At 69.7% G+C, this 57,671-nt stretch carries 45 protein-coding genes (1 of these 45 running past the window's edge); 29 read left to right on the top strand and 16 right to left on the bottom strand.

What is annotated here, in order from left to right:
• Positions 1–67 precede the first annotated feature (67 nt).
• The 4 genes from OG329_RS07770 (at position 68) to OG329_RS07755 (ending at position 5,067) form a co-directional block, all read left to right on the top strand.
• Entirely contained in the window at positions 68–1,501 is a 1,434-nt protein-coding gene (locus tag OG329_RS07770; protein WP_405793610.1) for a DUF2252 domain-containing protein, read from the top strand.
• A gap of 139 nt (positions 1,502–1,640) precedes the next feature.
• Entirely contained in the window at positions 1,641–3,992 is a 2,352-nt protein-coding gene (locus OG329_RS07765) for a histidine kinase (protein ID WP_405793608.1), read from the top strand.
• Positions 3,989–4,666, top strand: coding sequence for a response regulator (locus OG329_RS07760; protein WP_405793607.1), 678 nt, complete (start codon positions 3,989–3,991; stop codon positions 4,664–4,666). The genes OG329_RS07765 and OG329_RS07760 overlap by 4 nt, the downstream gene beginning before the upstream one ends.
• Before the next feature lie 47 nt (positions 4,667–4,713).
• Positions 4,714–5,067: an SCO4225 family membrane protein gene (locus OG329_RS07755; protein ID WP_405793606.1), complete on the top strand. Its 354-nt coding sequence runs from the start codon at positions 4,714–4,716 to the stop codon at positions 5,065–5,067.
• Between the two features lie 39 nt (positions 5,068–5,106).
• Here the strand turns inward: OG329_RS07755 and OG329_RS07750 are convergent, their stop codons facing one another.
• The 3 genes from OG329_RS07750 to OG329_RS07740 all read right to left on the bottom strand — a co-directional run bounded on the left by OG329_RS07750 (position 5,107) and on the right by OG329_RS07740 (position 7,536).
• On the bottom strand, positions 5,107–6,060 hold the full coding sequence (locus OG329_RS07750) for a superoxide dismutase (protein WP_405793605.1): 954 nt from the start codon (positions 6,058–6,060) through the stop codon (positions 5,107–5,109).
• A 131-nt stretch (positions 6,061–6,191) separates the two neighbouring features.
• Entirely contained in the window at positions 6,192–7,013 is an 822-nt protein-coding gene (locus OG329_RS07745; protein WP_405793603.1) for an intradiol ring-cleavage dioxygenase, read from the bottom strand.
• A 208-nt stretch (positions 7,014–7,221) separates the two neighbouring features.
• On the bottom strand, positions 7,222–7,536 hold the full coding sequence (locus tag OG329_RS07740) for a hypothetical protein (RefSeq protein ID WP_405793602.1): 315 nt from the start codon (positions 7,534–7,536) through the stop codon (positions 7,222–7,224).
• Between OG329_RS07740 and OG329_RS07735 the strand changes: the two genes are divergently transcribed.
• Positions 7,526–7,972 (top strand): hypothetical protein, encoded by a 447-nt coding sequence (locus OG329_RS07735; protein ID WP_405793600.1) that lies wholly within the window; start codon positions 7,526–7,528, stop codon positions 7,970–7,972. The genes OG329_RS07740 and OG329_RS07735 overlap by 11 nt on opposite strands.
• A 215-nt stretch (positions 7,973–8,187) precedes the next feature.
• Here OG329_RS07735 and OG329_RS07730 read toward each other — a convergent pair whose 3' ends face one another.
• From OG329_RS07730 to OG329_RS07710, 5 genes are all read right to left on the bottom strand, one after another.
• Positions 8,188–9,549, bottom strand: coding sequence for a geranylgeranyl reductase family protein (locus tag OG329_RS07730; RefSeq protein ID WP_405793599.1), 1,362 nt, complete (start codon positions 9,547–9,549; stop codon positions 8,188–8,190).
• A 297-nt stretch (positions 9,550–9,846) separates the two neighbouring features.
• Positions 9,847–10,737: a biotin-dependent carboxyltransferase family protein gene (locus OG329_RS07725; RefSeq protein WP_405793598.1), complete on the bottom strand. Its 891-nt coding sequence runs from the start codon at positions 10,735–10,737 to the stop codon at positions 9,847–9,849.
• 46 nt (positions 10,738–10,783) lie between these two features.
• The gene (locus OG329_RS07720) at positions 10,784–11,410 is read right to left on the bottom strand and encodes an allophanate hydrolase subunit 1 (protein ID WP_405793597.1); all 627 of its coding nucleotides are present in this window, start codon (positions 11,408–11,410) and stop codon (positions 10,784–10,786) included.
• Positions 11,407–12,267 carry an urea carboxylase-associated family protein gene (locus tag OG329_RS07715; RefSeq protein ID WP_405793596.1) on the bottom strand — a complete coding sequence of 287 codons (861 nt, stop codon included), beginning with the start codon at positions 12,265–12,267 and terminating at the stop codon, positions 11,407–11,409. The genes OG329_RS07720 and OG329_RS07715 overlap by 4 nt, the downstream gene beginning before the upstream one ends.
• A gap of 88 nt (positions 12,268–12,355) precedes the next feature.
• Positions 12,356–13,057 (bottom strand): GntR family transcriptional regulator, encoded by a 702-nt coding sequence (locus OG329_RS07710; protein ID WP_405793595.1) that lies wholly within the window; start codon positions 13,055–13,057, stop codon positions 12,356–12,358.
• 237 nt (positions 13,058–13,294) lie between these two features.
• Between OG329_RS07710 and OG329_RS07705 the strand changes: the two genes are divergently transcribed.
• The 6 genes from OG329_RS07705 to OG329_RS07680 are packed head-to-tail and all read left to right on the top strand — an operon-like array spanning position 13,295 to position 20,483.
• Positions 13,295–14,806: an APC family permease gene (locus OG329_RS07705; protein ID WP_405793593.1), complete on the top strand. Its 1,512-nt coding sequence runs from the start codon at positions 13,295–13,297 to the stop codon at positions 14,804–14,806.
• Between the two features lie 41 nt (positions 14,807–14,847).
• Entirely contained in the window at positions 14,848–15,834 is a 987-nt protein-coding gene (locus tag OG329_RS07700; protein ID WP_405793592.1) for a hypothetical protein, read from the top strand.
• 41 nt (positions 15,835–15,875) lie between these two features.
• Positions 15,876–16,499, top strand: a complete 624-nt coding sequence (locus OG329_RS07695) for a DUF1989 domain-containing protein (protein ID WP_405793591.1) — start codon at positions 15,876–15,878, stop codon at positions 16,497–16,499.
• Positions 16,496–18,193, top strand: a complete 1,698-nt coding sequence (locus OG329_RS07690; protein WP_405793590.1) for an amidohydrolase — start codon at positions 16,496–16,498, stop codon at positions 18,191–18,193. Before OG329_RS07695 ends, OG329_RS07690 begins: the two co-directional genes overlap by 4 nt.
• On the top strand, positions 18,190–19,680 hold the full coding sequence (locus OG329_RS07685; protein ID WP_405793589.1) for an amidase: 1,491 nt from the start codon (positions 18,190–18,192) through the stop codon (positions 19,678–19,680). The genes OG329_RS07690 and OG329_RS07685 overlap by 4 nt, the downstream gene beginning before the upstream one ends.
• Complete coding sequence (locus OG329_RS07680) at positions 19,677–20,483, top strand: LamB/YcsF family protein (protein WP_405793587.1); 807 nt, start codon at positions 19,677–19,679, stop codon at positions 20,481–20,483. The genes OG329_RS07685 and OG329_RS07680 overlap by 4 nt, the downstream gene beginning before the upstream one ends.
• A 193-nt stretch (positions 20,484–20,676) precedes the next feature.
• Here the strand turns inward: OG329_RS07680 and OG329_RS07675 are convergent, their stop codons facing one another.
• Positions 20,677–22,206 carry a helix-turn-helix domain-containing protein gene (locus tag OG329_RS07675; RefSeq protein WP_405793586.1) on the bottom strand — a complete coding sequence of 510 codons (1,530 nt, stop codon included), beginning with the start codon at positions 22,204–22,206 and terminating at the stop codon, positions 20,677–20,679.
• Positions 22,207–22,446: 240 nt separating this feature from the next.
• Here OG329_RS07675 and OG329_RS07670 point away from each other — a divergent pair, with 240 nt between their 5' ends.
• Positions 22,447–23,031, top strand: a complete 585-nt coding sequence (locus OG329_RS07670; protein ID WP_405793585.1) for a YdeI family protein — start codon at positions 22,447–22,449, stop codon at positions 23,029–23,031.
• A 62-nt stretch (positions 23,032–23,093) separates the two neighbouring features.
• On the top strand, positions 23,094–23,720 hold the full coding sequence (locus tag OG329_RS07665; protein WP_405793583.1) for a dihydrofolate reductase family protein: 627 nt from the start codon (positions 23,094–23,096) through the stop codon (positions 23,718–23,720).
• Here the strand turns inward: OG329_RS07665 and OG329_RS07660 are convergent.
• Complete coding sequence (locus OG329_RS07660) at positions 23,707–24,594, bottom strand: helix-turn-helix transcriptional regulator (protein ID WP_405793582.1); 888 nt, start codon at positions 24,592–24,594, stop codon at positions 23,707–23,709. The genes OG329_RS07665 and OG329_RS07660 overlap by 14 nt on opposite strands.
• A gap of 102 nt (positions 24,595–24,696) precedes the next feature.
• Here OG329_RS07660 and OG329_RS07655 point away from each other — a divergent pair, with 102 nt between their 5' ends.
• Entirely contained in the window at positions 24,697–25,341 is a 645-nt protein-coding gene (locus OG329_RS07655; RefSeq protein ID WP_405793581.1) for a short chain dehydrogenase, read from the top strand.
• Positions 25,342–25,372: 31 nt separating this feature from the next.
• Here the strand turns inward: OG329_RS07655 and OG329_RS07650 are convergent, their stop codons facing one another.
• A complete protein-coding gene (locus tag OG329_RS07650; RefSeq protein WP_405793579.1) occupies positions 25,373–25,978 on the bottom strand; it encodes a TetR/AcrR family transcriptional regulator in 606 nt (201 codons plus the stop codon).
• Between the two features lie 96 nt (positions 25,979–26,074).
• Here OG329_RS07650 and OG329_RS07645 point away from each other — a divergent pair, with 96 nt between their 5' ends.
• The 4 genes from OG329_RS07645 (at position 26,075) to OG329_RS07630 (ending at position 32,588) form a co-directional block, all read left to right on the top strand.
• Positions 26,075–26,971, top strand: a complete 897-nt coding sequence (locus tag OG329_RS07645; protein ID WP_405793578.1) for an NmrA/HSCARG family protein — start codon at positions 26,075–26,077, stop codon at positions 26,969–26,971.
• A gap of 135 nt (positions 26,972–27,106) precedes the next feature.
• A complete protein-coding gene (locus tag OG329_RS07640) occupies positions 27,107–28,129 on the top strand; it encodes a hypothetical protein (RefSeq protein WP_405793577.1) in 1,023 nt (340 codons plus the stop codon).
• A gap of 200 nt (positions 28,130–28,329) precedes the next feature.
• Positions 28,330–31,044: an aconitate hydratase AcnA gene (gene acnA / locus OG329_RS07635; RefSeq protein WP_405793575.1), complete on the top strand. Its 2,715-nt coding sequence runs from the start codon at positions 28,330–28,332 to the stop codon at positions 31,042–31,044.
• A 158-nt stretch (positions 31,045–31,202) separates the two neighbouring features.
• Positions 31,203–32,588, top strand: a complete 1,386-nt coding sequence (locus tag OG329_RS07630) for a WD40 repeat domain-containing protein (protein ID WP_405793574.1) — start codon at positions 31,203–31,205, stop codon at positions 32,586–32,588.
• 60 nt (positions 32,589–32,648) lie between these two features.
• On the opposite strand, the gene OG329_RS07625 is transcribed toward OG329_RS07630, so the two are convergent.
• Positions 32,649–36,491, bottom strand: a complete 3,843-nt coding sequence (locus tag OG329_RS07625) for a GH92 family glycosyl hydrolase (RefSeq protein ID WP_405793573.1) — start codon at positions 36,489–36,491, stop codon at positions 32,649–32,651.
• Between the two features lie 624 nt (positions 36,492–37,115).
• Here OG329_RS07625 and ngcE point away from each other — a divergent pair.
• The 10 genes from ngcE (at position 37,116) to OG329_RS07575 (ending at position 50,994) form a co-directional block, all read left to right on the top strand.
• On the top strand, positions 37,116–38,564 hold the full coding sequence (gene ngcE, locus OG329_RS07620; protein ID WP_405793572.1) for an N-acetylglucosamine/diacetylchitobiose ABC transporter substrate-binding protein: 1,449 nt from the start codon (positions 37,116–37,118) through the stop codon (positions 38,562–38,564).
• A gap of 48 nt (positions 38,565–38,612) precedes the next feature.
• Positions 38,613–39,542, top strand: a complete 930-nt coding sequence (locus OG329_RS07615; protein WP_405793571.1) for a carbohydrate ABC transporter permease — start codon at positions 38,613–38,615, stop codon at positions 39,540–39,542.
• Entirely contained in the window at positions 39,542–40,465 is a 924-nt protein-coding gene (locus OG329_RS07610) for a carbohydrate ABC transporter permease (RefSeq protein ID WP_405793570.1), read from the top strand. The genes OG329_RS07615 and OG329_RS07610 overlap by 1 nt, the downstream gene beginning before the upstream one ends.
• A gap of 358 nt (positions 40,466–40,823) precedes the next feature.
• Positions 40,824–42,023, top strand: a complete 1,200-nt coding sequence (locus tag OG329_RS07605) for an ROK family protein (RefSeq protein ID WP_405801697.1) — start codon at positions 40,824–40,826, stop codon at positions 42,021–42,023.
• A 121-nt stretch (positions 42,024–42,144) separates the two neighbouring features.
• Positions 42,145–43,254, top strand: coding sequence for a substrate-binding domain-containing protein (locus tag OG329_RS07600; RefSeq protein WP_405793569.1), 1,110 nt, complete (start codon positions 42,145–42,147; stop codon positions 43,252–43,254).
• Positions 43,255–43,498: 244 nt separating this feature from the next.
• Complete coding sequence (locus OG329_RS07595; protein WP_405793568.1) at positions 43,499–44,287, top strand: ATP-binding cassette domain-containing protein; 789 nt, start codon at positions 43,499–43,501, stop codon at positions 44,285–44,287.
• Positions 44,284–45,582, top strand: coding sequence for a sugar ABC transporter permease (locus OG329_RS07590; RefSeq protein WP_405793566.1), 1,299 nt, complete (start codon positions 44,284–44,286; stop codon positions 45,580–45,582). Before OG329_RS07595 ends, OG329_RS07590 begins: the two co-directional genes overlap by 4 nt.
• A 263-nt stretch (positions 45,583–45,845) precedes the next feature.
• Positions 45,846–47,783 carry a 1-deoxy-D-xylulose-5-phosphate synthase gene (gene dxs, locus OG329_RS07585; protein WP_405801696.1) on the top strand — a complete coding sequence of 646 codons (1,938 nt, stop codon included), beginning with the start codon at positions 45,846–45,848 and terminating at the stop codon, positions 47,781–47,783.
• Between the two features lie 192 nt (positions 47,784–47,975).
• On the top strand, positions 47,976–49,439 hold the full coding sequence (locus tag OG329_RS07580) for an amino acid permease (protein ID WP_405793565.1): 1,464 nt from the start codon (positions 47,976–47,978) through the stop codon (positions 49,437–49,439).
• Positions 49,440–49,473: 34 nt separating this feature from the next.
• Positions 49,474–50,994, top strand: a complete 1,521-nt coding sequence (locus OG329_RS07575; protein ID WP_405793564.1) for a glycosyltransferase family 39 protein — start codon at positions 49,474–49,476, stop codon at positions 50,992–50,994.
• On the opposite strand, the gene OG329_RS07570 is transcribed toward OG329_RS07575, so the two are convergent.
• Complete coding sequence (locus tag OG329_RS07570; RefSeq protein ID WP_405793563.1) at positions 50,970–51,362, bottom strand: NTP pyrophosphohydrolase; 393 nt, start codon at positions 51,360–51,362, stop codon at positions 50,970–50,972. The two genes, OG329_RS07575 and OG329_RS07570, sit on opposite strands and share 25 nt — an antisense overlap.
• A 102-nt stretch (positions 51,363–51,464) precedes the next feature.
• Here OG329_RS07570 and OG329_RS07565 point away from each other — a divergent pair, with 102 nt between their 5' ends.
• The gene (locus tag OG329_RS07565; protein ID WP_405793561.1) at positions 51,465–52,628 is read left to right on the top strand and encodes a hypothetical protein; all 1,164 of its coding nucleotides are present in this window, start codon (positions 51,465–51,467) and stop codon (positions 52,626–52,628) included.
• Between the two features lie 523 nt (positions 52,629–53,151).
• Here the strand turns inward: OG329_RS07565 and OG329_RS07560 are convergent.
• The 3 genes from OG329_RS07560 to OG329_RS07550 form a co-directional block, all read right to left on the bottom strand.
• Positions 53,152–55,278 (bottom strand): 3-hydroxyacyl-CoA dehydrogenase NAD-binding domain-containing protein, encoded by a 2,127-nt coding sequence (locus OG329_RS07560; protein WP_405793560.1) that lies wholly within the window; start codon positions 55,276–55,278, stop codon positions 53,152–53,154.
• Positions 55,275–56,495 carry a thiolase family protein gene (locus OG329_RS07555; protein WP_405793559.1) on the bottom strand — a complete coding sequence of 407 codons (1,221 nt, stop codon included), beginning with the start codon at positions 56,493–56,495 and terminating at the stop codon, positions 55,275–55,277. The genes OG329_RS07560 and OG329_RS07555 overlap by 4 nt, the downstream gene beginning before the upstream one ends.
• 339 nt (positions 56,496–56,834) lie before the next feature.
• A protein-coding gene (locus OG329_RS07550) for an HRDC domain-containing protein (protein WP_405793558.1) crosses the window boundary here: on the bottom strand, positions 56,835–57,671 show its 3' portion. Its footprint extends 447 nt past the window's final position; 837 of the gene's 1,284 nt are visible here — the last part of the coding sequence; the start codon falls outside the window, past its right edge; its stop codon occupies positions 56,835–56,837.

Genomic DNA, 57,671 nt, shown 5'->3' with positions numbered 1-57,671 from the left:
ATGCGAGGGTCCGGTGCGCGCCGGATAGTGGAGGGGCGGGGCCGGAACTCCGAGCGGAGGCGCGACGATGGGCGAGCGTGGCCGGAAATCCGACGCGGGCGTACGGCGGCGGGCCCCGTACCTCTCCCCCCGGGAGCGGGCGGAGCAGGGCAGGACGGCGCGCAAGAGGGCGCCGAGGTCGAGCCACGCCGGGTTCGAGCCCGCCGGTGACCGGCCCGATCCGGTGGCGGTCGTGGACGCGCAGTCGAAGGCGCGGGTGCCGGACCTCGTGCCGATCCGGTACGGGCGTATGACCGAGTCGCCCTTCCGCTTCTACCGGGGCGCAGCGGCGATCATGGCGGGTGATCTGGCGGGCACACCGGACTCCGGCCTCACGGCGCAGCTCTGCGGGGACGCGCATCTGATGAACTTCCGGCTCCTCGGGTCGCCCGAGCGCCGGCTGGTGTTCGACATCAACGACTTCGACGAGACGCTGCCGGGCCCGTGGGAGTGGGACGTCAAACGGCTGGCCGCGAGCCTGGTGATCGCCGGGCGGGAGAACGGCTACTCCGCCAAGGAGCGGTCGGTGATCGTACGGGCGGCCGTGCGGTCGTACCGCGAGCGCATGCGCGCCTTCGCCGGGATGGGCAATCTGGACGTCTGGTACACCCGCGCCGACATGGCCGAACTCCAGCCGCTGGCCGACCGGCGGCTGCGTGCGAAGGGCCGGCAACGGCTGTCGGCGACGATGGCGAAGGCGCGCAGCCGCGACAGCCTCCAGGCGTTCGAGAAGCTGACGCGCTCGCGTGACGGGGAGCGCGGGTTCGCGCCCGATCCGCCGCTGCTGGTGCCGATCGACGATCTGCTCCGGGGCACGCGGCGCGACACGTTCGTCACCGAGCTGCACGAGCTGGTCGAGCGGTACGGCAGAAGCCTGTCCACCGAGCGCAGGCACCTGCTGCGGCAGTACCGGGTGGTCGATATCGCCCGCAAGGTCGTCGGTGTGGGCAGTGTGGGGACGCGCTGCTGGGTCCTGCTCCTGCTGGGCAAGGACGACACGGATCCGCTGATCCTCCAGGCGAAGGAGGCGGACCGCTCGGTGCTCGCCACGTACTCGGGCCGCAGCGAGTACCGCAACCAGGGGCAGCGCGTGGTCGCCGGGCAGCGGCTCATGCAGGCGGTGGGCGACGTGTTCCTGGGCTGGGACCGGGTGCGGGGGCTCGACGGGAAGCAACGGGACTTCTACGTGCGGCAGTTGCACGACTGGAAGGGCATCCTGGAGCCGCAGGTCATGGTGCCGGAAGGGATGCGGGTCTTCGCCGAGCTGTGCGGCGCGACGCTCGCGCGGGCCCATGCCCGGTCGGGGGACCGGATCGCCATCGCCGCGTATCTGGGCGGCGGCACCGTGTTCGACAACGCGCTCGGCGACTTCGCGGAGGGCTACGCCGACCAGAACGAGAGCGACCACGCGGCGCTGGTGGCGGCGGTGAAGTCGGGGCGGGTGAAGGCCGCGAGAGGGTGACGGGCCCTGTGTGTCCCGGTCCGGACGATTGACGGCAAACCGGACAGCGTGGCGGTCGTCTCTATCTCCGGATAGAGGTACTGATCGCTCGCTGGGGTGATGCCTACGCCTCGCGCCGGACCGTAGCGTGGGGCACATCATGGAACGAACTGACGACCGGTTTCTCCCGGTCCTGCTGCTGGGTGTCCAGGCCGCGGTGTGGCCCGGATACGCGCTGGCGCGTGGCACCGCGCCGCAGGCCGCCGACCTCCTCGCCGCCGCCCTGGCGGGCGGCCTCGTGGCCGTCGCGCTCGCGGCCCGCCGCAAGCATCCGGTGCCCGTCCTCATCCTCGTCGCCGCCGTGTGCGCGGTCGGCGCGGGGCCGCTGCCGACGGGCGCCACGGCGGTGTTCGGTACGGCCGGGGTCGCGCTGGCCCTGTTCACGGTCGCCACCGAAAGAGACCCGACCACCGCGCTGCTGTGCGTGGCCACGCTCGGGCTCTGGCAGCTCGTGCACGGCCTCACCCTGCACGGGCTGGACGGCGGCCAGGGTCTCGACCTCGTCCTGACCGCCCTGCTCTACGCGACCGCGACCGGTACGGGCCTGTTCACGCGGCGGGTACGGGCCGACCGCGGCGCCGCCGAGCGGCGTCTGCACCGGGCGCGGGGCGAGCGGCACCGGCTTCCGGCGGCGGAGCAGCGCCGTATGGAGCGGGAGTTGCACGACGTCAGCGCCCACCACCTCACGGCCGTGGTCGTGACGGTCGAGGCGGCGCTGGGGCTGCGCGACCGCCGGCCCGAACTGGCCGAGCGGGCCGTGGAGTTCGCCGCCGAGACCGGTCGTGAGGTGACCCGGGCACTGAGCGCGGTACGGGCCCCGGCGCCGTCCTCGCAGGACCTGCCCGCGCCGGAGCAGCGACTGCGCGAGCTGGTGGCCGGCTTCCACGCCCTCGGACTGCCGGTGACCGTCGAGACCGACGCCCTGCCGGACGGTTCCGTCGCCGACGCCGCGTACGGCATCGTCCGCGAGGCACTGACCAACGTCGTCCGCCACGCCTCGGGCGCCCCCACCACCGTGCGATGCGTCTACGGCGACACACAGACGGACGTCGTGGTGCGCAACGCGCCGCCGAACGTGCCGGGCCCCGGAGCTGGTACGGGCTCCGGCTCAGTCTCCGGCTCCGCCAAAGGACTTGGCGGCGGGCGCGGCCAGAACTCGTTGCGCGGCCGGGCGCGCGAGGCGGGCGGCACGCTCACCAGCGGGCCGACACCGGACGGCGGGTGGGAGGTGCGCGCGGTCCTGCCGGGGCGCAGCCGTACGGCCCCCTCGGCGTCCGTCGCGCGCGGATACCGGCTCGCCCAGGTCGTCGCGGCGGCGGGCCTGTGCTTCCAGCCGCTGCTGCCGTTCTTCATCGTCCGGGCCAGTGAGACGCCCGGCGGCCCCGGCGTCTCGGCCGGTGCGCTGTTCGCGCTGCTCGCCACCGCTCAGGTCCTCACCCTGCTGTGGCTGCGGCAGGCCCCGCGGATCGCGCTGGGCGTGCTGCTGCTCCTGGCCGGGCTCTGGCCGGCGGCGATGGCCGTGAGCGACTACGCGGGGCCGGTGCTCCTGCCTCCGGTGCTGAGCGTGCTCGCCACCTGCGTGGCGCTCGCCATGATGGTGATCGGCACTTCGGAGGCCGGACCCGGCCTGAGGCGCTGGGCACCGCCGGCCGTGGCCGCCGTGGTGCACACGGGCGCCGCGATCGCCGCCGTACTGGCCCGTGGTGCCACGGCGCCCGCATGGGAACTCCCCGCCGTCGCACTCGCCATGACGGCGCCGCAGGTCGCCGCCTGGTCGCTCGGCATCTCGTACGGGAAACGCCGACGAACCACCCGGGAACAGCATCAGGACCGGCTCGCGACCTTGGTGGAGGAGGCCGTGCGGGACGCCTGGGCCGAGCGCCGCCGTATCACCGCCGGGCTGGAGACCACCGTGCTGGCCCGCACCGCCGAAGTGGTCGAGGAGGCGGAGGCGGGACGGCTCGCACCGACGGCGGAACGCGCCCGCGAGGCCCTGACCGCCATGCGCGCCCTGCTCGAAACCGTCCACAGCGCCGGGCCCGCCGGCGAACCTCCCACCGAACCTCCCGCCGAACTCCGGCCGCAGCCCACGCTCCAGGCGCTCGACCTGCTCGTCAGCCAGTGCCGGGCCACCGGCCGCCAGGTGGAGGTGCGGCTCACCGACCGGGTGCCGAAGCGGCTGCCGGCGGAGGTGGACATCGCCGCCTACCGCGTCGCCGAGACCATCCTCCAGTCGGGCGGTGACGAGCCCGCCGTGCTCGTACTCGACGCCACGGACCGCGTCCTGACCCTGACCGCGACCGGCGTGTCCGGTGCCACCGGCCTCGCGGCACGCGAGCGACTGGTGACGCGCGCCGACGCCGTCGGCGGCACGCTGACAACGGAAGGGCCGGGCACGGTCCTGCTGCGCCTGCCCTGGAGCACGACTACGACCCGCGAGGAATCCCGATGACCCTCACCGTGATGGTCGTGGACGACCAGATGGTCGTCCGGGCGGGCTTCGCCGCCGTCATCGACGCCGAGGACGACATGACCGTCGTCGGCGAGGCCGGCGACGGCGCCACCGCCGTGACCCTCGCCGAACAGCTCGCGCCGGACGTGATCGTCATGGACGTACGGATGCCGGGGCTCGACGGCATCGCCGCCACCCGGATCCTCACCGGGCGGGAGAATCCGCCCCGCATCCTGGTGCTGACCACCTTCGACCTCGACGCGTACGTCTTCGAGGCGCTGCGCGCCGGAGCGTCCGGCTTCCTGCTCAAGGATGTGCGGGCGGCCGAACTGCTGCACGGCATCCGGGTCGTGGCCGCGGGGGAGAGCGTCCTCGCGCCGTCCGCCGCCCGCCGCCTCATCGGCCACTACGCGGCGGGTCCACCCGTCGCACCACGGACCGGGCAGGGGACCCTGGACCGGCTGACCACTCGGGAGCGCTTCGTCCTCACCCTGGTCGCCTCGGGACTGAACAACGCGGAGATCGCCGCCGAACTCGACATCACCGTCGGCACCGTCAAATCCCATGTGAACGCCCTGCTGCGCAAACTCGAGGTGCGTGACCGGCTCCAGGCGACGATCCTCGCGTACGACCTGGGCCTGGTCCGCGCGTCTCCACCGGGCGGCCACCCCTGAGACCCCCACAGCGACGAACACCCCACCACCGAAAGGGCGTTGAACCCATGAGCACCACACGCCAGGAGACCACCACCATGACTGACACCGGATCGTCCAACCGTGCCCTGCGCGGCCTGCGGCACGCCCTCAGCAGCGTTTTCGCCCGCCTCTACCTCGCCGTGTGCGTGGTGCTGACCGGCTGGGCGGTCGTGGTGAGCCTGGGCGACAATCCCGACGCCTCGTTCGCCGGGGTGGTGCCGCTGATCGCCACCGCACCGCTCAGCCTGATCGTGATCGTGCTGCCCGACCACGCCTCCATGATCTTCGTCGCGATCGGGCTCGGCGCCCTGGCCAACGCCGCCGTCATCGGCTGGTGCGCGCGGGCCCTGAGCCGGGGCCGCGCCGGCTCAAGGCCCTAGGGAATGTCTTGTCAGACCGGCTCGCTGATCCTCCCCGGCTTAGAGGGGGACGGCGACGGCGTTGAAGGTCGTGTCGGGCGTCTGGGGGCTGGTGAAGCGGGCGTTGACGACATAGAGGCGGTCACCGTAACGGGCGGCGGCGGTGGGGATGTCGAAACGCGGGTCGGTGATCGTGCGGTCCAGGGTCGCGGTGGTGACCTTGGCGTCGAGGCGGAACACGCCGATTGCGTTGCGCCGGTTCTGTACGACGTACAGCGTGCGGCCCACCCGGACGAGACCGTCACCGGTGGCCACGTCGGCCGCACCGCTCAGCGCGATCTCGGTGGCCGCGCCGCTCGACAGGGAGACGCGGTAGAGCTTGCCCGACGTGGAGTTGACGATGATCAGGCCGCGGCCGTCAGGGGTGGAGACGATCCCGTTGGCGTTCATCGCGGTGGCGCCCGGTGCCGGGGCCCAGTCGCCGCCGAGCGTGAGGGTGCGTACGGCACCCTTGGCGCCGCGCGGCACACCGTAGAGGAGGCTGCCGCGGGAGTCGGTGAACCAGGCGCGGTCGCCGAGCAGGACGGCGTCGTTGATGAACTGGGTCTCGGCGGCCAGTTGGTAGGTGGCGACGAGCCGGCCGGTGGACGAGTCGACGACCCGCGCCGCCCCGCCGGCGGCACCGGCGAGGTAGAGCAGGCCGTCGTGGTCGATCCGCAGCCCGTTGGTGACGGTGCCGGTGGCACCCTCGTCGATCACCTCGCCCCGGCCGGTGCGCAGGTCGGCGCGGTAGACGGCGCCGTTGGCCCGGGAGCCCAGATAGGCGTGGGGCCCGTCGCCGATGGTGATGCCCTCGGAGAGGAAGCCGTCCGGGAGCGGGATCTCGGTCGGCCATTCGGACGTCGCGGCGTTCGCCGAGCCGGCGTGGACACCGGCCGCCGTCAGGGTGAGCGTCGCGAGAGCGGCGCCGCGCAGGACGGCGCGTCGGGACGGTGCGGACTGGTGGTGAGGCATGCGTCGGCCCCCAGGGAGACGGAGTACGGAACTGGCGAGCCCAGGAGATCAACGGACTCTGAGACAGCCATGAGATTCGCCTTGCACCGCTCTCACATCCCGTCTCCGCCCCCGGCGAGGTGCGGGAGTGGTCAGGCCGGTGGTGTGGGCGCCGGTCCCGGGGGAATTTCGAATCCGTCGTCGTCGCCGGTCTCGGCGTCGGACAGATCCAGCCCGATGGTGAAGTCGGCGGTGTAGCCCCGTCCGGTCCGCCGGGGATCGAGCAGCATCTGGTCACCGCCGGCCGCGTAGAACCGGTCGGTGGCGTTGGTGGTGTCCGCCGGGCCCTTGCTCGCGTAGGGCTCGCGGGCCAGATACGCGGCCGTGACCGCGTCGGGGACGTAGAGCTGGGAGGTGAACTCGTACGGGTTGCCGTCGGTCCCGGTTGTGCGAACCTTGACGTGGAAGTGGACGGTCCGGCCCGCGTACCAACCGGGAAGGATGGTGACGAACCTGACCTTTCCCGCCCGGTCGGTGGTCTGGTAGCCACGCAGGAACTTCTTGCCGACGGTGCCCGCATCGGCCACGTCGGAGTAGACGCCGAGGGCGTCGCACTGCCAGATGTCGACAATCGCGTTCTTGAGCGGTGTGCATCCCCGGGAGCCGATCTTCAGGACGCCCAGATTCAGCGCGAGCACGGCGCCTTCGGCCACGGTGCCGTCGGACGGGTCGCTGCGTATGTCGGAGCGGTCGAGCTTTTCGTCCACGAAGTACGGGCCTTCGGTCTGCTCCGGTTTCGCGATGCAGTCGACCGTGGCGCGGCCGTCGCCGGAAGGCGACCAGGACGAGGTGGGCATGGCCGCGGTGGCGGCGCCCGAGCCGGCCACCGTCAGCGCGGCTCCAGCGGTACCGAGCAGGGTTATCGCCTGCCGCCTGCTGAGTACACGGCCCACAGGTTCGTCGTCGAGATGCATGAATCTCCCTACTGGAAGCGTCAGTTGAACACTCGGGTGCACCCTCGGGCTGGAGTGTACGAGCCGTTCCTGTGAGTTACTTCCGGCCGCCGCCAACCGGCCAATCCCGAACCTTCAGCGCAATCACAGGTCAGCCAAAGGCTCCTCATATGAACGGCCACCAGGCTCTGCCTCGTTGATCAAACGAGAGGAACGTCACCATGAACGACTACGACTCGACAAGCCACGCACCGTCCGGAGCGGCGCGGCGGTTGCTGTCCAGGAGGAAGAGCGCGTGGATCGTGGCCGCCGGGCTGACCTGTGCGGTGGCCGGAGTGACCGCCGCCGCTCCGTCCGTCTCGGCGAACTCCTCGTCTTCGACGTCCGCCGCGTCGACGCCCTCACCGACCGCGACGCCTACCGTTCCCCCCGAGGGCGGTCCCGTGGCCGACCCGTCCGCCGGAGGTACCACCGGCATCGTCGACACCACGTCGAAGACGGGCTTCACCCTCTCGACGGCGACGGGTGTGAAGGTGACCGTCACCGAGTCGTCCTCCACGACCTACAAGAAGGGGACCCAGCCCGCCAAGGAGAGCGCCGTGAAGAACGGCGCGAGCGTCCTTGTCCTGGGGACGGTCGACAGCGCGACCGTCGCCGCCACGCAGGTCGTCGTACAGCCCGGGGGCGACGGCGGAGCCGCCGCGGCCGAGGCGGCCGGGGTGGTCCCCTTCCAGCAGGGGACGCCCTCTCCCGCGAAGAGCGTCGGTACGATCCCGGACTACACCGAGGGCGAGGGGACGATCCTCAGCGGCACGACGGCGTACAAGGCGACGAAGGCCGCGCAGGCCGTCGTCCCCGGAGGCGTCGCCAACCGTGTGGTGGAGCTGGCCGGCGGTGAGTACGAGGTCCACAACGTGGGCGTCAACTGGCCCCACCACGTGTTCGTCAGCAAGGACTTCAAGGTCCTCGGCTACAACTAGGCCCTGTCCGGCGGATCTTCGGGGGTCCGGGACGCCTGGCACGGCACCTCCCTGCGTTGTCGGAGTCATCCAAGTACGTCCAGTACGAGGATGATCCTCCGCCTTGCGATGCACCGCACCAGCCGCCCCGGCCTGATCCCCGAAGATCCGCCGGACAGGACCTAACCGCCCCCGGAGCGCGGTGCGTTGACGCAACCGGCCGCGATCGTAGCCCTTCACGGCTTCGGTCGCGGCTTGCGCGATGCCTTCGGCGTCCGGCGCCCGCGCCCCAGGGCCGGTGTGGGCGCGGGCACAAGACGCAGCAGGGTGTGCAGGACGGCGTCGATGGCGTCGTGGCCGGGTTCGTCGGCGACCTGGGTCAGCAGCCGTGCCAGGGACCGGACCAGCACGGGCGAAGCCATGACGCGGCGGTTGAGGATCGGCCGGTAGCCGTACCGTCCCAGAACGAGGTCGGCGGCGTGGTTGCCCAGCCGGTAGTAACGCCCCCAGAGGCGGTTGATCTCCCTCGGATACTGCCGCAACGCCTCCTCCCGCCCCGGCCCGCCGGGCCGCAGCAGCGCGAGCGCGACAGCCTCGGCGGCGACCTCGCCCGCCTCCATGGCCTGGACGACCCCCTCACCGCTCCACGGGCTGATCATGCCCGCGCAGTCGCCGACCAGCAGCAGACCCCGGCTGTACTGCGGCCGGCGGTTGAAGCCCATGGGCAGCGCCGCGCTGCGCAAGGGCGAGTCGGCGTTCTCCTCGCGCAGTCCCCACTCCTTCGGCAGCCGCGCCAGCCAGTGCTCCATGGTGGCCCGCAGATCGACGGCTCCATGGCGACGGTGGGGCAGGGATCCCAGGCCGACGTTGACCCGGCCGTCGCCCAGGGGAAAGATCCATCCGTACCCTGGCAGGTCACGGCCGGTGCGCGAGCAGCGCAGATCGGCCCACAGCTCGAGGTACGGGTCATGGGTACGAGCGGTGCTGAGGTAGTAACGGCGGGCGGCGGTGGCGATCTGACGGGCCGGGTCACGTTCCAGCCCCATGGCGAGAGCCGTTCTGGCCGAGGCCCCGTCGGCGGCGATGACGACCGGCGCGCGGTATGTCCTGGGCTCCTTGTCCGCCCCGGCGACGGCCGTCACACCGGTGATCCGCCCGGCGCGGTCCGTCAGCGGTCCGGTGGCCTTCACCTCCATACGTAGCCGCGCGCCCGCCCCGGTGGCGTGGCGGACCAGGATGTCGTCGAAGTCGTGCCGGCTGCGGGTGAGCCCGAAGTCGGGCTGCCCGCCGAGGCGGGGCCAGTCGATGTGCGCCTGCCGCCCCTCGCACATCCAGCGCATGCCCCGTGTGCGCGTCCAGCCGGGGGCGTCGATGTCGACACCCATGCGCACCAGTTGGTGCACCCCGCGCGGTGTGAGGCCGTCGCCGCAGACCTTGTCGCGGGGGAAGGTCCCTTTCTCCAGCAGCAGGACATCCATCCCCGCGCGCGCCAGATACAGCGCGGCGGTCGCCCCCGCGGGCCCCGCACCTACCACGATGACCTGCGCCTGTTCGTCCCCGGCGCCCATGTCCGCCCCCGACGGCCCCGTTACCGGCATGTACGGCCTCCTGCCATCGTCGCCCGCCCGCGTCCACTGGGACGGAGCTACCCAACGAGGCGGCGGGGCAGTCCGTTAAGACCTCACAGAAGCGCGGGCACTCAGGTCGTGCGGGCCCCGGGGATCGGTCGTGTCCCCGGGGCCCACCGGTTTCCAGGTCAGCTTGTCGAGACACGTGCCGCCGGACAGGACGGGCGCGGCGGTGCCGGCGAGTACGGCGCGCCTGGGGATTCGGCGTGCCGCCGCACCCTCATCACCCCGCCCCATGGCCACATCAACGACGTGAGCCAGGAGCAGTCACCTGATCGACCGAACGAGTCCTAGACGGAAGCGTACGGTGGTGCCTGGGGCGAGTTGGGCGGCCACAGGCAGGTCCTGGCTGGTCACGACTGCGATCACGGGGTATCCGCCGGTGACGGGGTGGTCAGCGAGGAAGAGGATCGGCATGCCCGAAGGGGGTACCTGCAATGCCCCGGTGACCATGCCTTCCGGCGGGAGTTGCGTGTCGCGGCGCCAGAGCAGTGGGGCGCCTTCCAGGCGCACTCCGACGCGGTTGCTGTTGCTGCTGACCCGGTACGCCTCGCGTGTCAGGGTCTCAACGGCGTCCGGGAGGAACCAATCGTCACGTGGACCCGGCCGTATCGTCATGGTGGGGGCCTGCGAGATCGGAGCGGTCGGAGCCACGTCGACGTTCGGCCACAGTCCGCTGGGTGGGCCCAGTGGAAGGGTGTCGCCCTCGTGTACGGGGACGGGGCCGAGCCCCGACAGCATGTCGGTGGACCGGCTGCCCAGGACGGGAGGCACCGTGATGCCCCCGGCGATGGCGAGGTACGTGCGTACGCCGCGTGTGGGGGCGTCGAGCGTGAGCGTCTGGCCCGCACGTGCGTACGTGGGGCTGTTCGAGGCGACCGGCCGGCCGTCCACGGTTGCCCGCACAGGTGCCCCGGTGACTGCGAAGAGGACGGTGTCGTGCACCCGTATCGAGAGGCCGCCGAACGTTGTCTCCAGTGTGGCGGCGTCTTCGGGGTTGCGCACCAGCCTGTTCCCGAGCGCGTGGGAGCGCGGATCGGCGGCCCCGGAGGGGGATACGCCGAGGGATGCCATGCCTGGTCGGCCAGGGTCCTGCACCGTGGTCAGCGGACCGGTGCGAAGCACCGTGATCCGTCTGACCGTCGTCGACGTGCCCATTGGCGGTGAATCCTCCCGGGGGACGGTGATGAGTGGATCAGTGAGGTCATTGCGCAGTGAACCGCAGCTCAGAGCCCGGGGAGAGGAGAGCCGGCGGGTCGCGGTCGGGATCGAACAGTTCTGCCTGGGTGCGGGCGAGCAGGTGCCAGCCGCCTGGCGAGGGGCGGGGGTAGATGCCGGTGTAGCGGTCGGCGATGGCCACCGAGCCGCTGGGCACCGCGGTTCTCGGAGTGTCCAGGCGAGGCAGGTACAGCAGGGGGTCGAGGCCGGAGAGGTAGACGAAACCCGGCGCGAAGCCGCAGAACTGGGCGGTGTAAAGGGCTGCCGTGTGCCGGGCGACGACCTCCTCCACGGACACTCCGATCTGCGCCGCGACTGCGTGCAGGTCGTCGCCGTCGTAGCGGGCGGCAATGTTGATGGGCGCGGATTTCGTTTCCGGGTCGACAGGCCCCTGGCCTTCGTCCAGAGCCATGTCGATGGCGAAGCGGAGGGTGTCCGCGGCGGTTCTGTCTGAGACGACGAGCAGGGTGAGTGCTCCGGGGACGACGTCGCGTACGCCCTGGGGCTTCTGTGCGGCCAGCGTCGCATGCGCCGTCCTGACCTGTGCGGTGTCGGCGAATTCGAGGAGTAGCGCGCGGTCCCCGGCCGGGCGGACCCGCCGCGGTGCGGTCACTGCGTCTTTCCCGCGTCGTCGTGGTCGCGCCACGAGGTGTGACGCAGGCCGTGCCGGCCCGCGTAGGCGGGGGACCGGGGTGGCTCCCAGCGGTGCAGTGCCTCGGGAGCGACCCGGTACACCTCGACGCCCAGGGGGCGGCACACCGAGAGCGGGTCCACCGCGTCGGGCCCCCACAGCGGCAGGGAGAGGTCCCCGGCGGGGCAGGTCGAGAGGGCGAACAGCAGGTCGATCTCGGCGAAGAACTCGACGTAGTCGCCGGCGCGGGCGGGGGACGCCTTCATGAAGTACTCGTCGTCTTCGTTGAGTCCGGTGGCCTGGAAGACGTTGAGGACGTCGTGGACGTCCGACTCCTCCAATCCGAAGGGCTGGACCGCGCGGACCAGGTTCGAGTGGCAGTGGTAGTCGAAATCCTCACCCGTCAGCAGCCGGTTGACATACGGGTCACAGCGCGTGCCGAGCAGGTCGTGGACGCGGGCGCCGTCCCCGTCGATGCCGTGGTCGGCGAGGGTGTCGGCGACAATGGTGGTCAGCGGACGCAGGTGGGGCAGCGTGGACCAGAGGCGGTCGAACGTGGTGACGTGGGCGCTTTCCATCTGCCGGGTGCGGGCGGCCCACATGCGCTCGCGTGGATTGTGCCGGTTCCAGATGTTGAGGTCGGCGACCTGCGGCCCCTCGATGGTCGTGAGCCGGCATATGTGCCCCGCAGGAACCTCCCAGGCCCGGCCTGAGCGGATGGGGAGGACGAACTCCTCGACGAGGACGCGGCCTCCGGCGCTCACGATGCCCGCGTAGAGGTTTCGGTCAACGTCGAGTACGCCGCCCTTCGTCTGATAAGCGGCTGGGTAGTTGCCCATGAGTACGGCCTTTCGTTGCGAGGCGGGGAACGGGGAAAGCGGCCGGCCGCGCGGTGGCAGACCTTGCCGTGGATCAGGGGCGCGGTGGTTACGAACGGGTGGCCGTCCGCAGGGCGGCCAGAACCTGCGCTTCGGAGTCGTCGAGGTATTCGCTCAGTACGCCGCGCGCGTGGGCGACGTATCCGGTCCGGAGCAGCGTGTACAGGTCCCGGTCCCGCTCGGGCCAGGTGCACTGGAACTCGCGTTCGTCACGTGCGGCACCCCAGGCCAGGCGCAGTTGTGCTGCCAGTAGCCGGAAGAAGTCGTCGCACAGAGGGCTTGCGAGCAGGCCGACCAGGGCCTGATGGAAGTGCAGGCTCGCGGTTCCCACATCCCGCCACCGCTGCGCGGTGGCGGCCTGCTCGGCTTCCACCACTCCCGTGGCCAGACAGCCGACCTCGGCGTCTGAGCGCAACGCACTGGCGTTGACCGCCTGCAGTTCCAGGACGCGCCGGGCCCGGTAGATGTCGCGTACCTGCTCGGCGGTGATGGTGGCCACGACGGCGCCCTTGTAGAGCTCCTGTGTCACCAGCCCTTCGGCAACCAGCGCGCGCAGCCCTTCGCGCAGTGTGTTGCGGGAAACCCCGAGGTCTGCGGCGAGTGTGGATTCGCGCAGGGGGGTGCCCGATGGCAATTCGCCGCCCATGATGCGGGTTCGGATCCCTGCGGCGACGCGTTCGGCGCTGTCGCTGCCCTCGGGCGTCTTCGCCGTCTTCGCCGTCTGTGGGGTGGCTGGTCTCTGTGTCACCATGCCGCGACTCTAGTCGTTTCGTTCAACCAAAACCAGACCGGTATTCCGTTCATAACGGACTAATATTAAGGAATCGTCCAGAGTATTGACGGGGATTGATGAACGATCTAGCGTCGCGGGATGGACACTGACAGAACGACATCCGCGCCGGGGGCGGCTGCCGCACCGGCTTGGGTCAGGGCCGCGTCGAGGTCCGACGGAACCCACGTCGGGTTCGTCCGACGATCGGCGGTGGCGGTGAGGCAGATCTCCGGGGCCGACGCGTTGATCGGCAACATCCTCATCGTCAACTTCGTGGCCGCGGTGACCACGATTATGGTCGTACCGTTCGTGTTCCCTGGCGCGAACGTCCCCCTGGCCGTGCTGTTGGCCATGGTGCCCTCATTCGCACTGGCGACCGTATACGTGCTCTTCGCGCTGGCGATGCCACGCTCCGGAGGGGAGTACGTCTATGTCTCCCGCGTGTTCCATCCGGCTGTCGGCTTCGCCGCCAACTTCAGTTTCACGGTCTGGAACATCCTGTTCGGGGGGCTGCTGGTGCATCAGTTCACCTCGGTGTACCTGTCCAGCTTCTGCACGTCGATCGGCTGGACCGCCGGTGCGAACGCCGCGTCCGAGACCTGGGTGATCCTCGCCGTCGGCGCCGTCCTCATCCTCGCCACGACGATCCCGGTCATGTGGGGAACCCGCCTGGCGATGCGAGCGATGAAGGCAACGTTCTACATCGGGGCCGTACTGCTGGGGATCACCTTGGTCGTGCTGGCCGTCCGCGGACACGACGCCTTCGTGTCGTCGGTCAATGAACAGGCTTCCTACCAGGGCGTCATCAACGAGGCACGCGGCAATGAAGCCGCCGGTGGCGGCACGTCCCTCAGCTCGACCCTCCAGGCCGTCGCGCTCATCAGCCTCACCACGCTGTTCGTGGTCTCATCCACTTACACCACCGGTGAAGTGGAAGACGTCCGCCGGTCGGTGCCGCGGGCGGTGTACGGGTCCGCGCTGATCGGCGGCCTGGCCGTCGCCCTCATGGCCTTCCTCGCGACCCAGGTCTGGGGCACGGACTTCCTTGCCGCCGCGGGCAGCTTGGCAGATGCGGGCCCGGCCTCGTACCCGCTCGAACAGGAGCCCAGCTTCGCCTACTTCAGCGTGCTGACCCAGGGAGGCTGGCCGTTCGCGGTGGCGGTGAACCTGTCGTTCCTGTGCCTCATCGTCGGGAACCTGCTGTTCGGCACTGTCACCATCAGTCGATGTCTCGCCGCATGGTCCATGGACGGCATCGGACCCAGCCGCCTCGGCAAGCTGAACGCCCGCCACCGCACTCCGCGCAATGCGGTCGCCGCCTTCACGGTCCTGTCCCTGGCCGCTCTGGTCTACTACGCCTTCAACGACAACGTGACCTTCCTGGCAGGCGCCACACTCGGATTCATTTCGACGTTCCTCACCGTCGCGGCGGCGGCGATCGTGTTCCCCTACCGGCGCCGTGAGCAATATGAAGGCTCCGCCGCGGACCGGCGCGTCTTGCGGCTGCCCGCCATCGCCGTCGCCGGAGCTGCGACGGCCCTGTTGCTCGGCGCCATGGTGGCCGCGTTCCTGGCCAACGACGCCTTCGACGCCAACGGCATCACCGGACTGCTGTTCCTCGGCGGCTACTGGGTGCTCGGGCTGGCTTTGTTCGCCGCGTACCGGGCCCGCCGACGCCGTCAAGGCGTGCCGTTCGACCTCGCCTTCAAAGAGCTCTCCGCCCGCTGACCGGCGCTGCGCCGAAGCGACATCCACGACAGGAGCGCGACATGAGCACAACGCAACCCCGGACCCGGCTGTTCTTCGCCGCGGACCTGCGCGGATCCACCCGGTGCTTCCGCAAGTTCCTCAACGCCGCCGAGGCGTACGACGCCGATCTCCTCGTCCTGGCCGGCAACCTCACCGGTCACCGGCTGATCCCGATGGTCGGGGCCGGGGCCGGGACCGGGGCCGGGACCGGCCCCCGGCAAACCACCCTGGGTGGGCGGCCGCTCCACCTCGAAACCCGCCGCGAGATCGCAGAATTCGAGAACGCCGCCGCCGACACAGGCGCCTACGCCGTCCGCGTGACCCCGGACGTGCTGCACGCCCTCGACCAGGATCCTTCCTTCGTCGACCGCACCTTCCGGCGCCTCGCCACCGAGCGGCTGGCCGAATGGCTGGACATGGCCTTCGAACGACCCGGCCCGCGGCCGCACCGCACCGTGGTGAGCTGCGGCAACGACGACCCGGTGGAACTCGACACACTCATCGACACCTGCGCCGCAGTCGAACGCGCGGACGCGGCCCCCGTGGTGGTCGACGACCACCACGTCCTTGTCGGATGCGGATGGACCCCCATCTCCTGCTGGCGAAGCGAACGAGAGCGCAGCGAGGCCGAGATCAGTCGACTCCTGGACGACTCCGTACGACAGGCGCTCGCCGTCCGGGAACAGGTGATCCTCGATGTGCACACTCCGCCGTACGACAGCGGAATCGACGACACCCCGATCCTCGACGACACCCTGCGACCCCGCACCGAGGCAGGCCAACCGATCTTCGGCCCCGGCGGCAGCACAGCAGTGCGACAAGCCATCGAGACCCACCGGCCCGTGCTCTCTCTCCACGGCAAGACACACGAAGGCCGCGGCGCGGTCCGCCTCGGCGACACCTTCGCCGTCAACCCCGGCAGCGAATCCGCCGAAGGAATCCTGCGGGGCGTCGTCGTGGACCTCGGAAGCCACGGCATGACCACCCACCTCTTGACCTCCGGCTGAACCGGACCGCCCCACCAACCCGCACCGAGAAGGAACAACCTATGGACACCGCCGACCGCACCGAAGCACAGCGCATTGTCATCGCTCCCCAGACCGGGCAGGCCATCCCCGTCCTCGCCGGCCAGCTCGTCCAGGTCCGCGACCTCGAAGGCCGGCAGGTCGGCGACCTGTGGGCGATCGACCGCACCGACCCGACACGCTGGCTCCACACCGCGCACACCCGAGACCGCCTGGAGCGACTCTTCCCGCGCCTGGGCGAGTCGTTCGTCGACCAGGTGGGCAACCCCATCCTCGCCCTGGTCGCGGACAGCTCCAAAGGCGTCCACGACATGCTCTTCCCGCCCTGCAACGCCCCGCTGTACGAGACCGAGAACCTCTTCGACCACCCGAACTGCCATGACAACTTCCTGGCCGCCGTCGACGCGGTCGGAGTGAACCTGCCCGTCGTCCCCGACCCGGTGAACCTCTTCCAGAACTCGGTGCCCCAGCCGGACGGCAGCCTCAACGTGGGGGTGGCCGCGTCCGAACCCGGCGACACTGTCACCTTCCGCGCGCTGCGTCACCTGTGGTTCGTCCTCACGTCCTGCTCCGTCGACAACTGGCCGACCAACAACATGCGCTGCACGCCCCTCGAGGTGATCGTGCACGCGGAGCCGGGCTCATGACCCACCGTCACGCCCGGCCGGTCATCGTCCGGGCCCGCGTCATCCACACCATGGACCCCCAGTTCCCACAAGCCCGCGCGATGGTGATCCTCGGCGACAGGATCGCCGCCGTCGGCGACCCCGCCGACCTCGCGGGACTCTTCCCGCACGCCCGGCATGCCGACTTCGGCGACCGCGTCGTGGTCCCCGGGTTCAACGACGCCCACCAGCATCTGTGCGCCATGGCCGCGACGGCGGACCATCTCGACCTCGGTACCCCGGATCGCGCCGACCGCGCACGCGCACTGCGTGACCTCGCCGACCTGTGCGCGCGTACGCCCCCCGGCCAGTGGGTCCGCGCGTTCGCCTACGACCACACCGACACCGGCCAGGGACCGCTCACCCGAACCGACCTCGATGCGGTCAGCGTCCACCACCCCATCCTGATCAGCCACGTCAGTGACCACTGGGGAGTCCTCAACTCACTCGGACTCGCACGCACCGCCCCATCCGCAGGCCCTCCCCACGACAACCCACCCGCAGGCGGACCGGACGGCCGAATCTACGAGGCCGACTTCTTCCGCCTCGCCCTCGCAGACGACGACACACTCATTGACCAACCCACCCCGGAACGTCACCTACGCGGACTGGAAGACCTCACCCGACGTCACCACGCCGCCGGTATCACCTCCATCGGCGACGCCCTTGTCACTCCGGCCCAACTCGCCATCTACCAAAGGGCCAGGCATGAGAACCGGCTGACACTGCGCGTCGGCCTCCTGCTGGACGCCACACACGCCGACGACTACCTGGACTTGGGCATCGGCAGCGGCATGGGAGACACCATGCTGCGCATCGGCGGCTTCAAGGCCATCGCCGACGGCTCCATCGCCGGCCGCACCTGCCTGCTCGAAGCGCCGTACAGCGACGCCCACGACCCCGAAGACCGCGGGCTGCAGGTCACCGACCCCGAGGAACTCACCGCGCTGACACGGCGGGTGCACGACGCCGGAAGCGTCATCGCGATCCACGCCAACGGCGACCGCGCGATTGCCCAGGCCCTCGACGCGATCGAGACCGCCCAGGCACACGGACCGACCTCACACACCCGGCACCGCGTCGAACACTGCACGGTCCTCACGCCGAGCCTCGTCACCAGGCTGAAGGCCACCGGCACCGCCGCCGTCCCGTTCGGCGCCTACATCAGCCACCACGGCCCCAAACTGCTGCGGTGGTACGGCCCCGAACGCCTGAACGGCATGTTCGCTCACCGCTGGCTCCTCGACGCCGGTGTCCCGGTCGGAGGCTCATCCGACTACAGCGCCAGCCCGTTCGAACCCCTGATCGCCCTGCACAGCATGATCACCCGCCGCAGCGCCGACGGAACCGTCCTCGGTGCGCAACAACGCGTCACCGCCGCCGAGGCCCTGTGGATCTACACAGCGGGTTCCGCGACCGTCGCGGGTGAGGAGCACATCAAGGGACGACTGAGCCCCGGCTACCTCGCCGACTTTGTCGTCCTCGACGAGGACCCCCTCACGGTTTCCGTGGACGATTTGCCCACCGTGGGCGTGCACCAGACCGTCGTCGGTGGACACACCGTGTGGTCCACCGACGACAGCGCCAATCTCGCGGCCGACACCCGGGGCGCCCCCCGTGCCGAGGTACCCACCGGTCTCGAGCCCCACGACCTCCACATTGCGAGAAGAACATGACCACGAAGTCCTGGCCTCTGCCCCTCGATCCGGCGGCCGACGCCGAACTGACGTTTCTGCGCTCCGCGGCCGCGACCCTCCCCGACACCGGGCCGGCCGCATTCGCCGGCCCACGACCCACCCGGCAACCCCGACTGCTCGACCTGCCCGCCCCTCCGCCGTATCTCCCCCTCGACGACACCGGGCTCCGGCAGCACCTGGCGCGAGCACGGCGGCGCGCCGACGACACCGCGACCGGAGCACTGGTCTGGAGCGACTGGGACATCAGCCCGACCGCACAGCACGCGCCACTGCGAGGCCTGACCGTCGGCGTCAAGGAGAACATCGACGTCGCCGGTCACCCCACCCGCGCGGGCAGGGCAGCCAACGTGCCACCGGCCGTCGCGGACGCACCCGTCGTCACGGCACTGCGGAACGCCGGCGCGCTGCCCGTTGCCGGATGCGCCATGACCGAACTCGCCGTGTGCTTCGACGGAAACCCCAACCGTCCGCCCGTCGTCAACCCGCTCGATCCCACACTCATCTCCGGCGGATCGTCGTCCGGCTCGGCCGTCGCCGTCGCGGCCGGCCTCGTCGACGTCGCACTCGGCACCGACACCGGAGGATCGGTACGTGTCCCCGCCGCCGCCTGCGGCGTCGTCGGCGTCAAACCCACCTTCGGCCGGATGTCGCGCACCGGCACCGTCACCTTGTCTCCCAGCCTCGACCATATCGGCGTCATCGCCCCCGACGTCGCCCTCGCCTGGGCCGTCCTCGACATCCTCCTCGGCCCGGACACGGACACCGAGGCGCAGACCCGCCACACCGGCCACCCCGGACCGAGTCCCCAAGAGAGCTCTCCAGACATACGCGTCGGCTGGCCCACCGGGTGGATCGCCCAGGCCGACCCGGACATCGCCGACCGCTGCCGCGAGGTCCTGGACGCCTGCGGCAGCGCCGACGTCATCGAGGTCGACATGCCCGTCGCCGCAGAGACCGCCGCGGCGACGAACTACCTGATCCTGGCCGCAGAAGCCGCCGAACTCCTGCGCGATGCGGTCCTCGCGGACGCCGACACCGACCCGCGGGTGCGCTCACTCGTTGCCGCCGGCAGCCGGCTGACACCGTCGGAGGTTGCCGCGGCCCACCGGAACCGCCTCGCCCTGAGCGGTGAGTTCGCCAACGCGTTCGCCGACGTCGACCTCATCGCCACGCCGGTGCTTCCCTCGCACACACCTCGGATCGGCCAGACCGAACTGCCCGCGGCGGACGGGCGCGTGCTCGAATGGCCAGGCAGCGCGGACCTGTTCACCGCGGCCGCCAACGCCACCGGACTACCCGCCCTGAGCCTGCCCGTAGTCGCCGCGAAGGCCCCGCCCATCGGCCTGCAACTGATTGCACCGTGGGGCCAGGACCGTGCGCTGATGCGAGCGGCACACCTGCTCGAGCGCCAAACCCAGGCACCGACCCGCGGGGAAACCGACACTCGGCGCCGAGGTGACCGGTGACACGGCTGACAGCGACGGCCGACGGGTGGTCCCAGGACGATGACGCGGCGACCATCGACCTCAACGCCGATGTCGGGGAGGGATTCGGAGCCTGGCGCATGGGGGATGACGATGCGCTTCTCGACATCGTGTCCAGCGCCAACGTCGCCTGCGGATTCCACGCAGGCGACCCGCCGACCATGCGCCGCGTCACACAGGCCGCCGCAGCGCGCGGCGTCGCGGTCGGCGCCCACGTGGCCTACCGGGACCTCGCCGGCTTCGGTCGCCGCCGCATCACGATGGACCCCGAAGACCTGGCTGACGAAATCACTTACCAGATCGGTGCCTTGGACGCCTTCTGCCGCGCTGCCGGTGACCGCCTGCGCCACATCAAGCCGCACGGCGCTCTCTATCACGCATGCGCCCAAGACAGCCTTCAGGCGCGTGCCGTCGTCGACGCCGTGGCGGGCTACGACTCCGGCCTGGCCGTGTTCGGACAGCCCGGCTCCAGCCTGCTCGCCCTGGCGCACCGAGCCGGACTTCGGACCGTCCCAGAGGGCTTCGCGGACCGCCAGTACGCTTCGGACGGCACACTACTTCCGCGAGACCACGCTGCCGCACTCCTCACTGACCCCTCCGCGGTTGTCGCCCAAGCCGTGCAAATCGTACGGTCGCACACAGTGCGCGCCGCGGATGGGACGAACGTCGCCGCGCCCGCAGAGACGCTTTGCATCCATGGCGACACCCCTGGCGCCGTGGAACTGGCACGCCGAGTGCGCGTCGGCCTGGAACGTCGTGATGTGCTCATTGCCACACCCAAGTGAGACCAGGCCGCGTCGAGCCGGTGCGAGCACGCGAAGCTCCTCGCTCAACTCGCCGAGTGCCCGGCGACCCACCGGTGGCCCGCCCGACGGCCCGTCGAGGGCCCACAGTCCCAGAGAAGTCCCAGAGACGCGTCGCACCCCGCCATGACCCGCTAAACAGCAGGTCAGACGGGGTGTCGACGGCGTCGCCGGTTCAGATGTCGCGGAAGATCTCGATCTGCGCGCCCACCGAGTTCAGCCGCTCCGCCAGGTCCTCGTAACCGCGGTTGATCACATACACGTTGCGCAGCACCGACGTGCCGTCCGCCGCCATCATCGCCAGCAGCACCACCACGGCGGGGCGCAGCGCCGGCGGGCACATCATCTCCGCCGCGCGCCAGCGGGTCGGGCCCTCCACCAGGACCCGGTGCGGGTCGAGGAGTTGGAGCCGGCCGCCGAGGCGGTTGAGGTCCGTCAGGTAGATGGCGCGGTTGTCGTAGACCCAGTCGTGGATCAGGGTCGTGCCCTGCGCGACGGCGGCGATCGCCGCGAAGAACGGCACATTGTCGATGTTGAGGCCCGGGAAGGGCATCGGGTGGATCTTGTCGATCGGCGACTCCAGCTTCGAGGGCCGTACGGTCAGGTCCACCAGCCGCGTACGGCCGTTGTCCGCCGGGTATTCGGGCGTACGGTCGTGGTCCAGGCCCATCTCCTCCAGCACCGCGAGTTCGATCTCCAGGAACTCGATCGGCACCCGGCGGATCGTCAGCTCCGACTCGGTGACCACGGCGGCGGCGATCAGGCTCATCGCCTCGACCGGGTCCTCGGAGGGGGAGTAGTCCACATCGGTGTCGATGCTCGGCACGCCGTGCACGGTGAGCGTGGTGGTGCCGACGCCGTCGACCCGTACCCCGAGCGCGTCCAGGAAGAAGCACAGGTCCTGGACCATGTAGTTCGACGACGCGTTACGGATGACGGTGACGCCGTCGTGCCGGGCGGCGGCCAGCAGCGCGTTCTCCGTGACCGTGTCGCCGCGTTCGGTCAGCACGATGGGCCGGTCCGGTGAGGTCGAGCGGTCGACCACCGCGTGGTACAGCCCCTCGGTCGCCGTGATGTCCAGGCCGAAGCGGCGCAGCGCGATCATGTGCGGCTCGATCGTGCGCGTACCGAGGTCGCAGCCGCCCGCGTACGGCAGCCGGAAGTTGTCCATGCGGTGCAGCAGCGGGCCGAGGAACATGATGATCGAGCGGGTACGGCGGGCGGCGTCCGCGTCCATGGCGGCCATGTCCAGCTCCGCCGGCGGCACGATCTCCAGATCCATGCCGTCGTTGATCCAACGGGTGCGTACACCGATGGAGTTGAGCACTTCGAGGAGCCGGTAGACCTCCTCGATACGCGCCACCCGCCGCAGGACCGTGCGTCCCTTGTTCAGCAGCGAGCCGCAGAGCAGCGCCACGCACGCGTTCTTGCTCGTCTTGACGTCGATGGAGCCGGAGAGCCGGCGTCCGCCGACCACCCGAAGATGCATAGGCCCGGAGTAACCGAGCGACACGATCTCACTGTCGAGCGCCTCACCGATGCGCGCGATCATCTCAAGGCTGATGTTCTGGTTGCCGCGTTCGATACGATTCACGGCGCTCTGGCTGGTGGCCAGCGCCTCCGCAAGCTGCGTCTGAGTCCAGCCCCTGTGCTGGCGGGCGTCACGGATGAGCTTGCCGATGCGTACGAGGTAGTCGTCTGCCATGGCGCCAAGTTATCTCATATGTGAGATGGCGGGGAGGTTGGGGTGCGCCATTCGTGGCACACCCGCGAGCGCCGGTGGGGCCGGCGCGCACACGCACCTCGTCCTCCATCCTGGCCCGGCTCACGGTATGCGGCGAGCGGGGTACGGCCGGACGGGGCCGTACCGCCGGTTCGTACCGCCGGTTCGTACCGCCCCTCATCTAGGACACGCTCTGTCCTAGAGCGTGGCTAGCGTTGCCGAATGGAATCGATCGACGGAATTGAAGTCCTCGCGTTCGCGGACGGTGCCGAGTTGGAGGCATGGCTGGCGGACCACCACGACACCCAGCGGTCCGGGGCCTGGCTGAAGATCGGCAAGAAGAACTGCCGTCAGGCGTCGGTCGGTTACGTGGAAGCTGTCGAAGCCGCCCTCTGCTTCGGCTGGATCGACGGCCAGGCCAGGTCCTACGACGCGGACCACTACCTCCAGAGATTCACACCGCGCCGGCCGAGGAGCATCTGGTCCAAGGTCAACGTCGGACGGATCGAGACGCTGACCGAGGCGGGTCGGATGCGCGAACCGGGCCTCGCGCAGGTCCGGGCGGCGCAGGCGGACGGCCGTTGGGACGCGGCGTACGCGTCGCAGAAGAACGCGGCCGTGCCGTCCGACCTGACCGCCGCGCTGGCGGGCGACAGCCGGGCGCGGGAGGCTTTCGAACAACTGGACAGGTCGGCCCGCTACCGCGTGCTGCTGAGGCTGATGACCGCCCGTACCCCGGAGGTCAGAGCGGCGCGACTCGACCGCGCACTCGCCGTCCTGACGTCGGATTCACCCGAATCCCTCTGATCGACGCCCTTGACGACAGAGCAACCGCGCACAGCACACACGAACGTCGAAGGAGCACCCTCATGACGGTCAACGTCAGCGCCGACATGGTCATGTCGCTGGACGGCTACATCGCCGGCACCGACCACAGCGCCGCCAACCCGGCGGGCCAGGGCGCCGAACGTATCGGCGGCTGGATCCACGCCCAGTCGAGCTGGCGCGAGCGCATGGGCCAAGCGGGCGGCGAGGCCGACCGGGACTCCGACCTCATGCGCGAGTGGTTCGAGGCGACCGGTGCCGTGGTCATGGGGCGGCTCATGTTCGACTCCGGGGAGGAACACTGGGGCGACAACCCCCCGTTCCGCGCCCCGGTCTTCGTCCTCACCCACCGGCCGCGCCCCACCCTCGTCAAGGAGGGCGGCACCAGCTTCACGTTCGTCACCGACGGCATCCACAACGCGCTCGACCAGGCCAAGGCCGTCTCCGGCGGCCGTAACGTCGACATCGCCGGCGGCGCCGGCACCTTCCAGCAGTATCTGAAGGCCGGCCTCGTGGACGAACTCCAGGTGCATGTGATCCCCGTGCTGCTCGGCGCGGGGCTACGGCTTTTCGACAGCCTCCAGACGGGCCCGCACGATCTCGAACCGATCCGCGTGGTGGACACCCCCGGCGCCACCCACGTCAAGTACCGCGTCCTCAAACGGAAGTAGCGGAAGCGGCGGCGGAAGCGGCGGCGCCGGACGTCGCGCCGAGGAGCCGGAGCGCCGTATCGGACGGGGAGCCCGGCTCGGCGCCGTACACGGCCACGCGCTGGCCCGCGTCGTTCGGCAGGGTCATGAATTCGACCATGAGCGTCATCGTGCCGACGCCCGGGTGATGGTACGTACGCGTGTCGGTGCCGCAGTCACCGACCGAGTGCGCGGCCCACAGCTCGGCGAACTCCGGGCTGGCGACGGTCAGTTCCCCGACGAGCCCGGTCAGACCGGGGTCGTCGGGGAAGCGGCCGGCGATCAGGCGCAGATCGGCGACGGTGGCGCGGGCCTTACGCGTCCAGTCGCCGTACAGCTCGCGCGTGTGCGGGTCGAGGAACAGCAGACGGGCGATGTTGGGACGGTCGTCCGGCCGGTCCGGCGAGCCGATGTCGAGATGCCCGGCGAGCAGCGCGTGCGCCGCCGGATTCCAGTCGAGGATGTCGCCGAAGCGCCCGAGCACCAGGGCGGGTACGTCGCCGAACGACCGGATCATCGTCCGTACGCCGGGACGCACCCGCTCGGGCTCCGAGTCCCGGCGCGGGGGCGCGGGGCGCGGGCGGGCCAGCGAGTACAGATGGGCCCGCTCGTCCTCGTCCAGGCGCAGCACGCGGGCGACGGCGTCGAGCACGGAGTCCGACGCGTTGGGGCTCTGGCCCTGCTCAAGTCGCGTGTAATAGCCCGCACTCACCCCGGCGAGCTGCGCCAACTCCTCGCGGCGCAGCCCCGGCACCCGGCGGCGGCTGCCTCCGTACGTGGGCAGCCCGGCGTCCTCGGGCCGGAGCAGGGCCCGTCGTGAGCGCAGGAATTCGCCCAGGTCCGCGTGTGTCTCCATACGCTCCAGTATCGGGGCGCGGCGCCCGTCCTGCCTGTACCTGTCAGGGGTGGTCTCGGCGGAGGGATGGGTACGGCGGCCGGTCCGACGCAGCATGGCGGCATGAGAATTCTGGTGATCGGTGCCACGGGCACCATCGGGGGCGCGGTCGCCGACGCGCTGGCCGCGCGGGACGCGACGTACGAGGTGCTGCGGGCGTCACGCCGTGGTGGCCCGCCGCGCGTCGATCTGACCGACCCGGCATCGGTCGACGCACTGCTCCGGACGGCCGGCCCGGTGGACGCGATCGTGTGCTGCGCGGCGAGCGGCGCGCTGACCCCGCTGACCCCGCTGACCGCACCGCCCGACGCAGACGCAGACGCCGACGCCGACTCCCGCGACGGCTACTGGACCGGCCTCGACGGCAAACTGATCGGCCAGGTCGACCTCGTACGCCGGGCACTCGCCCAGGTACGCGACGGCGGCTCCCTCACCCTCACGAGCGGCCACTTCGCGCAGCCCGTCGCGGGCAGCTCGCTCGGCCATCTGGTCAACGCCGGGCTGGAGGCGTTCGTGCACGCGGCGGCGCTCGAAATGCCGCGCGGTGTACGGCTGAACGTGGTGAGCCCCGGTTGGGTACGCGAGACGCTGGCGGCTTTGGGCATGGACCCGGCGCCGGGCACCCCGGTGGCGGAGGTCGCACGCGTGTATGTGAACGCCGTCGAAGGCACGGACCACGGCCGCACGCTCCCGGTGCCCGCACGCTGACCGCCGCGTACGCCGAGGCGCCGCAGCACGCTCACCGCGTCGGCCGCAGCCCCTCCATCGCGAACGACAACAGCCGCTCCGCCTGCGCCGTCGACGTCTGCTCACCGGCCCACGCGACCGCGTTGATCAGGGCGTAGAGGTCCGAGGCCGTGGCGTCCTCGCGTGCGACACCGGCCTGTTGCGCCCGCCCGAGCAACTGCTCGCCCGCGTCGAGCACCGACCGGCAGGCCGCGTACAGCTCGGACGTCTCGTCCTCCAGCGCGCGCATCAGCGAGATGGCGAGATCCCGGTAGGCGTTCGTGTGCGCCATCGCCGCGCGCGCCCACAACAGCAGGGCCTCGTGCGGTGATTGATGGTCCATCAGTTCGTGCGCCGTCCCGGCGAGCGCGCGCATACGGTCACCCATCAGCGCCTCCAACAGGGCCTGGCGGGTGGGGAAATGGGCGTACAGCGTGCCGTTCGCGACGCCCGCGCGGCGGGCGATGTCCTCCAGCGACGCGCCGGCGCCGTGCTCGGCGAAGGCCGCGCCCGCCTCGGTGAGCAGCCGTTCGTAGTTACGGCGCGCGTCGGCGCGCATCCGGCGGCGAGGCGGGGGCCCGGCGGACCCGACGGTTCCGTCTCGTCCGGCGCTGCTCATGGGCGACCGACCTCCTTGCTAAGTCGAGACAGTCTCAATATATTTTCGGGAGGCTTTCCCGAGACAGTCTCATCTTAACGACGAGCAAGGACGACCATGAGCGCCGCCATACGTACACCCGACCCCACGATCCTCGTGACCGGCGCGACCGGACAACAGGGCGGGGCCACCGTCACCCATCTCCTCGCCGCGGGCCGCCCGGTGCGCGCCCTCGTACGCGACCCCTCCGCCCCCGCCGCGAAAGCACTGGCGGCGGCCGGCGCCGAACTGCGTACGGGAGACCTGGACGACCCGGACTCCCTGGCCGCCGCGGTCGAGGGCGTCCACGGCGTCTTCGGGGTCACGCCCGACGACCTCGACGCCGAGCGCGAGATCCGGCGGGGCCGCGCCCTGGTGGACGCCGCCGCCTCGGCCGGCGTCGCGCACTTCGTGTTCGCCTCGGTCGGCGGCGCCGAGCGGGGGACCGGTATCCCCTACTGGGAGAGCAAGTGGCGGATCGAGGGCCACCTGCGCGCGAGCGGTCTGCCGGCGACCGTCCTGCGCCCCGTCCGCTTCATGGAGAACCACACCATCCCCGGACTCCCCGTCGGCGGCATCGTGGACGGAGTCCTGATCCATCTCTTCGCGCCCGACGCGCCCGTCCAGCTCATCGCCACGACCGACATCGGCGCCTTCGCTGCGCTGGCGTTCGCCCGGCCGCGCGACTATCTCGGCCAGGCGCTCGAACTGGCCGGAGACGAACTCACCCCCGAGCGCACGGTCGAGATGATCGCCCACAGCATCGGCCGCGAGGTGCGCTACCGCCAAGTCCCCACGGACGCACTCGGCCTGACCGCCGACGCGGCCAGGACCTTCGCCACCCGACGCGGCATCTGGCAGGCGGACATCGCGTCCCTGCGCGGCCGCCACCCCGGCCTGCTGGACTTCGCCACCTGGCTCGAACGGGGCGGCGCGGCACGGATAGCCGCGCTGTGGTCGCCGCGGACCGGCTGACCGCTCACCCGCTCACCCGCTCACCCGCGCCCCCGTGCACCGCCGCCAGGGGACGGGCACCCCCGGAGAACCGCGCGCGGTCCGTCCGGCGTCCTCTCCGGGAACCGGAACGTACAGTACAGAAGGCCCGAACCCATGCGCCCACAGCACGACCGCACGGTGCGACCGACGAGCGGGATCCCGCAACGCGGCCCGGCCGCAACGACGTTCGCCGTGCTGCGGCGGCACCGGGGCGCTCTGGCAGGTGCGACGGTACGCATCGTCGGCCTGTCCGGCCTGGCCGGGCTGCTGATGACGGCCGCGACATTCGCGCTCGCCTGGCCCGTCTTCACCCGTATGCGGAACGAACGCGTCTGGTACCACCACGTCGAGGACCCCTATCCGCACGACAGCGCCGGCCTGGCGCTGGCCGCCCTCTGCGCGCTCCCGTTCTTCCTGCTGCTCGTCGGCGTCGGCAGCGCCGCCCTGCAGACCGTGTGCTCGCGGGCGGTCGCCGCTGGGTCCCGCGAGCCTTCGGAGGCGGACCGGTCACCTGCCATGGCCCGCGCGCGGCGGCGATCGGTGCTCGCCGTGTACGCGCTGCGCGGCCTGGTCGTAGGGTCCCCGCCGCTGCTCGTCGCCTTCGTGGCGGGCCGCCTCACCGGCCTCCACCTCGACACCGCCGAACAGCCTCTTCAACGCGGAACGTGGCCCCACACGCTGGTCGAGGTCTCCCCGGTGGTGGCCGCGTTCGGCGCCGTGCTGCTGCGCCTCGCGCTGGCCCTCGCCCCGGCGGCCGCGGCCGCCGGCCTCGGCCCCCGCGCCGCGCTCCGCCGTTCCTGGTCACTGACATGGACGCGCGCCGGGGCGGCCCGCGTCCTCGTCCTCGCGCTCCCGCTGGCCGCGCTGAGCGCCGGAGTGCTGCGGCTGGTGGTGCAACTCGCCCTGCCGCTGCGGCCCGTCGTGCGAGCGCTCCTCGAACAGGCCACGGGGAACTTCTTCGCGGCGTACTACGCCGGCGTCCTCGCGCCCGTCGTCGTCGGCATCCTGGTCGCCGCGGCCGTAACCCTCCCCGTCACGTTCACGGCCTTCGCCGTCCTCCAGGACCGGCAGGACCGGATGCGGTCGCCACGTAACTCGGCGATCGATGACACAGCTCAACATGCCGCCCGCGCATGACCTCGCAGCGGTCATGTACTAGAGTTATCTCGACATCGAGATATCTGCCGAAGGCGTACCGCAGCCGCCAGGCAGTAAGGCGAGCCTAACTAAGCCTTACCTTAGCGGATCGGCGAGCAGCCCGTTGGCGGCACCGCGCGGCGTCAGCCGCACATGCGTCGCGGCGCGGTAGTACGCGCACATTCATGAAGGAGACTGTCGTGTCGGCGAACAGCTTCGACGCCCGCAGCACACTGCGCGTGGGCGACGAGTCGTACGAGATCTTCCGGCTGGACAAGGTCGAGGGCTCAGCGCGCCTCCCTTACAGCCTGAAGGTGCTGCTGGAGAACCTGCTCCGCACCGAGGACGGCGCGAACATCACCGCCGACCACATCCGGTCCATCGGTGGGTGGGACTCCCAGGCGCAGCCGAGCCAGGAGATCCAGTTCACCCCGGCCCGCGTGATCATGCAGGACTTCACCGGCGTGCCGTGCGTGGTGGACCTCGCCACCATGCGTGAGGCCGTGAAGGAACTCGGCGGCGACGCCGCGAAGATCAACCCGCTGGCCCCGGCCGAGCTGGTCATCGACCACTCCGTCATCGCCGACAAGTTCGGTACGCCGGAGTCCTTCGCGCAGAACGTGGAGCTGGAGTACGGCCGCAACAAGGAGCGTTACCAGTTCCTGCGCTGGGGCCAGACCGCGTTCGACGAGTTCAAGGTCGTCCCGCCCGGCACCGGCATCGTCCACCAGGTCAACATCGAGCACCTGGCCCGCACCGTCATGGTCCGTAACGGCCAGGCGTACCCCGACACCCTCGTCGGCACCGACTCGCACACCACCATGGTCAACGGCCTCGGTGTGCTCGGCTGGGGCGTCGGCGGCATCGAGGCCGAGGCCGCGATGCTCGGCCAGCCCGTCTCGATGCTCATCCCGCGCGTCGTCGGCTTCAAGCTGACCGGCGAGCTGTCCCCGGGCACCACCGCCACGGACCTCGTCCTCACCATCACCGAGATGCTGCGCAAGCACGGCGTCGTCGGCAAGTTCGTGGAGTTCTACGGAGAGGGCGTCGGCGCGACGTCGCTCGCCAACCGCGCCACCATCGGCAACATGTCGCCGGAGTTCGGCTCGACCGCCGCGATCTTCCCGATCGACGCCGAGACCATCAAGTACCTGAAGCTGACCGGCCGCGACGAGCAGCAGCTCGCGCTGGTCGAGGCGTACGCCAAGGAGCAGGGCCTCTGGCTCGACCCGGCCGCCGAGCCCGACTTCTCCGAGAAGCTGGAGCTGGACCTCGCCACGGTCGTGCCGTCCATCGCCGGCCCTAAGCGCCCGCAGGACCGTATCGTCCTGGCCGACGCCAAGGAGCAGTTCGCGCTCGACGTGCGCAACTACGTGACGGACGACGAGGAGGCGGGCAAGGAGTCCTTCCCGGCCTCCGACTCGCCCGCCTCCTCCAACGGCGTGCCGACCCGCCCGACCCCGGTCACCACGCCCGACGGAGTGACGTACGAGATCGACCACGGCGCCGTCACCGTCGCCGCGATCACCTCGTGCACCAACACCTCGAACCCGTACGTGATGGTCGCCGCCGCGCTCGTCGCGAAGAAGGCCGTCGAGAAGGGCCTCACCCGCAAGCCGTGGGTCAAGACGACCCTGGCGCCGGGCTCGAAGGTGGTCACGGACTACTTCGACAAGGCCAACCTCACGCCGTACCTCGACAAGCTCGGCTTCAACCTGGTCGGTTACGGCTGCACGACCTGCATCGGCAACTCGGGCCCGCTGGACGAGGAGATCTCCAAGGCGATCAACGAGAACGACCTGGCCGTCGCCGCGGTGCTCTCCGGCAACCGCAACTTCGAGGGCCGGATCAACCCCGACGTCAAGATGAACTACCTGGCGTCCCCGCCGCTGGTCGTGGCCTACGCGATCGCCGGCTCGATGAAGGTGGACATCACGCGCGACGCGATCGGCGTCGACCAGGAGGGCAAGCCCGTCCACCTGGAAGACATCTGGCCGACCGAGGCCGAGGTCAACGAGGTCGTCGCCTCCGCCATCGGCGAGGACATGTTCAACAAGTCCTACCAGGACGTCTTCGCGGGCGACGCCCAGTGGCAGGCGCTGTCGATCCCGACCGGCAACACCTTCGAGTGGGACCCGCAGTCCACCTACGTACGCAAGCCCCCGTACTTCGAGGGCATGACGATGGAGACGACCCCGGTCGCCGACATCACCGGCGCGCGCGTGCTCGCCATGCTGGGCGACTCGGTCACCACCGACCACATCTCCCCGGCCGGCGCGATCAAGGCGGACACCCCGGCGGGCAAGTACCTGACGGAGCACGGCGTCGGACGCCGTGACTTCAACTCGTACGGCTCGCGCCGCGGCAACCACGAAGTCATGATCCGCGGCACGTTCGCCAACATCCGCCTGCGCAACCAGATCGCGCCGGGCACGGAGGGCGGCTACACCCGCGACTTCACGGCGCCGGACGCCCCGGTCTCCTTCATCTACGACGCCTCGCAGAACTACCAGGCCGCCGGCACCCCGCTGGTCGTCCTCGCGGGCAAGGAGTACGGCTCGGGCTCGTCCCGCGACTGGGCGGCGAAGGGCACGGCGCTGCTGGGCGTCAGGGCGGTCATCGCCGAGTCGTACGAGCGCATCCACCGCTCGAACCTGATCGGCATGGGCGTGCTCCCGCTCCAGTACCCGGAAGGCGCCTCGGCCCTGTCGTACGGCCTGACGGGCGAGGAGACGTTCACCTTCACGGGCGTCACCGCGCTGAACGACGGTACGACTCCGGCGACGGTCAAGGTCACGACGGACACCGGCGTCGAGTTCGACGCGGTGGTCCGCATCGACACCCCGGGCGAGGCGGACTACTACCGCAACGGCGGGATCATGCAGTACGTGCTCCGCAGCCTGATCCGCAAGTAGGCATCGCCGGGCGGTACATGGCAGGCTTCCGAGGGCCGCACCTCACGCGCGAAAGCGCGCGGGGTGCGGCCCTTTCGAGGTTCGGACGGCCCCGGCCGACCGGCCGCCGGATTCGACGGAGGAGAGCCTTGTCCATCCACCCCTTCTACGGTGTGCGCGTGATCGACCTCCAACCCGACCGGCGGCATGTGAGGTTTCGGATCTTCGTGGTCGATTACCACGTCGACCGCCGGTCGCACGCCGAACTGCCCGCGGACCCGGGCTTCTTTCTGCAACTGTTGTGGGAGAGCGCGGAAGACCACAACGGTCCACTGCGCCGAGTGGGCACCTGGCGGGAGTTGAGCGACGACGGCTGGCTCGCCGTGAACACCCGGTGGTTCGTCGAAGACGCCGAACGCGTCGCCGTCCACAACGATCCGCCGTCCGACGAGGACTGGGCACACCTCGGTGCCCTCCAGGAGAGGATGCACGAACGGGACGACGGCTGGCCGGACGAGGACCGTCTCGTGCGGGGCGACTACGAGGTGCGGGTCACCGACCCACGCTGGCTGGAACATCTGTCACCCGGCCTGAGCTGGGAGACCGGGTACTACCCGCACCCGACCCACCGGCTGCTTGCCGAGGACGCGCCGCACATACCGGATCTCACGGATCCGGAAGCCGTCCTCACTCCGTTCGCCGGCTCCGAGAGCGGGGTCGCGGTGCTGGCCTTCTCCGACGACGGCCGCTTTCTCGCCGTCACCAACGAGGACGGCGAACTGGCCGTCCACGACATGGCGGACCACTCCCGGCGACTCCACGCGGCACCCGTCTCGGCGGGCCGGGACATCATGTGGGTGCCCGGCCGCCATGTGGTCACGCTCAAGGAGGACGAGTACGACGAGCTCCTTCCGTGGGCCTACGACCTCGACGCCGACACCGAGATCGACATTCCGGTGGAGCCGGGCCGCGCACGCTCGCGCACGGGCCGCTTCCGGGTCGAGTACGGCGACGGCGACCGGATCGACTTCGTCTCCGGGCGGTCCACACCCGATCGAACGGTACTGCTCGGTGACGAACCCTCACGTCACGTCACGAGCGTGGCCTTCAGCGCCGACGAGACCCGCATGTTCGTCGCCCACGGACTACAGGTGCACGTGATCGAGCCCGCCACCGGCCGGATCCTGAACACCCTCCCCATGCCGGGCAACTGGCTGGACGCGGTGGCGGCGAGCCCGGACGGCGCGTACCTGGCCGTGGCGACGCAGGACTGGAACGACGAGCGGAAGTGCACCCCGGACATCTACCGGGTCGCTGACCGTGAACTCATTATGCGACGCCCGGCGAAGGACCACACACAGCCCGGCCTCGGTGCGAAGGCTGTCGCCTGGTCGCCCGACGGTGCCCGGCTGGCGGCCATCGTCGAGGACGAGATCCACCTCTTCCGGGTCGGCCTGCCGACCGAGCCGACAACCACTCTCCGCTTGGCGTTCACCCTGTACGACGCGGCCACGTCCCCGGTCCCCGGCTCTCGCGCCGAGCAGGGCCGCCCCGGCGGAGGCTGAACAGCAGGGACGGGCCCCGGCGTTCACCGCCGAGGCCCGTCGCTCTGAGCAGAACTACCGCTACCGCAGCAACTCCACCTCCGCCAGCTCCGACTGACCCTCCGTCACCAAGCGGTACTTCGCGTACGACCCCGGCGACTTCACCGTGAACGCGCGCGTCTGCCGGTCCCACTCGAAGGTTTGGCCCGACCGCTTGTCCAGCGTCTTCCAGGTCTTGCCGTCCGGTGAGCCCTGCAACTCCCAGGCGCCCGGCGATGCGTCCGCCTTGGACGATGTCAGCGTGTACTGGACCGCCTTCGTCGCCGACGGCACCGGCAGGTCCACCGGGCCCTCCAACGCCCCCACCGTCTTCGAGGAGTTGTCGAACAGCGCGCCCGCGCCGCTCAGCGCGTCCGTGCGCGGCGAGGGCACCTTGCCGTCCTTCGTGATCGACACCGGCGCCGCGTTCTTGCCCGTGCCCCACGTCGACGGCTTCGCGCCCATGTCGAACTCCAGCTTGCCGCCCTTGGCGAGCAGGTCGTGCGGCAGCGCCGTGGAGTTCCACGCCTTGCCGTTGACCTTCAGGCCCTGCACGTAGATGTTCTTGTCGCTGTTCTTCGGCGCCGAGACGACGAGCTTCTTGCCGTTCTCCAGGTGCACCGTCGTCTTCGTGAACAGCGGCGAGCCCACCGCGTACTCCCCGCTGCCCATCACCAGCGGGTAGAAGCCCATCGCGGAGAAGAGGTACCAGGCCGACTGCTCGCCGTTGTCCTCGTCGCCGTGGTAACCCTGCCCTATCTCGCTGCCGGTGTAGAGGCGGCCCAGCACCTCGCGGACCTTCTCCTGCGTCTTCCAGGGCTGGGAGGCCGCGTTGTACATGTACGTGGCGTGGTGCGCGACCTGGTTCGAGTGGCCGTACATGCCCATCCGGACGTCCCGCGCCTCCGTCATCTCGTGGATGACGCCGCCGTAGGACCCCACGAACTCGGGCCCCGCGGTCTCCGGCGTCGCGAAGTACTCGTCCAGCTTGTCGCCGAGACCGGCGCGCCCGCCGTACAGGTTGGCCAGGCCGAGGGAGTCCTGCGCGGCCGTGAAGGAGTAGCCCCACGCGTTCGTCTCGGTGTAGTCGTAACCCCACACCCGCGGGTCGAACTTGTCGCTCGGGACCCGCCAGTCGCCCTTGAGATCGCGGCCCTGGAAGAAGCCGGCCTCCTTGTCGAAGAGGGAGACGTAGCTGCGCGCGCGGTTGAGGAAGTACGCGGACTCCTCCTGGTACCGCTTCTCGCCCGTCTCCTTGTAGAGCTTCTCGCCCATCTTCGCGATGCCGTAGTCGTTGAGGTAGCCCTCCAGCGACCAGGACAGGCCCTCATGGGTCTCGGTGGAGGCGTAGCCGAGGAACGGCGACGTCTCCATCCCCTTGCGGCCCACGCCCGCGCTCGGCGGCACCACGGTCGCGTTCTTCAGCGCCGCGTCGTACGCCGCCTTCGCGTCGAAGTCGACACCCTTCACGTACGCGTCCGCGAAGGCCACGTCCGAACTGGTGCCGGTCATCAGGTCGGCGTAGCCGGGGGAGGACCAGCGGGAGATCCAGCCGCCGTCCTTGTACTGCTGGACGAAGCCGTCCACCATCTCCCCGGCCTTGTCCGGTGTCAGGAAGGAGTACGCGGGCCACGTCGTGCGATAGGTGTCCCAGAAGCCGTTGTTGACATACACCTCACCCGTGACGATCTTCGCGCCCGTGTGAGTGGGCGAGTCCGTGCCCGTCTTCGGTACGAAGGGACTCGCGTACTGCTGCCGCGGCTTCTTCTTCGTACCCGTGTTCTCGAAGCCGGAGTTGGGATACAGGTACAGCCGGTAGAGGCTGGAGTAGAGCGTCGTGAGCTGGTCCTTGTTCGCGCCCTCGACCTCCACCTTCCCCAGGATGTCGTCCCAGGCGCGCTGCGCGTCCTTCTTGACGCGCTCGAAGCCGAGGTCGGCCGGCAGCTCGTCCGCCAGGTTCTTCTTCGCCTGGTCGACGCTGATCAGCGAGGTCGCGATCCGCAGGTTGACGGTGCGGTCCTGGCCCGCGTCGAGGCTCACGTAGCCGGTGACGTCCTTGCCGCCGCCGCCCGGCAGTTGGCCGCTGCCGGTGACTTCCGCGTCGAAGACGCCGTACACGAACAGCCGCGTGGCGCCCGCCGACCCACCGCTCCTGACATCGGAGTAACCGGTGAAGGACCGGTTCGCCGCGTCGATGGTCAGACCGCCGTTGTTGTTGACGTTGTCGAGCACGACGCTCGCGTCGTCACCGGGATAGGTGAAGCGCATCGCCGCCGCGTGGTCCGTGGGGGTGATCTCCGCCTTGAGCCCGTTCTCGAACGTCACGCCGTAGTAGTGCGGCTTGGCGATCTCGTTCTCGTGGCGGTACGGCAGCGCGCGCGCCTTGCGCGACGCGTCCGGTGTGCCGGCGGCCGTCGACGGCATGAGCTGGAAGGTCTGCCGGTCGCCCATCCAGGGGCTCGGCTCGTGGCTCGCGGACAGCGCCTCCAGTGCGGGGAGGTTGTCGTCGTTGTTACGGCGCGAGTACTCGTAGATCCAGCTCGTGGACCCCGCGTCGGTCACCGGCGTCCAGAAGTTGAAGCCGTGCGGCACGGCCGTGGCCGGGAAGGTGTTGCCGCGCGAGAAGGAACCGCTGGAGTTGGTGCCGCGCGTCGTGGACGCGTAGTCCGAGAGGTGCGCGAGGCGCTTCTCGGGCGCCTTCACCGCCAGCGCGATGTCGTCCACCCAGCCCTGGAACTTCGCCGGGCCCTTGGGGGAGTCGTACGCCACGAGTATCCGGTCCACCGTTTTGCCGGCGGCGACCGAGCCGATCCGGGAGGCGACGGCGTTCCACTGGTTGACGTACAGCCGCTTGGCCTCGCCCTGGCCCTGGGGGGTCATCGGACCGCCGTGCGAGTCGAGGGCCTTCAGATCGCTCAGGTACGTGCCGTCGGTGAAGGCGAGGTCCACCGAGACGTTCGTGGCGGGGTAGTTGAGATCCGTCTCCGTCATGGCGGGATAGATCTTGTACGACAGCTCCGTGTTCGCGCGCACGGGGGTGTTGACGTCGAAGACCTTGTTGTACGAGTAGGCCCGGCCGTCCGGCTTGTGCGAACCGGCGTACTCCAGCGCGCGCGTGCCCGTGAAGCCGGCGTTGGACTTGGCCGTGGGGGAGCCGCCGGGGCCGCCGTCGATCTGGCTGCGCATATCGGCGGGCGGCGGAGTGGTGGTGTCACCGTCGGAGAACTGGACGTCGGCGAGCTGGGTGGCGTCGCCCGCCCCGTTGTTCTTGGTGATGTCCAGCCGGTAGTGCGCGTACGCGGTTGAATTGTCGAAGTCGTACGACTTTGTCTGGAATCGTTCGCCGAAGGTCTGGTCCACTTGGGTATCGAGGGTCTTCCAGTCCTTGCCGTCCATCGATCCCTTGAGCGTCCAGTCCTTCGGATCGCGCTCGTCGTGGTCGTTCGCCGACGTCAGCGCGTAGGTGACGACCTTGACGGGGGCGTCCGTGTCGAACTCGATCCAGGCGGTCGGCTCGAAGGCCAGCCACTTGGTGCTGGACTGGATGTCGACCAGGTTCTCCTTGCCCTCCCCGGAGTTCGTGTTCTCGTCGCTGGCACGCAGCTCCACGACCCGGTCGGTGACATTTCCGGGGATGCCGGCGTTGAACTCGCCGCTCACGCCCGAGGCGCGTTTCGCTCCGTCAGGTCCGGTATCGACGGTATTGCGCCAGTCCGGCTGTGCGTCACCCTCCTCGAAGGAGGATGCGAACGAATCCTTGGGGGCCGCGGCCTTGGCGGGCTGGGCGACGGCCGCCGAGTGTGCGGTGATGACGAGCAGTGAAGCGGCAGCCACCAGGGCGGCGTTGCGGCACTGCGTGAGCCGGGGTCTTGGTGTGCGCTGCATCCCGAGCCTTCCTCCTGCGGAAGCATGATGGACAACGTTGTCAAAAGTCATGCGCGGCTTAAGTAGTGGTACAAGAGGTGCATGGTGTCAAGGGTGTTGCCGGTGTGAGATGACAAGAACCGGCCATTCCACCGAAAGTGATTCGTGGAATGGGCACACAACTGCCCGCGCCGAGAGCGCGCCGATGGGCCGGATATCGCGCCCCGCGCGAACCGGAAAATGCGGCGAGATCCGTACGGATGCCACACGGGGCTTCTGAAACCCGCCCCAGGTCTCAACTCGGGAAAGACTCCCGCCCAAACCTGCTTTCGATCTTGCTCAGTTGAGGTGAAGTGGACTATACCTGTCGGCGTCCGCCTCGCCAGGTTTCGAACGGCGAAGGACCGTGGGACGGGGGAGGGTTGGGTGTCACGACGCACCCCGCCGCCATCCATTCAGGCCGTCCCTGCTGTAATCACGCATCACGCACGACATAGCGACACGGCAAGCGCACGACAACACACGCACCACAATCCTGTACGACCCAGCTTCATTTGACCGCGGTGGCGGGGCCCTTCTGCCTCAGGCGAGAAGGACGGGCGACCGGTACACCGCCTGAGTCCTGGAGAAGGCGAGGACTTGAGCATGGGATCCACCTCCGCTCACAGCAATGAGGGCCTTGGCCGGCGTGATCTGATCAAGCGTTCAGCCGCAGTCGGTCTGATCACAGTGCCGACGATGAGCTTCCTGGCGTCCTGCGCGAGCGGCGACAGCGGCAACGACGAGAAGGTCGACAAGGGCAAAACCTCGGCGAAGAACCCGCTCGGAGCCAACGAGACGGCGCAGCTCGATGTCGTCATCTTCAACGGTGGTTTCGGCGAGCAGTACGCCATCGACGCGGAGAAGCGGTACAACGAGGCTTTCCCGAAGGCTCCGAAGGTCAAGCACGCGGCCACCGAGAAGATCCAGTCCACGCTTCAGCCGAGGTTCAACGGCGGCACCCCGCCGGACCTGATCGACAACTCCGGCGCCGAGCAGATGGACATGGGCGTGCTGGTGGGCAAGAAGCAGCTCACCGACCTCACCGCGCTGATGGACGCCGCGTCGTACGACGACCCGGCCAAGAAGGTCCGCGACACCCTGCGCCCCGGCATCGTCGAGATGGGCCAGTTCGACGGCGACCCCGTCTGGATCATGTACTACGCCTACACGGTGTACGGCGTCTGGTACTCGCAGAAGGCGCTGGAGAACCTTGACGCGACGTACCCCGAGACGTGGGACGACATGATCGCGCTCTGCGCGAAGGCGAAGAAGCAGGGCATCGCCGGCTGGACGTACGCGGGCAAGCACCCGTACTACATCCCGTTCTCGCTCTACCCGCTGATCGGCAAGATCGGTGGCGTCGAGGTCCTGGACAAGATCGACAACCTGGAGCCGAACGCCTGGAAGGACCCGGCGGTCAAGACGGCCTTCGAGGCGTACTACGAGCTGGTCCAGAAGGGCTACATCCTCAAGGGCACCCCCGGTCTGGACCACATCCAGTCGCAGACCGCCTGGACGCAGGGCAAGGCGCTCTTCATCCCGAACGGTTCCTGGGTGGAGAACGAGGCGGCCAAGACCATGCCGGCCGACTTCAACCTCGCCGTCAGCGCGCCGTCCAGCATGGACGCCTCCGACGCGATGCCGTTCGGCACCCTCTGGGCCTCCGGCGGTGAGCCCTTCATCGTGCCGCAGAAGGCCAAGAACCCCGAGGGCGGCATGGAGTTGCTGCGCATCATGCTCAGCGAGGAGTCGTCGAAGAACTTCACCTCGCAGGTGAAGTCGCTGACCGCCTTCAACGGCGGCACGGACGGCATCGAGCTGACCCCGGGCCTCACGTCGGCCGTCGCCGCCCTGGAGAAGGCGGGCACGAACGTCGTCAACCCGCGTATGCAGGACTGGTACGTCAAGCTCCAGAAGGAGCAGATCGGCGTCGCCGGCCTCGGCGAGATGATGGCCGGGCGCGCCACCCCAGCCGAGACCATCAAGAAGATCCAGGGTTACGCGGATGCCGCCGCGAAGGACCAGTCCATCAAGCACTACAAGCACCAGTGAGTAGGCGTCACCAGCGGCGGCATCCGCACACAGATCGGGGTCGGATCAATGCAGCACGGTAAATACCGGTTCATCGTGGGGTTTCTGATCACCCCCTTGGCGTTGTACGCGGTCTTCGTCATATGGCCGTTCATCCAGTCCATCTACTACTCGTTCACGGACTGGACAGGGCTGAGTTCCGACTTCAAGATGGTGGGCTTCGACAACTACAAGAAGATGTTCGAGGACGACGTCTTCTGGAAGTCGTTGCAGCACAGCGTGCTGTTCGTGCTGTTGCTGCCGCTGGTGACGCTCGCCCTCGCGCTGTTCCTCGCCTTCATGATCAATGTCGGCGGGCGGCAGCGGAAAGGCGCGGCGATCACGGGTGTACGCGGTTCTGGTTTCTACAAAATCGCGTATTTCTTCCCGCAGGTGCTCTCCATCGCGATCGTCGCCCTGCTTTTCCAGTTCGCCTACAACCCGGAGAGCGGCGCCATCAACGCGGCGCTCTCCGCGGTGGGCCTGGACAACATCCAGCCGCTCTGGCTGGGTGACCCGGATCTCGCGCTGTGGTGCGTGATGGCGGTCCTGATCTGGAGCACGGTCGGCTTCTTCGTCGTCCTGTTCTCCGCCGGAATGGCCTCCATTCCCAAGGACTACTACGAGGCGGCGCTGCTGGACGGCGCCGACCGGTTCACGACCTTCTTCAAGATCACGCTTCCGCTGCTCTGGGACACCGTGCAGGCGGGCTGGATCTATATGGGCATCCTGGCGCTCGGCGCCGAGGCGTTCGCGGTCGTGCAGATCATGACCATCGGGCCGGGCGGTGGCGGACCCGACTACTCGACCACCATCCTGCCGCTGTACGTCTACCAAACGGCCTTCAGGGACGCCCAGGCCGGTTATGCCACAACGATCGGTGTCGCTCTGCTCGTGGTGACGCTGTCCTTCGCGGCAGTCGTGACGAAGCTGGGCCGGCGCGAGCGGCTGGAGTTCTGATGAAGACCACTGACACACCTCCGGCCGCGCTGCCCGAGGAGCCTCAGGACCGGCCGCCGGTGACCAAGGTGAACGTCCCACCCGTGAAGGAGAAGCGCGAGGGCACCGTCCTCAACGTCTTCTCGCACGGTGTGCTGGTCATCTGGGCGCTGCTGGTCGTCCTGCCGCTGCTGTGGGCGGTGATGTCCTCCTTCAAGGACGACAGCTCCATCTTCAACTCGCCCTGGTCGCTGCCGGACAAGCTCCACTTCGAGAACTGGTCGCGGGCCTGGACCCAGGCGCATATGAGCGACTACTTCTTCAACACCCTTGTGGTGGTGGGTGGTTCGCTGATCGGCACGCTGGTGCTCGGCTCGATGGCCGCGTACGTCCTGGCGCGCTTCGACTTCCCCGGGAACCGCTTCATCTACTTCCTCTTCATCGGAGGAATGAGCTTCCCGATCATCCTGGCGCTGGTCCCGCTGTTCTTCGTCATGAACAACATGGGGCTGCTGAACACCACGCACGGTCTGATCCTGGTGTATATCGCCTATTCACTGCCGTTCACGGTGTTCTTCCTGTCGTCCTTCTTCAGGACGCTGCCCTCCTCGGTGGCGGAGGCGGCGATCATCGACGGCGCCTCGCACACCAGGACCTTCTTCCAGATCATGCTGCCGATGGCCAAGCCGGGTCTGATCAGCGTGGGCATCTTCAACTTCCTCGGCCAGTGGAACCAGTACATGCTGCCGACGGTGCTCAACACCGACCCGGACAAAAAGGTGCTCTCGCAGGGTCTGGTGCAGTTGGCGGTCAGCCAGGGATACAAGGGCGACTACTCCGGGCTTTTCGCCGGGCTGGTGATGGCGATGCTGCCGGTGCTCGCCGCGTACATCATCTTCCAGCGTCAGGTCGTCGCGGGGCTGACGGCGGGAGCGCTGAAGTAGCCACGCGGTCCTACGGGTTCCACCGCTTCTTTCGAACCGCCCTCCGGCCTCTCGCCGGGGGGCGGTTCGCCGCGTTCCGGGACCCCGCGAGCGGGGTTCGTTCGGTAACAATCCCGAGACGAAGGGCGGTTTTTCGCCACCGGACCCCTGCCGAATTCGCCAAAACAGCGATGTTCGCAGGTCAGATGCGTACGTACGGTGCTCATCCGAGTCCGGCACTGCTCAAGGTCTTGACGGGAAGCGGCCCCGAAAGGTGAGCTTAGGGTTCACAAGTTGGAGATACGCCGGGGTTTCACAGGCGCGACCCCGGCCGGGGGCGGCGGTCGTGCCGCCTGCCAAGGGCAGGAGTGGATCAGTGGTGGAGACTCCAGGGTCGCAGTCGTCTCTGCACCGGGCGAACCTCGAGCGGGTCGTACGCGCGGTGCGCATGGCCGGCTCGCTCACCCAGGCGGAGATCGCCCGGAGCACCGGACTGTCGGCGGCCACGGTCTCCAACATCGTCCGCGAGCTGCGGGAGGGCGGCACCGTCGAGGTGACGCCCACCTCGGCGGGGGGCCGCAGGGCCCGCAGCGTCTCGCTCAGCGGTGACGCGGGCATCGTCATCGGCGTCGACTTCGGCCATACGCATCTGCGGGTGGCCGTCGGCAATCTGGCCCACCAGGTGCTCGCCGAGGAGTCCGAACCGCTCGATGTGGACGCCTCGTCGGCGTACGGCTTCGGCCGGGCCGAGGAGCTGGTGGAGAGGCTGATCGAGGCCACCGGGATCGGCCGCCAGAAGGTCATCGGCGTGGGGCTCGGGGTGCCGGGCCCGATCGACGTCGTCACGGGCACGCTCGGCTCCACCTCGATCCTGCCGGGCTGGACGGGGATCAACCCGCGCGAGGAGATGGCGGGCCGGCTCGGCGTGCCGGTGTACGTGGACAACGACGCGAATCTGGGCGCCCTCGGCGAGCTGGTCTGGGGCAGCGGCCGGGGCGTGAAGGACCTCGCCTACATCAAGGTCGCCAGCGGTGTCGGCGCCGGGCTGGTCATAGACGGCCAGATCTACCGGGGACCGGGCGGTACGGCGGGCGAGATCGGGCACATCACGCTGGACGAGTCGGGTCCCGTCTGCCGCTGCGGCAACCGCGGCTGTCTGGAGACCTTCACCGCGGCCCGCTACGTACTGCCGCTGCTGCGCTCCAGCCACGGCCGCGATCTGACCATGGAGCGGGTCGTGCAGTTGGCCAGGGAGGGCGATCCGGGCTGCCGCCGGGTGATCGCCGACGTCGGGCGCCACATCGGCAGCGGCGTCGCGAATCTCTGCAATCTGCTGAACCCCAGCCGGGTGGTGCTCGGCGGTGATTTGGCGGAGGCTGGGGAGCTGGTCCTGGCGCCGATCCGCGAGTCCGTCTCCCGGTACGCGATCCCGAGTGCGGCCAGACAGCTCTCGGTGCTGCCGGGAGCCCTCGGCGGCCGGGCGGAAGTGCTGGGCGCGCTGGCCCTCGTACTGAGCGAGATGGGCGATTCGACCCTCCTTGAGAGCACGCTGCCTGTCGGCTCGGCTGTCTTCACTTAGATAACGAATGGCACCGTTGTCATCTCGTTAAGGATTTACTCCTTGACGCTGCGTCTGCGGCGGAGTTGACTTCCAGCCACCTCGGCCGCAACGTCGCGGCCTCGTCAGGGAGGTTTCTGAAGTGAACGCACATCTCCGACGTGCTGCCGTGGCCGCCGCTGCCACCGCGATGGCCGTCTCGCTCGCCGCTTGTGGAAGCGCCAAAGAGTCCGGTGACTCGGCCAAGGAGTCGAAGAAGGCGGACGGTCCGATCACCATCGGTCTGCTCCTTCCCGAGAACCAGACCGCGCGTTACGAGAAGTTCGACAAGCCGCTGATCGAGAAGAAGGTCAGCGAGCTGACCGGCGGCAAGGGCAAGATCGTCTACGCCAACGCCAAGCAGGACGCGACGACGCAGAACCAGCAGGCCGACACCATGGTCACCAACAAGGTCGACGCGCTGATCGTGGACGCCGTGGACTCCAAGGCCATCACCAGCTCGATCAACAAGGCCAAGGAGGCCGGGATCCCGGTCATCGCCTTCGACCGCCTCGCCGAGGGCCCGATCGACGGCTATGTCTCCTTCGACAACGAAGAGGTCGGCCGCGTCCAGGGCCAGGCGCTCCTGGACGAGCTGGGCACGAAGGCGAAGGACGGTGACATCGTGATGATGAACGGTGCCATCACCGACCCGAACGCCGCGCTGTTCAAGAAGGGCGCCAAGTCCGTCCTCGACGGCAAGGTGACCATCGGCAAGGAGTACGACACCAAGGAGTGGAAGCCGGAGAACGCCAACGCCAACATGGAGGGCGCGATCTCGGCCCTGGGCAAGGACAAGATCGTCGGCGTCTACTCCGCCAACGACGGTATGGCGGGCGGTATCATCACCGCCCTCAAGAGCGCCGGTATCGACCCGCTCCCGCCGGTCACCGGCCAGGACGCCGAACTCGCCGGTGTGCAGCGCATCGTCGCCGGTGAGCAGTTCATGAGCGTCTACAAGCCCTACCCGACGGAGGCGTCCATCGCCGCCGAGATGGCCGTGAAGGTCGCCCAGGGCGAGAAGCTGGACTCCATCGCCAAGACGACGGTCGACAGCGCCACCACCAAGGGTGTCCCGTCGGTCCTCGTCCCGGTCGTCTCCCTGACCAAGGACAACATCAAGGACACGGTCATCAAGGACGGCATCTACACCGTCGACGAGATCTGCACCGCGAAGTACAAGGCGCAGTGCGACGCCGCCGGCCTCAGCTAGGCCATGGCATCGACGTAGCCAGACCGCGGAAATCCCCCTGAAGCCTGTCCGGCGCCCCGCCCTCAACTGTCCCGCTACCGGCGGGGCGCCGGACGGACCACTTCACGGATCTTCCCGCGGTCGCCCGTAGTTCCCGTCGTTGTTCCCGTCGTTCCCGCAGTTCCGCGGTTCTCTCTTCTGCTCGACCCCCGCGCCCGCCCACCCCCGAGGGCGCGGTATCCCCGCCGGCCAGGCGGCGAAGGAGATGGTTTACGTGACCGCTACGCCCGTGCTGGCGTTGCGAGGGGTCTCCAAGCGGTTCGGTGCCGTGCAGGCGCTCACCGACGTAGAGCTTGAGGTCCACGCCGGACAGGTCGTCGCCCTCGTGGGCGACAACGGCGCCGGTAAATCCACGCTGGTCAAGACGATCGCCGGAGTCCACCCCATCGATGACGGAGTCATCGAGTGGCAGGGCGGCTCCGTCGCGATCAACAAGCCGCACGACGCCCAGGAGTTGGGAGTCGCGACCGTCTACCAGGACCTCGCGCTCTGCGACAACCTCGATGTCGTCGGCAATCTGTACCTCGGCCGGGAGCTGCGCTCCTGGGGCGTCCTCAACGAGGTCGAGATGGAGCGCCGCGCCCGCGAACTCCTCAACACGCTCTCGATCCGCATCCCCAGCGTGCGCATCCCGATCGCCTCGCTCTCCGGCGGCCAGCGCCAGACCGTGGCCATCGCCCGGTCCATGCTCGGCGAGCCCAAGCTGGTGATCCTCGACGAGCCCACCGCGGCCCTCGGCGTCGAGCAGACCGCCCAGGTCCTCGACCTGGTCGAGCGGCTGCGCGAGCGTGGTTACGCCGTGATCCTCGTCAGCCACAACATGGAGGACGTCCGCGCGGTCGCCGACAAGGTCGCCGTGCTCAGGCTGGGCCGTAACAACGGCTTCTTCGACGTCGCCAGCACCTCGCAGGAAGACATCATTTCCGCGATCACCGGTGCCACGGACAACGCCGTGACCCGCCGCGCGGCGCGCAACGTGGAGGTTAAGAAGTGAGCGTCGACAAGACCTCCGCGCCGGTCGGCACCGGCACCGCCGATGAAGTGCCCGCCCCGGCGGCCGGCGCGGCCACCGTCACGGTGGACCCCCGGCTCCTCGTCCGCGAGCAGGGCTTCGCGGGTTATCTGTCGGAGTTCAAGCGCAAGATGCGCGGCGGTGACCTCGGTTCGATACCGGTCGTCATCGGCCTGATCATCATCTGGGCGATCTTCGCCAGCCTGAACTCGAACTTCCTCACCGCCGGCAACCTCACCAACATCTCGGTCGCCATGGTCGGCACCGGCATGATCGCGGTCGGTATCGTCTTCGTCCTGCTGCTCGGCGAGATCGACCTGTCGGTCGGCTCGGTCAGCGGTGTGGCGGGCGCCGCCTTCGCGGTCCTCGCCGTCACCCACGGCATGGCGGAGTGGCTGGCGCTGATCCTCGCCATCCTGACCGGCGCCGTCGCGGGCGCCATCCACGGCTTTTTCTTCGCCCGCGTGGGCGTGCCCGCGTTCGCCGTCACCCTCGCCGGTCTGCTGTTCTGGAACGGCTTCATGCTCCAGATCCTCGGCGACGACGGCACCATCAACCTGGACCCCGACGGCCTCGTCGGCAAGCTGACCGGCTACTACTTCTCCGACATCGCCGCCGCCTACGGGCTCGCGGTGATCGCGGTGGCCGCCTACTTCCTGTCGGCGTTCTTCGACAACCGCCACCGGGCCGCCGCCGGTGTCCCGTCCCGCCCGCTGAGCGAGATCATCGTCCGTACGGCGCTGCTCGCCGTCCTGGCGTTCGCCGTGGCGATCATGTTCAACCAGAACAAGGGCCTGCCCCTGGCCGTCGTGATCTTCCTGATCGTGCTGGTGCTGACGGACTTCGTGCTCCGCCGTACCGCGTTCGGCCGCAAGATCTTCGCGCTCGGCGGCAGCGTCGAGGCGTCCCGCCGCGCCGGTATCAGCGTCGTCGGCGTACGGATCGCGGTCTTCTCCATCGCGGGCACCTTCGCCGCGATCGGCGGTCTGTTCATCGCCTCGAAGATCGCCTCCGCCAACCAGGGCGCCGGCGCCGGTGAGCTGCTGATGAACGCCATCGCGGCGGCCGTCATCGGTGGCACCAGCCTCTTCGGCGGCCGTGGCCGTACCTGGAACGCGCTGCTCGGTGTGCTGGTCATCACGTCGATCCAGTACGGACTGGCGCTCCAGGGCATCGCGTCGCCGATCCAGTACATGATCACCGGTGGTGTGCTTCTCGCCACCGTCGTCATCGACGCCGTCACCCGGAAGACCCAGAAGACCGCGGGTCGCGCCTGACAGCACCTGACAGCGCCCGACAGCGGTCGTCGCACGTCGTGCCCGGTACCGGAGCCCCGGTGCCGGGCATGTCCGTGTCCCGGACGTACCTTCGGGCGCGTTCGACCGGCATGCGTACACACGCTCGTACGGTGAATGGCGTGCCGCCCGATGACGCACGCCGCGACGGGAACATTAGACTCGGCGGACCGGCATGCCAGATCCGTTCAACGCAAGGAGGCACGGTGACACAGCCGCGCGCAGCGCGACCGCCCGAGGCGGCGGTGGGCGACGGATGGGACCTGCTGACCCGGATCAAGGGCCCGCGTGATCTGGACCGCCTCGGCCCCGAGCAGTTGGACCAGCTCGCCAGTGAGATCCGGTCCTTCCTCGTCGACGCCGTCTCCAAGACCGGCGGACACCTCGGTCCCAACCTCGGGGTCGTCGAGCTGACGATCGCCCTGCACCGGGTCTTCGACTCGCCGAAGGACAAGGTCCTCTTCGACACCGGCCACCAGGCTTATGTCCACAAACTGCTCACGGGACGTCAGGACTTCTCCAAGCTCAAGGGCAAGGGCGGCCTGTCCGGCTACCCGTCCAGGGCCGAGTCCGACCACGACATCATCGAGAACTCGCACGCCTCGACGGTCCTCGGCTGGGCCGACGGCCTCGCCAAGGCGAATCAGGTCCTCGGCCGCGACGACCACGTGGTCGCCGTCATCGGCGACGGCGCGCTCACCGGCGGTATGGCCTGGGAGGCGCTGAACAACATCGCCGCCGCCAAGGACCGCCCGCTCGTCATCGTCGTCAACGACAACGAGCGCTCCTACGCGCCCACCATCGGCGGCCTCGCGAACCATCTCGCGACCCTGCGCACCACCGACGGTTACGAGCGCTTCCTGGCCCGCGGCAAGGACATCCTGGAGCGCACCCCGGTCGTCGGCCGGCCTCTCTACGAGACGCTGCACGGCGCGAAGAAGGGGCTCAAGGACTTCATCGCCCCCCAGGGCATGTTCGAAGACCTCGGCCTGAAGTACGTGGGCCCGATCGACGGACACGACGTGGAGGCCATGGAATCGGCCCTCCAGCGCGCCAAGCGCTTCGGCGGCCCCGTCATCATCCACTGCCTCACCGAGAAGGGCCGCGGCTACCAGCCCGCGCTCCAGGACGAGGCGGACCGCTTCCACGCCGTGGGCAAGATCCACCCCGACACCGGTCTGCCGATCGCCAGCTCCGGCACCGACTGGACCTCGGTGTTCGGCGAGGAGATGGTCAAACTCGGCAAGGAGCGCCCCGACATCGTCGCCATCACGGCCGCGATGCTCCAGCCGGTCGGTCTGGAGAAGTTCGCGAAGGCGTTCCCGGACCGCGTGTACGACGTGGGGATCGCCGAGCAGCACGGGGCGGCGTCGGCGGCCGGCCTGGCCACCGGCGGACTGCACCCCGTCTTCGCCGTGTACGCGACGTTCCTCAACCGCGCCTTCGACCAGGTCCTGCTGGACGTCGCCCTGCACAACTGCGGTGTGACGTTCGTCCTCGACCGCGCCGGCATCACCGGCACCGACGGCGCCTCCCACAACGGCATGTGGGACATGTCGATCCTCCAGTGCGTGCCCCACCTGCGGATCGCCGCCCCGCGCGACGCCGACCAGGTGCGCGCACAGCTCCGCGAGGCCGTCGCCGTCGAGGACGCGCCGACCGTGGTGCGCTTCTCCAAGGGCGCCGTGGGCCCCGCGGTCGCCGCCGTGGGCAAGGTCGGCGGCATGGACGTGCTGCGCAGGCCGCCGGAGGGCACGGGCGCCCCCGATGTGCTGCTGGTGTCGGTCGGCGCGCTCGCCCCGATGTGCCTGGAGATCGCCGATCTCCTTGACAAGCAGGGCATTTCGACGACGGTGGTCGACCCGCGCTGGGTCAAGCCCGTGGACGAGGCGCTGGCGCCGCTCGCCGAAGGGCACCGTGTCGTCGTCACCGTCGAGGACAACAGCCGCGCGGGCGGCGTCGGTTCGGCCGTCGCCCAGTCCCTTCGGGACGCCGGGGTCGACATCCCCCTGCGGGACTTCGGCATCCCGGCGCGCTTCCTCGACCACGCGTCGCGCAAGGAGGTGCTGGCCGAGATCGGGCTGACGGCGCCGGACATCGCGCGCCAGGTCACCGGCCTCGTGTCGAGGATCGACGGCCGCATGGCCGGCGAGCCGTCGGCCGAGGAGATCACGCGCGACTGATCAGCGCGAGCGGACACATCGGCGGATGGGCCGGTCGGACTCCCTGTACGGGTGGTCCGACCGGCCCATCCGTGTGAAAAAAGCGCTTCCGGGCACCGGGGTCGCCGGGCACCTCTCGATCATGGCGGCAACCACGCACACGGAGGTACGCCGGTGAGCACCCAGCACGACACGGGACGCACACGACATTCGATGTTCCGCACGAAATCCGTCGAACAGTCGATCCGGGACACCGAGGAGCCGGAGCACGCGCTCAAGAAGTCGCTCTCCGCGCTGGATCTGACGGTCTTCGGCGTCGGCGTCATCATCGGCACCGGCATCTTCGTCCTCACCGGCGCGGTCGCCAAGGACAACGCGGGCCCCGCCACCGCCCTCGCCTTCGTCGCCGCCGGTGTCGTCTGCGCCCTCGCGGCCGTGTGCTACGCCGAGTTCGCGTCGACCGTGCCGGTGGCCGGGTCCGCGTACACCTTCAGCTACGCCTCACTGGGCGAGCTGCCCGCCTGGATCATCGGCTGGGACCTGGTCCTCGAATTCGCCCTCGCCACCGCCGTGGTGGCTGTCGGCTGGTCCGGCTACGTGCGCTCGCTGCTCGACAACGCGGACTGGCATCTGCCCCAGGCCCTCGCGGGCACCAGCACCGAAACCGGCTTCGGCTTCGACCTGTTGGCCTTTCTCCTCGTCCTCCTGCTGACCGGGATCCTCGTCCTCGGGATGAAACTCTCCGCCCGTGTCACCGCCGTTGTCGTGGCCGTCAAGGTGACCGTCGTCCTGATCGTCATCATCGCCGGCTCGTTCTTCATCGACCCCGCGAACTACTCGCCGTTCATCCCCAAGGCCGAACCCCAGCCCTCGGGCGCCGGACTGACCTCCCCGCTGATCCAGCTCATGTTCGGCTACGCGCCCACCAACTTCGGCGTCATGGGCATCTTCACCGCCGCCTCCGTCGTCTTCTTCGCCTTCATCGGCTTCGACATCGTCGCCACGGCGGCCGAGGAGACGAAGGTGCCGCAGCGAGACGTGCCGCGCGGCATCCTCGGCTCACTCATCATCTGCACCGTGCTCTACGTGGCCGTGTCCATCGTCGTCACCGGCATGCAGCACTACACCCAACTCACCGTGGACGCACCGCTCGCCGACGCCTTCAAGGCCACCGGGCATCCGTTCTACGCGGGCGTCATCAGCTTCGGGGCCGCCGTCGGCCTCACCAGCGTGTGCATGATCCTGCTGCTCGGCCAGACCCGGGTGTTCTTCGCGATGAGCCGCGACGGACTGCTCCCCAGGGTCTTCTCGCACGTCCACCCCAAGTTCCGTACCCCGTACCGCTCGACGGTGCTGCTCGGTGTGATCATCGCGATCGTCGCGGGCTTCACCAGCATCGAGGAGCTGGCCGCCCTGGTGAACATCGGCACCCTCTTCGCCTTCGTCGTCGTCGCGATCGGCGTGGTCATCCTGCGCCGTACCCGCCCCGATCTGCCGAGGTCCTTCCGCACCCCGCTGGTGCCGTGGCTGCCGGCCGCGTCCGTGCTCGCCTCGCTGTGGCTGATGCTCAACCTGCCCGCCGAGACCTGGCTGCGCTTCGCCATCTGGATGGCCGTCGGTGTGGTCGTGTACTTCGCCTACGGCCGGCGCAACAGCCGCCTGGGCAAATCCGGCTGACGCCCCCTCAGTCACTACCGCACGAAAGTCGCGCATGCCCGTCGAGACGCCGTCCGCCGCACCACGCCTCTCACCCACCCGCCGGGAGCCCGCCCGGCCACGGACCGCCCCCACGGCCGTGTACGGCTACTGGACACGGCTGCTGCCCCTCCTGGCCGCCCTGGCCCTCGCCATCCGTCTCCCGTCCTTCCTGCACCCCTTCTGGAGCCCGGACGAGGGGTATCTCGCCGTACAGGCCCGGATACTGGCGGACGGCGGCGAGTTGTACGAGACGGTCGTCGACCGCAAGCCGCCTCTGCTGCCGTGGCTGTACGAGGCGACGTTCACGGTCTTCGGCGACGGATCGCAGCACGCGATGAAACTCCTGGCGATCACCGCCCAGTTCACCACGGCCGCCCTGCTCGCGGCCTTCGCGAGGCGCCGCTGGGGCGACCGGTCCGGCGTCATGGCCGCGGTGCTCTTCCTGCTGATCTCCGTCGGGTTCATCCCGCAGGACAGCCAGGCCACCACCTTCGAGGTCTTCATACTGCCCTGGACAGTAGCGGCCGTCCTGTGCGCCGACCGGGGCCGCTGGGGCGCCGCCGGGGCGGCGGTCGCCGGGGCGTTCCTCACCAAGCAGACCGGCGGTGTGGTCCTCGTCCCCGTCCTGTGGCTGCTCTGGCGATCCGCGGGCGTGCCCGTCCCACTGCGAACGGGCCTGCTCCGTACGGCAGTCGGCTTCGCCGCACCCGTCCTCCTCGCCTCGCTCCTCACCGACCCGGCGGGCTTCGTCTTCTGGATCGTCACCGGATCGGGGGCGTACGCCTTCTCCCTGACCGGCTCCGAACTCCACGTCCTCAACCGCGCGTTCGTGAACACCGCACTGCTCTGCCTCGCCTGCGCCGGCCTCCTCCCGCCACTCTGCAGGGCCCTGCGCACCCCCCGCCACCCGGCAGGGAAACCCCTCACCGATCTCTGGGTCTGGTTCGCCGCGTCCGCCGGAGCGGTCATCGTCGGCTTCCACTTCTTCGGCCACTACTTCCAGCAACTCCTGCCGCCCATCGCCCTGTTGGCGACCGCCGCCCTGCGCCCGCTGCACCGCGAACGGCTCAGATCCGTCCTGTCGGTCCCCGCCTGCGTCTGCGGCCTCTTCGTGGTCTGGGCCGTCTTCGCACCCCGCCCGGAGCTGGACCACGCCGCACGCGTCGCCACCGCCGTACGGGAACACACCGCCCCCACCGACCGCGTCCTCGTGTGGGGCATACACCCACAGACCTACCGGCTGGCCGACCGCGCCCCCGCCAGCCGCTATCTGACCGCCGGGCTCCTCACCAACTTCAGCGGCGGCAGGAACGGTCCCCAGGTGGGCGAGGCGTACGGGGTGCCCGGCGCCTGGCGGGTCTTCGCCGCCGAGATGCGGGCACGGCCGCCCGCGCTGATCGTGGACGACTCACGGGGCAAGCCCTACACCCCCGAACGCGTCCCGACTCTGCGCCGGCTGCTGGCCGATCAGTACGAACCGCTTCCCGGGACCGTCGAGGGCACGGTCTTCTACGTGCGCTCGTCCGGGAGTTGACGCACCGTCCGGGGCCCGACACAACGCGCGCCGTACGCCTCGACCCGGCGCCGCAGCTCCCGGTCGGCGGTCACCACGACACACGGCCGCTCTCCCGCGTCCCGCGCCAGCTCGGCGATCAGATCGTCTCCGCTGCCGGGCGCCGACTCCACCCGCACCCCGGGCACCGGCTCCACCCCCCGGGCCCGGCCCTCCACGACCAGCACCAGCTCCACGGGCCCGGGAGCCCCGGCGCCGGGCAGCCCCTCCTCGGCGACCGGCACCAGTTGGTCCCGCAGCCGCTCGGCCGCCGCACGCCGGTCGCGCCACCATCCGTCGGGCACCGAACCGACCACGTTCGCCCCGTCGACGATCAGTAGAATCCGCACCTCAGGAGCGTGCCACAACCGTCCGGGGCGGTACGGTTCCAGGTCGCCCCCGAATGCTATCGTCGGGGAAATTTCATGCGCTGGGGAAGGTGGCAGTGGGTCATGGCACTGCGGTCCGCACGGACGTCGAAACGATCCGGACGCACCCCCGGCGAAGCCCCCGACACCGGCGGCCGGCCGGCTGAATCCGCCTCCGTACCCGTCCCCGCCTCCGACAGCGCGCTGCCCATGACCACCAACTGGCTGCTGCGCGGCAAGGACGGCAGGCTCACCGCGTACGCGCCCGCCGAGGACGGGGTGCTGCGGTGGACGGAGGAACGGCTCGGCGGCCCGCGCTGGTCGGACCCCGAACTGCTCGAAGCCCCCGGCCTGTTGCCGTATCTGTCCATCGCCAGCGGCGCCCAGGGCTATGTCCATCTGGTGGGCCTGCGCCGCAGACCCGCCGCCGGCGGGCAGATCCGCACGGACGTCGTCTACGCCGTGCAGTTCCAGACCGGCCGCCCGCTGCGCGACTGGCAGGCGCTCGGTACGCCGTACCCGAAGGACCTCGCCAGAGGCGGCCTGCTCGGCCTGCCCTCGGCGGTGATCGACCCCAACGGCTCGCTGCACCTGTTCGCCCGCAACGCCGGCCGCGGTCTGTCGGCCCGCCTCCAGAAGCCCAGCGGGGCCTGGCTCGCGTGGGCGGACCTCAAGGGGTCCAGGATGACCGGCGAGGCGGCGGCCGTCGTCGGCGAGGACGGTCTGATCGAGGTCCTGGGCCCGACCGACGACGCGGTCATGCGCTGGCGCCAGCCCAAGGTGGCGGCGAAGGCCGAGCGCGACCCCAAGAGCTTCGCGGCGCGCGTCACCCCCGGCACACTCACCTCGGAGCGCACCGGCGGCGACCGCCTCACGCACTACTGGCGCGACACCGACGACCGTACGGTGCACGCCTGGCGCCTCGAAGGGGGCGAGAGCGCCCCGCTGGGCGGCCCCGGCACCGGACCGATCGCCCTGCTCCGTACCCCCGTCGACGGCCACGACTGCACGATCCTGGCCCAGCGCGGACTCGACGGCCGGCCCGCGCTCGCCGCGTACCCGACGGAGGACGAGGCGGCCGGCGTCACCTGGACGCCGACGGGCGAGGAGTGCGTGGGCGCGCCCGCGCTGGCGCTGGACGGGCAGGGCAGGGTGGTGATGGCCGCCATCGCCACGGACGGCGGCCTGCGGGTGGCCCGCCAGAAGGCGGAGCCGGGGTTGGCGCTGGAGGCGTGGTCGCGGGTCTGACGGGTCCGCGGGTCGGTGGTCGTCGTCCTCAAGCGCCGGACGGGCTGGGTGGGTTGCGGTGGTGGCCGGGTGCCGCTCCGGGGTCATGGCCGGACGGCGTGATTTACGCCGCGTGCAGGGTTCGTTGGACCCGACGACCCAACCTGTCCACGCGACACAAATCAGCCTGAGTGTCCGACCACGACCCCTACGCGTCCCCCTTCCAACCCGCAGGGGAGTGGGGTGTTGACCGCGGCACGTGGCGGTGTGAGGGGGCGGGGTCGCAGGACGGGTGTGTTCGGACACTCAGGCTGATTCGTGGTGCGTGAGAATGCCGGGTCGTCGGCTCCAACGAGCGTTGCACGCGCCGTAAATCATGCCGTCCGGCCATACCGGTCCGGAGACCCCGAACCCCGACCGGGCACACGACAACGGCAACCCGCACCACCCGGCCCGGCCGGCGCTTGAGGCCACCCACCGGCCCGCGGGAACACGCAGGCGGGGCCGGACGGAAGACTCCGCCCGGCCCCGCCGCCGAAACGCGCTACGCCGGCACGCTCGCGACGCCCCGCTCCAGGAACGGCTTCCCGTTCACCCGTTCCGAGACGCCCTCACGGTCCAAGTACGGGGTGATGCCGCCCAGATGGAACGGCCAGCCCGCGCCCGTGAGCAGGCACAGGTCGATGTCCTGGGCCTCGGCGACGACACCCTCGTCCAGCATCAGACCGATCTCCTGGGCCACGGCGTCGAGCACGCGCGCCCGGGTCTGATCCTCCGTCAGCACCGTGTCGCCCTGCTTGAGCAGCGCCACGACCTCCGGGTCCAGCTCCGGCTTCCCGGAGCCGTACACGTAGAAGCCCCGCTTGCCCGCCTTCACCACGGCCGCCAAGTTCTGCGAGACCGTGAAGCGGTCCGGGAAGGCCCGGTTGAGGGTTTCGGAGACATGCAGACCGATCGCGGGCCCGACCAGCTCCAGCAGGACCAGCGGTGACATCGGCAGCCCCAGCGGCTCGACGGCCCGCTCCGCCACGTCGACCGGGGTGCCCTCGTCGATGACGTTCTGGATCTCGCCCATGAAGCGGGTGAGGATGCGGTTGACGACGAACGCCGGGGCGTCCTTCACCAGCACCGCGCTCTTCTTGAGCTTCTTCGCGACACCGAACGCCGTCGCCAGCGACGCGTCGTCCGTCTTCTCACCGCGCACGATCTCCAACAGCGGCAGGATCGCCACCGGGTTGAAGAAGTGGAAACCGACGACCCGCTCCGGGTTCTTCAGCTTCGACGCCATCTCGGACACCGACAGCGACGAGGTGTTCGTGGCGAGGATCGCGTGCGCCGGGGCGACCGCCTCGACCTCCGCGAACACCTGCTGCTTGACGCCCATCTCCTCGAAGACGGCCTCGATGACGAAGTCCGCGTCGGCGAAACCGTCGGCCTTGTCCAGCACCCCGGTGACCAGGCCCTTGTAACGGTTGGCCTTGTCCTGGTTGATCCGGCCCTTGCCGAGCAGCTTGTCGATCTCGGCGTGGACATAGCCCACACCCTTGTCGATGCGCTCCTGGTCGATGTCCGTGAGCACCACGGGCACTTCGAGCCTGCGCAGGAACAACAGCGCCAACTGCGAGGCCATCAGACCGGCTCCGACGACACCGACCTTGGTGACGGGACGTGCCAGCGACTTGTCCGGCGCCCCCGCCGGACGCTTGGCGCGCCGCTGCACCAGATTGAACGCGTAGATCCCGGACCGCAGTTCACCGCCCATGATCAGGTCGGCGAGCGCGGCGTCCTCGGCGTCGTAACCCGCCTGGAGGTCACCGTCCTTGGCGGCGGCGATGATCTCCAGCGCGCGATAGGCGGCCGGGGCGGCGCCGTGCACCTTGGAGTCGGCGACGAACCTGCCGCGCGCGACCGCCTGGTCCCAGGCATCGCCCCGGTCGATCGCCGCCCGCTCGACCGTCAGCTCGCCGCTCAGGACCGAGGCGGTCCACAGCAGCGACCGCTCCAGGAAGTCCGCGCCCTCGAACAGGGCGTCGGCGATGCCCAGTTCATAGACCTGGGCGCCCTTGAGCTGCTTGTTCTGATTGAGCGAGTTCTCGATGATCACCGTGACCGCGCGGTCGGCGCCGATCAGATTCGGCAGCAGCGTGCAGCCGCCCCAGCCGGGGACCAGACCGAGGAAGACCTCGGGCAGCGAGAAGGCGGGCAGCGCGGCGGAGACCGTACGGTACGAGCAGTGCAGCCCGATCTCGACGCCACCGCCCATCGCGGCACCGTTGTAGTACGCGAACGTCGGCACCGCGAGCGCCGCCAGCCGCTTGAAGACGTCGTGGCCGCCCTTGCCGATGGCCAGCGCGTCCTCGTGCCGCTTCAGCACCTCGACGCCCTTGAGGTCGGCGCCGACGGCGAAGATGAACGGTTTGCCGGTGACACCGACACCGACGATCTTGCCTGCGGCGGCCTCGGCCTCGACCTGGTCGATCGCCGCGTCGACATTGGCCAGCGACTGCGGGCCGAACGTGGTCGGCTTGGTGTGGTCCAGCCCGTTGTCCAGCGTGATGAGCGCGAACGTGCCCACCCCGCCCGGGAGTTCGATGTGGCGTACGTGCGCCCGGGTGACGACCTCGTCCGGGAACAACTCGGCCGCGCCTTTCAGGAGTTCGGCGGTGCTCACTTGTTTCCTCCGTCGAAGTGCGGGTTCTCCCAGACGACCGTCGCGCCCATGCCGAAGCCGACGCACATGGTGGTGATTCCGTAGCGCACGTGCGGCTGCTCCTCGAACTGCCGGGCCAGTTGCGTCATCAGCCGTACACCGGAGGACGCGAGCGGGTGGCCGTACGCGATGGCGCCGCCGTACTGGTTGACACGCGGGTCGTCGTCGGCGATGCCGTAGTGGTCGAGGAAGGCCAACACCTGTACGGCGAAAGCCTCGTTGATCTCGAACAGGCCGATGTCACCGATCGACAGACCGGCCTTGGCCAGCGCCTTCTCGGTCGACGGGATCGGACCGAAGCCCATGACCTCCGGCTCGACACCCGCGTACGCGTAGCTCACGAGGCGCATCTTGACCGGCAGCCCGGCCTCGCGCGCGAACTCCTCGGAGGCGATCAGCGAGGCGGTGGCACCGTCGTTCAGCCCCGCCGCGTTGCCGGCCGTGACCCGGCCGTGCGGCCGGAACGGCGTCTTGAGCGAGGCCAGCGACTCCAGCGTCGTACCGGGGCGCATCGGCTCGTCCTCGGTGGCCAGACCCCACCCCGTCTCGCCGCCCTGGGGGTCGGTGCGGCGTACCGAGATCGGCACGAGGTCCTGCTGAATGCTGCCGTTCGCGTAGGCCTTGGCGGCCTTCTCCTGCGAGCGCACGGCGTACTCGTCGGCGCGCCGCTTGGTGATGTGCGGGAAGCGGTCGTGCAGGTTCTCCGCCGTCATGCCCATGAACAGGGCGGACTCGTCGACCAGCTTCTCCGAGACGAAGCGCGGATTCGGGTCGACGCCCTCGCCCATCGGGTGGCGCCCCATGTGCTCGACACCGCCGGCGACGACGACGTCGTACGCGCCGAAGGCGATGGACCCGGCGGTGGTGGTCACGGCGGTCATCGCGCCCGCGCACATGCGGTCGATGGAGTAGCCGGGAACGGACTGCGGCAGCCCGGCGAGGATCCCGGCGGTACGCCCGAGAGTCAGCCCCTGGTCACCGATCTGCGTGGTCGCGGCGATGGCGACCTCGTCGATCTTCACAGGGTCCAGGCCCGGGTTACGGCGCAGCAGCTCCCGGATCGCCTTCACGACCAGGTCGTCGGCCCGGGTCTCGTAGTAGATGCCCTTCGGACCCGCCTTGCCGAACGGGGTGCGGACGCCGTCGACGAAGACGACATCCCTGACGGTACGAGGCACGATGGCTCTCCTTCAGGGTGCGAGGGTGGCTCTGCTGCGAAACCCTATGCTACTTGCGGGTAACCGCACTGCCCAGAGCGGAGAGGTGTTCCCCGGATCACGGGCCGCTGTCCAACCCCACCCCCTGCGGGTTGAAGGGGGACGCGCAGGGGTCGTGTCCGGACACTGAAGCGTGATTTGTGGCGCGACCCGGACCAGCGGCTTTCCAGGACCGTCGGGCGCCGTAAATCATGCCGTCCGGGCATGACCCCGGAGCGGCCCCCGGCCACCACCGCAACCACCAAGCCCGTCCGGCGCTTGAGGACAACGACCACCGGCCCGCACCGGGTCAACGAAACGTCACCCCGTGGACGCCGTCGCCCCCAACGCCCGCGCCAGCAACGGCGCCACCTGCTCCACCTGCCACCGCCGCGCGCCATACGCGGCCAGCGCCGAGGACACCGCGTCCACGTCCCGCCCCGCCGGCGGCTCCCAGCAGACCCGCCGCACGGTGTCCGGCGTGATCAGGTTCTCCTGCGGCATGTTCAGCCGCTCCGCGAGCGCCGTCACCGAGGCGCGGGCGGCCGAGAGCCGGGCCGCCGCGTCGGGGTCCTTGTCCGCCCACGAGCGGGGCGGCGGCGGACCGTTCAGCGGCTGTCCGGGCTGCGGCAGCTCCGTGTCGGGCAGCGCCTTCGCCCGGTCGATCGCCGTCTGCCACTGCTCGAGCTGGCGCCGCCCCATCCGGTGCCCGAAGCCGGGCAGCGCGGTGAGCGCCTGCACGTTCAGGGGCAGCCCCAGCGCCGCCTCGATGATCGCGCCGTCGCTGAGGACCTTGCCGGGAGAGACGTCGCGCCGCTGGGCGGCCTGGTCGCGGGCGTTCCACAGCTCCCGTACGACGGCCATCTGCCGGCGCCGGCGGACCTTGTGCATGCCGGACGTACGGCGCCACGGGTCCTTGCGCGGGGGCGGCGGCGGGGCGGACGCGATCGCGTCGAACTCCTGCCGGGCCCAGTCCAGCTTGTTCTGCCGGTCCAGCTCTGTCTCCAGCGCGTCGCGCAGATCGACCAGCAGCTCGACGTCGAGCGCGGCGTAGCGCAGCCACGGCTCGGGCAGGGGCCTGGTCGACCAGTCGACGGCGGAGTGGCCCTTCTCCAGGGCGAATCCGAGGACGTTCTCGACCATCGCGCCGAGGCCGAC

Origin of the sequence: Streptomyces sp. NBC_01506 (assembly GCF_045040295.1) — a bacterium.
Lineage (GTDB): Bacteria > Actinomycetota > Actinomycetes > Streptomycetales > Streptomycetaceae > Streptomyces.
This window is presented reverse-complemented; position numbering and strand designations above follow the sequence as displayed.

Excerpts from the sequence above, each read along its gene's own strand:
- OG329_RS07770 (WP_405793610.1), top strand. The coding sequence starts at position 68 with ATGGGCGAGCGTGGCCGGAAATCCGACGCGGGCGTACGGCGGCGGGCC.
- OG329_RS07765 (WP_405793608.1), top strand. The coding sequence starts at position 1,641 with ATGGAACGAACTGACGACCGGTTTCTCCCGGTCCTGCTGCTGGGTGTC.
- OG329_RS07760 (WP_405793607.1), top strand. The coding sequence starts at position 3,989 with ATGACCCTCACCGTGATGGTCGTGGACGACCAGATGGTCGTCCGGGCG.
- OG329_RS07755 (WP_405793606.1), top strand. The coding sequence starts at position 4,714 with ATGAGCACCACACGCCAGGAGACCACCACCATGACTGACACCGGATCG.
- OG329_RS07750 (WP_405793605.1), bottom strand. The coding sequence starts at position 6,060 with ATGCCTCACCACCAGTCCGCACCGTCCCGACGCGCCGTCCTGCGCGGC.
- OG329_RS07745 (WP_405793603.1), bottom strand. The coding sequence starts at position 7,013 with ATGCATCTCGACGACGAACCTGTGGGCCGTGTACTCAGCAGGCGGCAG.
- OG329_RS07730 (WP_405793599.1), bottom strand. The coding sequence starts at position 9,549 with ATGCCGGTAACGGGGCCGTCGGGGGCGGACATGGGCGCCGGGGACGAA.
- OG329_RS07725 (WP_405793598.1), bottom strand. The coding sequence starts at position 10,737 with ATGGGCACGTCGACGACGGTCAGACGGATCACGGTGCTTCGCACCGGT.
- OG329_RS07715 (WP_405793596.1), bottom strand. The coding sequence starts at position 12,267 with ATGGGCAACTACCCAGCCGCTTATCAGACGAAGGGCGGCGTACTCGAC.
- OG329_RS07710 (WP_405793595.1), bottom strand. The coding sequence starts at position 13,057 with ATGGTGACACAGAGACCAGCCACCCCACAGACGGCGAAGACGGCGAAG.
- OG329_RS07700 (WP_405793592.1), top strand. The coding sequence starts at position 14,848 with ATGAGCACAACGCAACCCCGGACCCGGCTGTTCTTCGCCGCGGACCTG.
- OG329_RS07695 (WP_405793591.1), top strand. The coding sequence starts at position 15,876 with ATGGACACCGCCGACCGCACCGAAGCACAGCGCATTGTCATCGCTCCC.
- OG329_RS07690 (WP_405793590.1), top strand. The coding sequence starts at position 16,496 with ATGACCCACCGTCACGCCCGGCCGGTCATCGTCCGGGCCCGCGTCATC.
- OG329_RS07685 (WP_405793589.1), top strand. The coding sequence starts at position 18,190 with ATGACCACGAAGTCCTGGCCTCTGCCCCTCGATCCGGCGGCCGACGCC.
- OG329_RS07675 (WP_405793586.1), bottom strand. The coding sequence starts at position 22,206 with ATGGCAGACGACTACCTCGTACGCATCGGCAAGCTCATCCGTGACGCC.
- OG329_RS07670 (WP_405793585.1), top strand. The coding sequence starts at position 22,447 with ATGGAATCGATCGACGGAATTGAAGTCCTCGCGTTCGCGGACGGTGCC.
- OG329_RS07665 (WP_405793583.1), top strand. The coding sequence starts at position 23,094 with ATGACGGTCAACGTCAGCGCCGACATGGTCATGTCGCTGGACGGCTAC.
- OG329_RS07660 (WP_405793582.1), bottom strand. The coding sequence starts at position 24,594 with ATGGAGACACACGCGGACCTGGGCGAATTCCTGCGCTCACGACGGGCC.
- OG329_RS07655 (WP_405793581.1), top strand. The coding sequence starts at position 24,697 with ATGAGAATTCTGGTGATCGGTGCCACGGGCACCATCGGGGGCGCGGTC.
- OG329_RS07650 (WP_405793579.1), bottom strand. The coding sequence starts at position 25,978 with ATGAGCAGCGCCGGACGAGACGGAACCGTCGGGTCCGCCGGGCCCCCG.
- OG329_RS07645 (WP_405793578.1), top strand. The coding sequence starts at position 26,075 with ATGAGCGCCGCCATACGTACACCCGACCCCACGATCCTCGTGACCGGC.
- OG329_RS07640 (WP_405793577.1), top strand. The coding sequence starts at position 27,107 with ATGCGCCCACAGCACGACCGCACGGTGCGACCGACGAGCGGGATCCCG.
- OG329_RS07625 (WP_405793573.1), bottom strand. The coding sequence starts at position 36,491 with ATGCAGCGCACACCAAGACCCCGGCTCACGCAGTGCCGCAACGCCGCC.
- ngcE (WP_405793572.1), top strand. The coding sequence starts at position 37,116 with ATGGGATCCACCTCCGCTCACAGCAATGAGGGCCTTGGCCGGCGTGAT.
- OG329_RS07615 (WP_405793571.1), top strand. The coding sequence starts at position 38,613 with ATGCAGCACGGTAAATACCGGTTCATCGTGGGGTTTCTGATCACCCCC.
- OG329_RS07610 (WP_405793570.1), top strand. The coding sequence starts at position 39,542 with ATGAAGACCACTGACACACCTCCGGCCGCGCTGCCCGAGGAGCCTCAG.
- OG329_RS07595 (WP_405793568.1), top strand. The coding sequence starts at position 43,499 with ATGGTTTACGTGACCGCTACGCCCGTGCTGGCGTTGCGAGGGGTCTCC.
- OG329_RS07580 (WP_405793565.1), top strand. The coding sequence starts at position 47,976 with ATGTTCCGCACGAAATCCGTCGAACAGTCGATCCGGGACACCGAGGAG.
- OG329_RS07575 (WP_405793564.1), top strand. The coding sequence starts at position 49,474 with ATGCCCGTCGAGACGCCGTCCGCCGCACCACGCCTCTCACCCACCCGC.
- OG329_RS07565 (WP_405793561.1), top strand. The coding sequence starts at position 51,465 with ATGGCACTGCGGTCCGCACGGACGTCGAAACGATCCGGACGCACCCCC.